46 protein-coding genes (2 of these 46 only partly in view) are annotated in these 57,671 nt (G+C 41.0%); 30 read left to right on the top strand and 16 right to left on the bottom strand.

Annotated features, from left to right (window positions below):
• The 4 genes in view from rnr to rfaE1 are tightly spaced (at most 9 nt apart) and all read right to left on the bottom strand, a layout consistent with a single transcriptional unit that may run on beyond the window.
• A protein-coding gene (rnr, locus tag HZB59_12220; protein MBI5022193.1) for a ribonuclease R crosses the window boundary here: on the bottom strand, positions 1–390 show its beginning. It extends 1,752 nt beyond the left edge of the window; the window shows 390 of its 2,142 coding nt (coding positions 1–390); its start codon is at positions 388–390; its stop codon lies off the left edge, out of view.
• A 9-nt stretch (positions 391–399) separates the two neighbouring features.
• A complete protein-coding gene (locus HZB59_12225; protein ID MBI5022194.1) occupies positions 400–4,920 on the bottom strand; it encodes an AsmA family protein in 4,521 nt (1,506 codons plus the stop codon).
• A 9-nt stretch (positions 4,921–4,929) separates the two neighbouring features.
• On the bottom strand, positions 4,930–5,412 hold the full coding sequence (rfaE2, locus tag HZB59_12230; GenBank protein MBI5022195.1) for a D-glycero-beta-D-manno-heptose 1-phosphate adenylyltransferase: 483 nt from the start codon (positions 5,410–5,412) through the stop codon (positions 4,930–4,932).
• Between the two features lie 4 nt (positions 5,413–5,416).
• Complete coding sequence (rfaE1, locus tag HZB59_12235) at positions 5,417–6,388, bottom strand: D-glycero-beta-D-manno-heptose-7-phosphate kinase (protein MBI5022196.1); 972 nt, start codon at positions 6,386–6,388, stop codon at positions 5,417–5,419.
• 228 nt (positions 6,389–6,616) lie between these two features.
• Between rfaE1 and HZB59_12240 the strand changes: the two genes are divergently transcribed.
• The 7 genes from HZB59_12240 to nuoF all read left to right on the top strand — a co-directional run bounded on the left by HZB59_12240 (position 6,617) and on the right by nuoF (position 11,942).
• A complete protein-coding gene (locus HZB59_12240) occupies positions 6,617–7,420 on the top strand; it encodes an RNA methyltransferase (protein ID MBI5022197.1) in 804 nt (267 codons plus the stop codon).
• A 117-nt stretch (positions 7,421–7,537) separates the two neighbouring features.
• Positions 7,538–7,894 carry an NADH-quinone oxidoreductase subunit A gene (gene ndhC / locus HZB59_12245; GenBank protein MBI5022198.1) on the top strand — a complete coding sequence of 119 codons (357 nt, stop codon included), beginning with the start codon at positions 7,538–7,540 and terminating at the stop codon, positions 7,892–7,894.
• Positions 7,885–8,415, top strand: a complete 531-nt coding sequence (locus HZB59_12250) for an NADH-quinone oxidoreductase subunit B (protein ID MBI5022199.1) — start codon at positions 7,885–7,887, stop codon at positions 8,413–8,415. Before ndhC ends, HZB59_12250 begins: the two co-directional genes overlap by 10 nt.
• Positions 8,393–8,875 carry an NADH-quinone oxidoreductase subunit C gene (locus HZB59_12255; protein ID MBI5022200.1) on the top strand — a complete coding sequence of 161 codons (483 nt, stop codon included), beginning with the start codon at positions 8,393–8,395 and terminating at the stop codon, positions 8,873–8,875. Before HZB59_12250 ends, HZB59_12255 begins: the two co-directional genes overlap by 23 nt.
• 12 nt (positions 8,876–8,887) lie before the next feature.
• A complete protein-coding gene (gene nuoD, locus HZB59_12260; GenBank protein ID MBI5022201.1) occupies positions 8,888–10,144 on the top strand; it encodes an NADH dehydrogenase (quinone) subunit D in 1,257 nt (418 codons plus the stop codon).
• Positions 10,145–10,175: 31 nt separating this feature from the next.
• Positions 10,176–10,640, top strand: coding sequence for an NADH-quinone oxidoreductase subunit NuoE (gene nuoE, locus HZB59_12265; protein ID MBI5022202.1), 465 nt, complete (start codon positions 10,176–10,178; stop codon positions 10,638–10,640).
• Between the two features lie 3 nt (positions 10,641–10,643).
• Entirely contained in the window at positions 10,644–11,942 is a 1,299-nt protein-coding gene (gene nuoF / locus HZB59_12270) for an NADH-quinone oxidoreductase subunit NuoF (protein MBI5022203.1), read from the top strand.
• 46 nt (positions 11,943–11,988) lie between these two features.
• Here nuoF and HZB59_12275 read toward each other — a convergent pair whose 3' ends face one another.
• Genes HZB59_12275 through HZB59_12290 form a run of 4 tightly spaced genes read right to left on the bottom strand, consistent with a single transcriptional unit; the run spans position 11,989 to position 16,041 of the window.
• Positions 11,989–12,936 carry a metallophosphoesterase gene (locus HZB59_12275; GenBank protein ID MBI5022204.1) on the bottom strand — a complete coding sequence of 316 codons (948 nt, stop codon included), beginning with the start codon at positions 12,934–12,936 and terminating at the stop codon, positions 11,989–11,991.
• A gap of 30 nt (positions 12,937–12,966) precedes the next feature.
• On the bottom strand, positions 12,967–13,890 hold the full coding sequence (locus HZB59_12280; protein ID MBI5022205.1) for a DUF1684 domain-containing protein: 924 nt from the start codon (positions 13,888–13,890) through the stop codon (positions 12,967–12,969).
• Between the two features lie 28 nt (positions 13,891–13,918).
• Positions 13,919–15,331, bottom strand: a complete 1,413-nt coding sequence (locus HZB59_12285) for an alpha-amylase (GenBank protein MBI5022206.1) — start codon at positions 15,329–15,331, stop codon at positions 13,919–13,921.
• A 14-nt stretch (positions 15,332–15,345) separates the two neighbouring features.
• Positions 15,346–16,041 (bottom strand): FKBP-type peptidyl-prolyl cis-trans isomerase, encoded by a 696-nt coding sequence (locus tag HZB59_12290; GenBank protein ID MBI5022207.1) that lies wholly within the window; start codon positions 16,039–16,041, stop codon positions 15,346–15,348.
• A gap of 156 nt (positions 16,042–16,197) precedes the next feature.
• Here HZB59_12290 and HZB59_12295 point away from each other — a divergent pair, with 156 nt between their 5' ends.
• Both HZB59_12295 and HZB59_12300 read left to right on the top strand, forming a co-directional pair.
• Complete coding sequence (locus tag HZB59_12295; GenBank protein ID MBI5022208.1) at positions 16,198–16,656, top strand: hypothetical protein; 459 nt, start codon at positions 16,198–16,200, stop codon at positions 16,654–16,656.
• Between the two features lie 20 nt (positions 16,657–16,676).
• Positions 16,677–19,295, top strand: coding sequence for a T9SS type A sorting domain-containing protein (locus tag HZB59_12300; protein MBI5022209.1), 2,619 nt, complete (start codon positions 16,677–16,679; stop codon positions 19,293–19,295).
• Between the two features lie 115 nt (positions 19,296–19,410).
• On the opposite strand, the gene HZB59_12305 is transcribed toward HZB59_12300, so the two are convergent.
• The 4 genes from HZB59_12305 to HZB59_12320 all read right to left on the bottom strand — a co-directional run bounded on the left by HZB59_12305 (position 19,411) and on the right by HZB59_12320 (position 24,244).
• Positions 19,411–19,971, bottom strand: a complete 561-nt coding sequence (locus HZB59_12305; protein MBI5022210.1) for a shikimate kinase — start codon at positions 19,969–19,971, stop codon at positions 19,411–19,413.
• On the bottom strand, positions 19,965–20,660 hold the full coding sequence (locus HZB59_12310; protein MBI5022211.1) for a hypothetical protein: 696 nt from the start codon (positions 20,658–20,660) through the stop codon (positions 19,965–19,967). Before HZB59_12310 ends, HZB59_12305 begins: the two co-directional genes overlap by 7 nt.
• A 27-nt stretch (positions 20,661–20,687) precedes the next feature.
• Entirely contained in the window at positions 20,688–22,793 is a 2,106-nt protein-coding gene (locus HZB59_12315) for a peptidylprolyl isomerase (protein MBI5022212.1), read from the bottom strand.
• Between the two features lie 260 nt (positions 22,794–23,053).
• Complete coding sequence (locus HZB59_12320) at positions 23,054–24,244, bottom strand: NAD(P)/FAD-dependent oxidoreductase (GenBank protein MBI5022213.1); 1,191 nt, start codon at positions 24,242–24,244, stop codon at positions 23,054–23,056.
• A 128-nt stretch (positions 24,245–24,372) separates the two neighbouring features.
• Here HZB59_12320 and HZB59_12325 point away from each other — a divergent pair, with 128 nt between their 5' ends.
• From HZB59_12325 to HZB59_12335, 3 genes are all read left to right on the top strand, one after another.
• On the top strand, positions 24,373–24,723 hold the full coding sequence (locus HZB59_12325) for an STAS domain-containing protein (protein MBI5022214.1): 351 nt from the start codon (positions 24,373–24,375) through the stop codon (positions 24,721–24,723).
• A gap of 15 nt (positions 24,724–24,738) precedes the next feature.
• Positions 24,739–25,209, top strand: coding sequence for a YbhB/YbcL family Raf kinase inhibitor-like protein (locus HZB59_12330; GenBank protein ID MBI5022215.1), 471 nt, complete (start codon positions 24,739–24,741; stop codon positions 25,207–25,209).
• A 355-nt stretch (positions 25,210–25,564) separates the two neighbouring features.
• Positions 25,565–27,208 (top strand): peptide chain release factor 3, encoded by a 1,644-nt coding sequence (locus tag HZB59_12335; GenBank protein ID MBI5022216.1) that lies wholly within the window; start codon positions 25,565–25,567, stop codon positions 27,206–27,208.
• Between the two features lie 69 nt (positions 27,209–27,277).
• On the opposite strand, the gene HZB59_12340 is transcribed toward HZB59_12335, so the two are convergent.
• Entirely contained in the window at positions 27,278–29,944 is a 2,667-nt protein-coding gene (locus tag HZB59_12340) for a carbohydrate binding family 9 domain-containing protein (protein ID MBI5022217.1), read from the bottom strand.
• A 214-nt stretch (positions 29,945–30,158) separates the two neighbouring features.
• Between HZB59_12340 and HZB59_12345 the strand changes: the two genes are divergently transcribed.
• The 4 genes from HZB59_12345 to HZB59_12360 all read left to right on the top strand — a co-directional run bounded on the left by HZB59_12345 (position 30,159) and on the right by HZB59_12360 (position 34,827).
• Complete coding sequence (locus HZB59_12345; GenBank protein ID MBI5022218.1) at positions 30,159–31,112, top strand: ATP-binding cassette domain-containing protein; 954 nt, start codon at positions 30,159–30,161, stop codon at positions 31,110–31,112.
• Between the two features lie 134 nt (positions 31,113–31,246).
• On the top strand, positions 31,247–31,825 hold the full coding sequence (locus HZB59_12350) for an ABC transporter permease subunit (GenBank protein MBI5022219.1): 579 nt from the start codon (positions 31,247–31,249) through the stop codon (positions 31,823–31,825).
• Between the two features lie 16 nt (positions 31,826–31,841).
• Positions 31,842–33,425 carry a Gldg family protein gene (locus tag HZB59_12355; protein ID MBI5022220.1) on the top strand — a complete coding sequence of 528 codons (1,584 nt, stop codon included), beginning with the start codon at positions 31,842–31,844 and terminating at the stop codon, positions 33,423–33,425.
• A gap of 22 nt (positions 33,426–33,447) precedes the next feature.
• Positions 33,448–34,827, top strand: coding sequence for a DUF4340 domain-containing protein (locus tag HZB59_12360; GenBank protein MBI5022221.1), 1,380 nt, complete (start codon positions 33,448–33,450; stop codon positions 34,825–34,827).
• Between the two features lie 52 nt (positions 34,828–34,879).
• On the opposite strand, the gene HZB59_12365 is transcribed toward HZB59_12360, so the two are convergent.
• The gene (locus HZB59_12365; protein ID MBI5022222.1) at positions 34,880–36,562 is read right to left on the bottom strand and encodes a hypothetical protein; all 1,683 of its coding nucleotides are present in this window, start codon (positions 36,560–36,562) and stop codon (positions 34,880–34,882) included.
• A gap of 214 nt (positions 36,563–36,776) precedes the next feature.
• On the opposite strand from HZB59_12365, the gene uvrA reads away from it, so the two are divergent.
• Entirely contained in the window at positions 36,777–39,578 is a 2,802-nt protein-coding gene (uvrA, locus tag HZB59_12370; protein MBI5022223.1) for an excinuclease ABC subunit UvrA, read from the top strand.
• A 132-nt stretch (positions 39,579–39,710) separates the two neighbouring features.
• Here uvrA and HZB59_12375 read toward each other — a convergent pair whose 3' ends face one another.
• Together HZB59_12375 and HZB59_12380 are read right to left on the bottom strand one after the other, a co-directional pair.
• Entirely contained in the window at positions 39,711–40,334 is a 624-nt protein-coding gene (locus HZB59_12375; GenBank protein ID MBI5022224.1) for a hypothetical protein, read from the bottom strand.
• 28 nt (positions 40,335–40,362) lie between these two features.
• Complete coding sequence (locus HZB59_12380; protein MBI5022225.1) at positions 40,363–41,532, bottom strand: class I SAM-dependent rRNA methyltransferase; 1,170 nt, start codon at positions 41,530–41,532, stop codon at positions 40,363–40,365.
• A gap of 173 nt (positions 41,533–41,705) precedes the next feature.
• Between HZB59_12380 and HZB59_12385 the strand changes: the two genes are divergently transcribed.
• The 13 genes from HZB59_12385 to HZB59_12445 form a co-directional block, all read left to right on the top strand.
• On the top strand, positions 41,706–44,222 hold the full coding sequence (locus HZB59_12385; protein MBI5022226.1) for a TonB-dependent receptor: 2,517 nt from the start codon (positions 41,706–41,708) through the stop codon (positions 44,220–44,222).
• Between the two features lie 24 nt (positions 44,223–44,246).
• The gene (locus HZB59_12390; protein MBI5022227.1) at positions 44,247–45,188 is read left to right on the top strand and encodes a 4Fe-4S binding protein; all 942 of its coding nucleotides are present in this window, start codon (positions 44,247–44,249) and stop codon (positions 45,186–45,188) included.
• Between the two features lie 56 nt (positions 45,189–45,244).
• Positions 45,245–46,639 carry a SpoIIE family protein phosphatase gene (locus HZB59_12395; protein ID MBI5022228.1) on the top strand — a complete coding sequence of 465 codons (1,395 nt, stop codon included), beginning with the start codon at positions 45,245–45,247 and terminating at the stop codon, positions 46,637–46,639.
• A 63-nt stretch (positions 46,640–46,702) separates the two neighbouring features.
• Complete coding sequence (locus HZB59_12400) at positions 46,703–47,650, top strand: 4Fe-4S binding protein (protein MBI5022229.1); 948 nt, start codon at positions 46,703–46,705, stop codon at positions 47,648–47,650.
• Positions 47,647–49,167 (top strand): glycosyltransferase family 39 protein, encoded by a 1,521-nt coding sequence (locus HZB59_12405; protein ID MBI5022230.1) that lies wholly within the window; start codon positions 47,647–47,649, stop codon positions 49,165–49,167. Before HZB59_12400 ends, HZB59_12405 begins: the two co-directional genes overlap by 4 nt.
• 390 nt (positions 49,168–49,557) lie before the next feature.
• Complete coding sequence (locus HZB59_12410) at positions 49,558–50,052, top strand: hypothetical protein (GenBank protein MBI5022231.1); 495 nt, start codon at positions 49,558–49,560, stop codon at positions 50,050–50,052.
• Positions 50,053–50,157: 105 nt separating this feature from the next.
• The gene (locus HZB59_12415; protein MBI5022232.1) at positions 50,158–50,328 is read left to right on the top strand and encodes a hypothetical protein; all 171 of its coding nucleotides are present in this window, start codon (positions 50,158–50,160) and stop codon (positions 50,326–50,328) included.
• Positions 50,329–50,586: 258 nt separating this feature from the next.
• Entirely contained in the window at positions 50,587–51,177 is a 591-nt protein-coding gene (locus HZB59_12420) for a hypothetical protein (protein ID MBI5022233.1), read from the top strand.
• 175 nt (positions 51,178–51,352) lie between these two features.
• Entirely contained in the window at positions 51,353–52,885 is a 1,533-nt protein-coding gene (gene lysS, locus HZB59_12425; protein MBI5022234.1) for a lysine--tRNA ligase, read from the top strand.
• 2 nt (positions 52,886–52,887) lie between these two features.
• A complete protein-coding gene (locus tag HZB59_12430; protein ID MBI5022235.1) occupies positions 52,888–55,410 on the top strand; it encodes a TonB-dependent receptor in 2,523 nt (840 codons plus the stop codon).
• Entirely contained in the window at positions 55,400–56,035 is a 636-nt protein-coding gene (locus tag HZB59_12435; GenBank protein MBI5022236.1) for a hypothetical protein, read from the top strand. The genes HZB59_12430 and HZB59_12435 overlap by 11 nt, the downstream gene beginning before the upstream one ends.
• Positions 56,036–56,077: 42 nt before the next feature.
• Positions 56,078–56,941 carry a DUF2279 domain-containing protein gene (locus HZB59_12440; protein MBI5022237.1) on the top strand — a complete coding sequence of 288 codons (864 nt, stop codon included), beginning with the start codon at positions 56,078–56,080 and terminating at the stop codon, positions 56,939–56,941.
• 12 nt (positions 56,942–56,953) lie between these two features.
• Positions 56,954–57,671, top strand: partial view of a glycosyltransferase gene (locus HZB59_12445; protein MBI5022238.1) — the 5' portion only. It continues 20 nt past the right edge of the window; the window shows 718 of its 738 coding nt (coding positions 1–718); it begins with the start codon at positions 56,954–56,956; its stop codon lies beyond the right edge, outside the window.

Here is a 57,671-nt window from a genome sequence, read left to right on the forward strand (position 1 = left end):
ATCCGTTTTTTTTGATTTTCCATGCTGGGCGAACAATGCAACGCTAACCGTGTCGCCATCGAGCGCGGTGTTCATGAAACGTTGCTCAACGGTAACTTTTCCTTCATTCGGCGGAAGCAGTTCAACAATTCCTGTCCTTTGCCGTGTTGTTTTAAGAATACCGGCTAATCTGTTTGAAATAGGTGCAGAGGCGTATCCGTAGCGCTTCTTATTTCCACGTAAAATCAATTTTGCCTGATACAATTCATTCAATGCCTGTTGAAATTTTCGGAGTTCGGATTGTTCTTTAATGGCGAGCCGATGCGCGATGACGCGCGGTTTAAATTGTTCCCTCGGATATCTTGTTAAGAAGCGGATTATTTTTTCTTTTATTTCTTCTAATTGATCCATATTATTTTTTCAAAATGAGAAGCGATAAAATATCCGCGCTTCGTTAGTGAGTTTTTTATCTTCAGGATTATCGCCTTCAACTTTGCGCTGTATTTCGATATAAAGATTTCTGATTGTTGGAATGTTGAAGAGATCGCCGACATTAAGCTGATAACTTACATTAGTGTTACCGATATCCTGCAAAATCATTCCGCCAACTCGAAGTGAACCTTTTCCAACGGTTGCAGTTACGTTTATGCTTGTTCCTTCTTGCACACTGCCACCCCGGTATGTAACGTCGGCGCGGCGGATGAATGGGAATTCACGTTTCAAGACCTCGGATAGAATACTTGATAAAAGATTTGATGCTACCGAACTCCCGGTCGCCGAGCCGAGACTGGTAAACTCCTGCTGGTCGCGCGATGTGAGCTCATCTCTAAATTTCCCTGTAATAATAAATGCGAGTGCATTGGATTGTACATCTCCGCCTTTGGCATGTGAGGTGAAATCGACCGGATCTTCTCCGGGTCTTTTTTGAATTTTCATTGACATAGCAGGCTTTGGTTCCAGGCGCGTACCCGAAATATCTAATGTGACTATAATCTTTTGATCAACCGGTTGTTCGGTCGTTTTCTGATCGGTTGTCGGTTGAATTGTTTGTTGTTTGTAAGCTTCATAGGTCGCTTGAATATCCAGTTCAGGATTATTCCATTGGCCCACAAATTTTATTTTCCCCTTTGCATCGAAATGCTTGAAGAAATTATAATACGATCGGGGTGAAACATCTATTTCTCCGTAGATATTAGTCGTCCCTTGTTCATTGATTACACTCGCCTTGCCGTCAAGCTCAGCATAAAGTTCTTCACCTGTCGCCGGTGTGAAGATCATCGTTAACGCAGTTGGTCCGCGTGTTTCAACGTTCAAATTGTACCGTAATCGATCCAATATGGGAGATTCAACCGTTCGATTTGTTATTTTATCAATACTGTCGGTTTCTGCAAAATAACGTGAGACCGGTACGGTAGTTGTTGGAACCTTGGTTGTATCATCGATTGATTGGTAACGGAGTGTAAGATTTTGATTGATTGATTCCTGATCTTTTGTTGGAGGAAATGTGAGATTGGCTTCGCGAACATATAATTTCCCCGTCAAATATGGTCTCTGGAGCGATCCTTTTAAATTGATTCCGCTGCTGTCTGTTTCAGTGAATAGGATTCCGTAAATGTTGGGTGAAATTTTTCTTGTCGCATCTGTCATCAACAGAAAATCACCTTTTAAAGTGAAGTCGAAATAATTGATATTGAAATTTTTTATCGTGAAATAACCGGTTGCCTCAGCAGCTCCGACAAATCCTTTCTCTTTAATATTTGTAACTTTGAAGTTCTTAAGTTTGATTTTATCTGAATCTGCTTCGAGATCGCTGTTTAGAATATAGCGAAGGTTATTCGGATTAAAAAGGAATCTTGTATCGGTGAATGAGATGTTACCTTTATATTCCGGTTTTTGAGGAGTGCCTTGCAGATCGATATCGCATCGGATTTTACCCGTGAGTTCATCAAAATCGTACAGTAGCGGATCTAGAAGAGCGAGATCGAACTGTTCCGCGGTCAATTTTAAGCTCTGAGGTTTTGCGGGAAATCTCTCTTCCACATTTTTGAATGCGAGATTGCAAGGTAATGTTCCGTTCAATCTTAAATCGGGTGTGTTTGCCGAAGGATTTCTTTTTATTGATAGATCGATGACTGCATTTTCGTTTTCGTAATCCATAGAAGCATCGATCTTACCGAAAGATGATTTTCGGTATGTTATATCGGTTGTTTTTAAATTCGCATGAATGACAGGCGATTCAATTGTTCCGGATAGTGTTATGCCCGCATTCAACATACCGTTAAATCCCTTCCCGGGACGTCTAAGTGATTGATCGGAAGAAAAAACAGCGATTGATGCAAGATCGAAATTGCTAAGGGTTGCCTGCAAGTTTAAACTGTCGTTCCTATTGACTGATCCATTGAATGACAGCCGTTGATTATCCCTGAAAAATTCCGCATGCATTATACGAATTTCGTTGAGATTGAGGCGCAGCTGAACATCCTGGAGATTATTCCACACATAATTACCGTATCCTAACTTTACCGAGTCGAAATCGATCGCATATGTATTCGGCAGTACTGATATTGCACCTTGCAGCCGGCAATTGTAACTTGAGTCTATTGTTGCCCTGGCAGAAATCTTAGATTTTACTTTTTGATAATCAAAATCAATCTCGGTGTTTGATATTTTTTTTGTATTGATCCTGCCGGAATCGACAGCTAAACTTAATAAACCAGAAACATTTTCTAAAATATTAGTTTTTCGCAGCGAATCTATTTGCGCGTTAAGCTTCGTATGATGCAGCAGAACACCGCCCTTCGTTGTTCCTACGAAAAATTCTTCGAATTCACCCTGAGATGTTATTGCAAGAGTTTGACCATCGCTTCTAATTAATCCTTTTATATTTCCGCGAGCGTCAAAAGGTGTTTCGCTTATCAGCGAAGAGATTGGTTCCAGATTTTTTAAATCGATATCATAAGAGAAATTTATCGGTGGATTTTTGCGGATAGATTTATTTTTTCCGGAGTGCTTTGTGGTAATCGGTTTTGTGGTATCGGTTGAAATATGTTCGCTTACCGATGCGATGAGTGAAATAATATTTTCTGTAACTTCAGTACCCGACTCTAACAGACGAAAATTACCCTCGATGTTCGCATCCGCGATTTGTGATTTTATCATCAACTTACGTGCAAGAGTGTCGTTTTGATTCAACGAAAATGAGATTTCATCTGAACTCAATTCGTGATTTCTAAATGTGGATGGAAGCAGAGATAATGCGACATTACATGAAAGATAATCAAAGTTGGTTCCTTTCCCCGTAACTGTCCCTTTAAAATTAAAATCGCTCTGATAATTATCGTCTTCGACGAACGGTGCGAGGTTAAACGATGATACCTCCATGGTTCCGTCGTACTCTGGGAAACTTCTTGGAGGAAAATCTATGGTTCCTTGTAAAAAAGTTTTTGAGTTTCCGGAACTTATTGTGATATTTCCGTCGATGTTCCTGATCGACCCGATAACTGATATATGAGCGTTACTTATAGGAATGTTTCGGATTTCGGATGAATCTATGGAAGCTTCGAGTGAGGCGGAGAGTTCTTCAACTTTGAAACCTCTACCGCTGATAGTTCCGTTGGAATTCAATGCAGTTCTGAAATTCTCTATCTTAAATAGTTTACCGAGATCAATATTGTTTATCTCATAATCAAAATCGTATTCAGGGGGATCGGCATCGAGATTCATATTACCCTTCACCATTGCACTGTTAACCGAACTTTTGAGAGAAGCCATAGATCTGAAATTAGTCGGTCTGCCGCTATAAGTCAAAGAAATAGCCAATGGTTCCATCTCTCCGAATTTAGGGATAGGTAAACCGGCCAATAATAATGAAACATCGGGAGGATTAATAACGCTGTTCTTACTTTCGACATCGAGAAATAATTCTTCCGGTTTGTGTAGATTGCGAATATTCCCTGATAACGTTATTTCGCTGAGCAAAGTTTTTAAATGAACTTCGGAAAGATTCAAATCACCGAATTCACCGTTGGCAACCAGATCGGCTGATGTTGAGCCATCCAAAAAATTTACTTGGGGAAGAAAACTCCTCAATTCTACGAGAGAAATATTGTCGGCGTGGAAATCAAGTTTTGTGGAGTCATGCTCGAGGTCTGCCAGTTCAAGATTTTCGAAGAGATTGATTTTTTTCATTTCGGCAGTGAATCCGAAATTTGATTTTCCGGTCTCTATCTTTACCTTTTCAGCTTTAACGCCTTTATCGGATGCGACGAATTTGCCGCTGAAATTTTTTAACTCGAAATCGGACTCAGGCGAATACCAATTTAATTGTAGAATCCGTACCTCGTAATAATTTTGTTTGATTGTTGCATTCATAACTAAACTGAGTTCGCGCAATGAAAAACTATGGTACTCGAAATATGCTAGCGGCATATCCCAGTGGTCAGGTGAGACAAGGGAGGCAGAATCTAAAAGCTGTACTACTGAATTGTTTATTCTGATTGTATCGATCTGAATAGTCCATGTGAGCGGAGTGGATGATGTATCTTCGCTCGGTTTAATCAATGAGCTGATATTCCAGTAGCCATTCACGGGTCGGAAAAAACGGATAACCGGATTATCGATGCGGATACTTTCAATTTTTATTTTCTTTTCAAAAATCGATAGAAGATGATATCGTAAAGAGATTTTATCCGTTCTCAGGACAGTGCCTGATTGATCATCAATGGCGAGCGAATCAATGGAGAATCCTGTTAAAAAATTTCCTTCGATAGTTCCTAAGTGTAAAGTACCGTTAATATTCGTCGATATTGTTGATGCGAGAGTTGTTCTTAATCTGTTCTTAAAAAATGGTGTTTGAGTAAAAATGGCAAGAAGTCCAATTATAATTAATATAATCAGCGATGAGATCCCGATCCATTTCAATATCCGTTTAAAAAGCTTCATCTGAATAATTTACTTCGATCCGAATCGTTTTAATATCATTTCTATGATGGATGTTGTCGATCTATCCGGGATAAATTCAATTGCCATTACTCTGCCGCCGGCTTTTTCAACTACATCCTTACCAACTATCGCATCAACACTCCAGTCTGCACCTTTAACGAGAACATCAGGGACGATTGCAGAGATTAAATTGAGCGGTGTATCTTCATCAAACAAACAAACGTAATCGACGGGTGATAGATTTGCAAGAACGAAAGAACGATCATTCTCGCCAACGATTGGTCGTTTATCTCCTTTAATTCTGCGAACAGATGAATCAGAATTTAAACCGACGATAAGAACATCTCCCAACGCTTTGGCTTTGATAAGATATTCAATATGTCCGCGGTGAATAATATCGAATACACCGTTTGTAAAAACGACTTTTTTATTTTCCTTTCGCAGTGAGTCGCGTTCCGACATTAATTCATGTAAGCTTAAAACTTTTCCCATATGCTTATTTGGAATTCATTGATTGATGATCGTTATCGCGCAAGATAGTTTTTTTTAATTCGTCGAGATTAATCGGAACGATTCCTGCGTACCCACAAACAATTCCGCCAGCAAAGTTCGCTAGAGTGGCGGCTTCTTTTATTGTTGAATCGCCGGCAAGTGCCATAGTCAACGTGGAGATAACGGTGTCTCCCGCGCCCGAAACATCAGATACGGTGAGTGCCTTAGTGGGCATATGAGAAATCTTTCCGTCAGATTCGAACAGCGACATGCCATGCTCGCCTCGTGTTAGTAAAACATTCTTAACATGGAGTTTCTCAATCAACGTTTTACCCGCAATCAGAATATCTTCATCTGTTTTTAACCGGATCCCCATTGCTTCTTCAGCTTCTTTACGGTTCGGTTTAATCACTGTAACATTTTTGTATTCAAAAAAATTATTGAACTTCGGATCAACAGCAATAATTTTCTGATTCGCGTTCGCGATGCCTATGACTTCGGAGATCAAATTCTTTACTACTACACCTTTGTTGTAATCTTCGATAATGATACCGTCTATCGATTTTATATTATTTCGGATATGATCAAGTAATATTTTCTGAATCTCAACAGATATATCCGATTTCTGTTCGCGGTCGATGCGGACCACATGCTGATTGTTCGCGATAACTCTTGTCTTCACAGTTGTCGGACGGGTACTGTCTGTCGCGATACCGTTGGTTTTGAAGCTACCCTCCCGCAGCAATTCCAATAATTGTTTGCCGCTATTATCGTCACCGATGACGCCTGTAAGAATCGGTTCGCCGCCAAGCGATTTAATATTCATGGCAACATTTGCTGCTCCGCCAAGCCGAATTTGCTCCTGCTCCATATCAACTATAGGCACCGGTGCTTCGGGAGAAATTCTCGAAACATTTCCCCAGATGTATCGGTCTAACATCAAATCTCCGACCACGGCAATCCGCTTCCCAAGCATCCCGCTGAATATTTCATTCAAACGTTTCTCAGATATTGTAACCAACCGCAAACTCCTTTAAATATATACTGTTATGTTTGATAGAAATATACTTACATACCGTGTGAGAAGCAAGAAAGTGAAGAAGAATTAATGGAATAATGGAGTGATATTGACGATTAATCTTACATTCGAATGATTATTTTAAAACTTTGTTTATTCTGACGCATTTTCTATATTTGCTACATTATGAAAACCTATAAAAATATATCACACTCTTTACTAAAATCATATTCCAAACTTACTCAAAGAAAATATCGCCAGAATGACAGGAAATTTTTGGTGGAAGGTGTTCATCTTGTTGAAGAGGTGTTGAACTCGGATTGGGAAGTGGAAGCGATAATAATTAACAGTAAAGGGTTTGTTAAGGAAGTTGGAAAGTTCGGGACTTGGGAAGTTGGAAATGCTGTACCGATGTACGAATGTTCCGAGAAAGATTTCAAAAAATTATCCGATACGGTTACATCGCAGGGGATAGTGGCGGTTGTGAAGATGGAGGAATTCCCCGCAAAGAATTTATGGAATCAATTGCCGCGACGTTCGGTAATTGTCGCAATGGATGAAATTACCGATCCGGGAAATGCGGGCACAATTTTGCGCACGTGCGATTGGTTCGGCGTGGACGCGGCACTGGTCGGTAACAACTCGGTTGATCTCTTCAATCCTAAAGTTCTCAGAGCAACGATGGGTGCGGTGTTTCATTTCCCTATACTGACAGATATAAATTTGGATTCGATGTTATCGCAGAGTAAAGAACATAAATTTAAAATCATAACCACAGTCCTCGATTCGGGAAACGTGCTAAACCGATTTTCATTCCCTGATCGATCAATAATAGTTTTAGGTAATGAAGCGCGAGGAGTATCTGAATCAATAAAAAATCTTTCTGATGAATTAATAACAATTCCAAAGTACGGTAAAGCTGAATCGCTTAACGTGGCGATATCGTGCGGGATTATTTTGAACGCAGTAAGGTTGGGTGCTGGTCAGTAGTGAGTAGATAGTGGTTAGTAGTCGGTGGTTAGTGGTTGTTTATTTTATGTTTGCATCTCATCGGCTTTTTTCCTACATTTTCAATAATAATCAATCAATATTCATCATAATTTTCAGATGTTAGCGGATTATATTCCAATCGGTATAATGATTATTTTCGGTGTCGGCTTCGCGATAGTTCTGACTAAAGCGAGCGAATGGTTTGGTCCGAAAAATCCGAACGAAGTTAAGCAATCGATCTACGAAAGCGGCATGGAGCCGGTTAAATCGGCGCGCGAGAGAATTTCAATAAAATATTATATGGTGGCGATGCTTTTCATTCTGTTCGATATCGAAGTCGTTTTCATGTATCCGTGGGCGGTAAATTTTCGATCACTCGGAATGTTCGGCTTCGTTGAGATGGTAATATTCATCGCGGTCTTGATGGCAGGATTTTTATATCTCTGGAAGAAAGGCGCTTTCGAATGGGACTAGTGAAGACCGACGAACCATTCATCACCACAAAGATCGATCAATTCATTGGATGGGCGCAAAAAAATTCTCTATGGCCCATGCCGATGGGAATTTCTTGCTGCGCGATCGAAATGATGTCTTTCGCCGGTCCGCGTTATGATTGCGCGCGTTTTGGTTCAGAGGCATTCCGGTTTTCTCCCCGCCAAAGCGATCTCATGCTGGTTGCGGGAACGGTAACATACAAGATGTCGCATGTTGTGCGAAAAATTTACGATCAAATGCCCGATCCGAAATGGGTAATCGCGATGGGCGCATGTACCTCGACGGGCGGAATGTATCGTTCTTACTCGGTTGTGCAGGGAATTGATCTTTTCATTCCGGTTGATGTCTATATTGCCGGATGCCCGCCGCGTCCGGATAACTTAATAAACGGTTTGATTGAAATACAGAAAAAAATTGCCGCGGGACAAAAGCCGGGGCAATCTGAAAAAATTTACATCCAAGAATCACCACGGAAATATGAAAGAAAAATTACTCAATAAACTGAACGCATTATTTAAAGAAGCGATCGAATCGGTTGAAGAGTTCCGGGGTGAACTGACTCTCATAATTAAAAGGGAGTATTTATTGCAAACCGCACAAGTTTTACACGATGACCCGGAATTAAAATTCGATTCGTTGCGCGATGTTTGCGGTGCCGAAAGGTTTTTACCCGGCGATAGATTCGAGGTCATTTACAATCTCTACTCGATTCAAAATAAATTCCGTTTGCGGTTAAAAGTACATCTTCCCGAAAATGATCTTCATATTCCAACCGTATCATCGATCTGGACTGCGGCGAATTTTGCCGAGCGCGAAACTTATGATATGTACGGAATCGTTTTCGATGGGCATCCTGATATGCGAAGAATTTATATGCCGGAAGAATTTGAATATCATCCGCTCCGAAAAGATTTTCCTCTGATGGGTATTCCCGGTTCACTTCCTCTGCCACGAAAATAAATTTTCCCGATCATGTCATTCGAACAAAATCAACACGAAGCGCGACAAAAAATTCTCAAAGCATTAGAGAACCAGCATACAACTGTGATGTTCAGCGATTCTCTTGAGAATGAGATGATATTGAATATGGGTCCACAGCATCCCGCTACACACGGAGTGCTTCGTTTACTACTGCGCTTAGACGGAGAAACGATTGTTGCTGCAGTTCCCGATCTCGGATACCTTCATCGTGGTTACGAAAAGCTTGCAGAGAATATGAATTATCACGAATTCATTCCTCACACAGATCGTCTCGACTATTTATCCCCGTTAGCGAACAATGTTGCGTACGTTCTTGCGGTAGAAAAACTCGCCGGTATTGAAGTGCCTCAGCGCGCTCAATATCTTCGCGTTATATGTGCAGAACTTGCCCGGCTCGCATCGCATCTTGTATGGATCGGAACGATGGCGATGGATGTTGGTGCCGTTACAGTTTTATTATGGGGATTTCGCGAGCGGGAGAAGATTCAGGACATTTGGGATTTGCTGACTGGTGTGAGGTTTACAACGAGTTTCACGAGAGTCGGCGGCATGGCGCAAGATATTTCTGGTGAAGCTATCGCTGCAATTAAGAAATTTTTAGACGAGCTACCCGCGTCGCTAGATGAGTGCGAGAATGTTTTAGCGCGCAACAGAATTTTCATCGATCGTTGTGAAGGAATCGGTTACGTTTCAAAAGAAGATTCTATTGCGATAGGTCTCACAGGTCCGTTGCTTCGCGCAGTCGGCGTTGATCATGATCTAAGAAGAGATGTGCCGTATTTAGTGTATGATAAATTAGATTTTCATGTTCCTGTTTATCAGGATGGTGACGTGCTTGCCCGATTCTATGTCCGCATAACGGAAATGAGAGAAAGTATAAAAATTCTTTGGCAGGCATTAGATAAAATGCCGGCAGGTCCAATCCATGCCAACAAGCCAAAGCAGGTACTTCCGCGTAAAGAAAAAGTTTACGGTAAAATGGAAGAACTGATACACGATTTCATGTTGATAAATTTTGGAATTAATCCTCCCATTGGCGAAGTGTATCATGCAATCGAGGCATCGAAAGGTGAATTAGGATTTTATATACAAAGCAAGGGAGATGGTTATCCCTGGCGGTTGAAAATTCGGTCTCCGTCATTCTGTAACATCCAATCGTTACCGATGATGCTTCAGGGTGGATTAATTTCGGATGTGGTTGCGGTTATCGGCAGTCTCGACCCGGTAATGGGCGAGGCGGATAAATAATAATTCAAAATGCAAAAGTAAAAAGTCAAAAATGTTGACGCAGGAAAATAAAAATAAGATAGACGCTCTAAGAAAACAATTCCCCGATACAAAATCGCTGACTATTCCCGCGCTTCATATCGCGCAAGAGCAGTACGGCTGGGTGTCGGAAGAGGCGATGAAAGATATTGCACTGTTGCTCAATCTACCCGAAAGCCATATCATCGGTGTTGCAACATTTTATACCATGTTCAACAAGAAACCGGTAGGGAAGTATCATATTCAGGTTTGCACGAACGTTTCGTGCCAACTCCTTGGATCTGAAAAAATATCCCGATACATTTGTAATAAATTAAATATCAAAGTTGGTGAAACTACATCCGATAAGAAATTCACCATTTCCGAAGTTGAATGTCTAGGTTCATGCGGCACAGCACCAATGATGCAGGTGAACGACGATTATCATGAAAATCTCACGCCTGAAAAAATTGATAAGATTCTTCAAGAATTGAAATAAAATATGTCGGAATTTTCAGAAAAAATATTACTGCCGGATATTCCAAATCTCCATCGGATCGAAGTTTACGAACAGAACGGCGGATACCGCGCGATCAGAAAAGCTTTAGAGATGACGACCGATGCCGTGATCGATGAAGTCAAAAAATCGAATCTGAAAGGTCGTGGCGGTGCGGGATTCCCAACAGGTTTAAAATGGACATTCATGCCGAAGCAATCCGCGAAACCGAAATATCTCTGCGCTAACGGAGATGAAGGTGAACCCGGTACATTCAAAGACAGGCAGATATTCGAGTTAAATCCGCATCTTTTTATCGAAGGATCTTTGATCGCCGCTTACGCGATGGGAATTACAGCCGTTTACGTTTACATTCGCGGTGAGTATGTAAAATGGATTAAGATACTCCAGCAATCAATAGACGAAGCATATTCAAAAAATTATATCGGGAAAAATATTCTCGGCACACAATTCTCAACAGATATTTACATCGTCCGCGGTGCAGGTGCTTATATTTGCGGCGAAGAATCTTCGCTGATGAACTCTATCGAAGGTGAGCGCGGTTATCCGCGTGTTAAACCACCATTCCCGGCACAGGTCGGGTTGTGGGGATGTCCGACTACCATCAATAATATTGAAACGATTGCGAACATACCTCACATTATAAACCGCGGGGCGGAATGGTATTCGCGAATCGGCGCACCAAAACATCCGGGTACACTTTTATTCGGTGTAAGCGGACATGTAAACAAACCGGGCGTTTACGAATTACCAACCGGAACATTGCTCACAGATATCATCTTCAAACATGCAGGCGGAGTTAAAGATGGTAAAAAGATTAAGGCGGTTATTCCCGGCGGTTCATCGACAAAATGGATCTTAGGCGAAGAACTTGAGGGAGTTAAGATGGATGCAGAGTCTTTGAAAGCTTACGATACGTCCATCGGTACAGGCGGAGTGATAGTGATGGATGAAGATACGGATGTAATAAAAGTTCTTGCGCGGTTGACACATTTTTACCATCACGAATCGTGCGGACAATGCACGCCTTGCCGCGAAGGATGCGGATGGATGGAAAAAATTCTAAAGCGCTTCATCGCTGGCGAAGCGCAGATAGAAGATATCGATCTTCTTTTGAATGTTGCGAACAACATCGAAGGAAATACCGTCTGCGCCTTAGGCGATGCCGCCGCCTGGCCCGTTCAAAGTGTTATTAAAAAGTTCAGGGGAGAGTTCGAGAATCGGGTAATAAAAACACCTGCTGAAAAAAAGTACATCAAACCACCACATCTGGTTTCGGCTTAGTAGCAAACCGATAGCAACTAACGATTCGCAACTCGCCAATCACCAATCAATTCTTCGGCTTCAGCGGATCCGAGTGTGTTGAATCTACCGGTGGCGCAGTTGGAATCATCTTATCATCGGGCGTAGTAATTTCTGATAATTTTGTATTGTACAAAGTGTAACTGTCCACAAGTGAATCATTCCGTGTGTAGAATTGAAATGTAATACTATCTTTTGATGCTTTAACCAATTGTGCGCCGTAATCATCGCAGTATCTAACCTGGCTTCCCTCAATCGGATTAGCGAATGTATAAAGACTTCGACCGCCCGATCCATTCACAAGATATAATAAACTATCTATCATTAATCGTTCGTACAAATGCTCATGACCTGCTAAAACCGCGTCGGCACCCCATTCTTTGTATTGCCACTGGGCAGGAGGGAAGTTGCCGTGGTCTTTTCCCGAACTATAAGGTGCATGATGGAAGTAAACAATTTTCCATACTGATGTTGAACCGTTCATACGTTCGTTCAACCATTGTGCTTGTTTAGATGTATCGGTGTTACCATCAGGTTCATGCTGATCACTATCGAGCGCGAAAAAATGTACCGGTCCTTTAACGAAATCATAATATCTTTCATTGCCGGGTAGAGTAAAATATTTTAAGTATGGAACCGCGCCCGCTACTCGCCAATCGTGATTACCTAAAGTTGGAAAAAATCTATTTATCGTATCTCCCTTACCAAACTTACCGAAGTAAGGAGAAATAAACTCGCTGTAATATTGTCCGATATTTATATCGATAGTAGAATCTTCACCGTAATCATAATTGTCATCACCTGTAGTGATAACGAAATCCGGCTTCCAGCTTTTCACAAGGTTTGCAACATCTTCGGCTTCCTTACTTTCCCATCCGAAATCTCCGATGACGGCAAATCTGATTAGGTCTTGACCGATAGTTTGAAATGAAAATGCCGATAGTAAAATCGATAATGCCAAAAATTTTGATCTCATAAAATTCTTTATAATGATAAATTAATAAAATTAATGATGACCTCCGCCTTGATAATTTTTCTCACCGGCTTCGATTCGAATAGGAAGATAATTTTGTTTCGGCGGCAGCGGACACGTTGCAAATTCCGTGAATGCGCATGGCGGGTTGTATGCTTTGTTGAAATCCAATACAACATTATTCGCGGAATCAGGTAAATCAGCGTAAAGGAATCGACCCATTCCGTATGTCTCTTTGCCCGCGGTTTCATCATGGAATATAATGAAAAATTCTTTCCCTTCTTTTAGAGCATCAAGCCGGAGTTGGTTGCCATCGATATCGAAAACAATCGCTCCCGGGCAAGTGTCGTTATTGACCTGATTAAGAACATTAACTATCGGGATAATTCTGGGCGGATCGTAAGGTTCGAATTTCGCTTCAAGTCTCCACTTAAGTTCTATCGGGAAGGACGATAATCCTTTAAAATATTTTCGTGAAGGATTTTCGTTGTCTTTCACTCGAACACCAAATCTATCGCCTCTTTTGATTACGTGGAAATTGAGGGAACCAAGTTTCATAATTGTTGGTGTTGCTTTACCCGATTCGTCCGATTGAATTTTCATTTCGCTGACGGCGGAATCGTCGCATATGATTGAAACACCTTTAGCGCATTTGAAACGAAGTTGCCCTTTCTCGAGGAAAATAGAGCCAGCATGAGCGGGTGATCTTTCCGGTGGAAAGATTATAACATTGGATGAATCCGTACCGAATTTATTTTCACCTTCATTCAGCCAGAATAATCCGCATAAGGTTAGCCATCCATTTTCTTTTTTCAATCCTTCTGTGCGCTTTATTTGCCAATCTGTAATTTCTTTTTGGTACGAAGCGTAATCGATCGATGGTTTTTGCTTGCATCCTGCGATGATAAGTGTTGAAATAAAAAATGCGGTAATAAAAATTCTATTAACAGGGGGCATAATAATTCTCAAGCAAATTCTAATTTATTCACTTCTCACTCACTAAATAAATCTGATAACCAAATGGTTGAATCGAGGGATTGAAAATCTTTCCTTTTTCAACCTGTATGGAATTGTGAGTAAAATAATCTTTCAACATTATTTTGGATGCTTCACCGATTGATTTGTCGAACGCGAGCTTTATCTTGGGTGTTCGTAAGGCATCTGAAAAATTTAATATGACTAAGATTTTATCTTTTCCTTCAATCCTAAGAAATGCGAAGATATTTGTATCATCACTTGTTGATGCTTTTATAAATTCACCGTGCGAAATTGCCTTATGCACTTTCCTCAATTTAAAAAGAGAGCGATATAAAGTATCCATCTCTCGCGATCTGTTCCAGTCGATATCAACTTTTTCAAAGAGTCCAAGTTTTTGATCATTAGCAACTTCTTCGCCATTATAGATTAGTGGTATTCCAGGGATCGTGTTGATTATTACTGCCGATAGCTTCAATCCTACCTTACCGAATTTTAGAATTGCGGGTTCATCCCAGGCGTTTTTATCGTGATTAGTGTTGAAACGCAGGCGAAGTGAGTTGATCGGGAATTCTGATTTTTCTTTTTGAAAAAGAGTATCTAAGAATTTTGCCGATCGTTCGTTCTTCAGCAATGGTTCCAGCGCATCGTAAATATTCCAGGAGTAAGTAATATCAAAAGCGTTCAAGTGATGTTCAGGCAGTGATCCTTCAGACAGCATCATGATCGGTTTTATCTTATTCAGTTTGTTCCGGGCTTCTTCCCAAAAATCGAGGGGTACCAACTCGGAAACGTCGCATCTGAATCCGTCTATGCCGATATCTTTCACCCACCATTCCATCATATCCAGCATATACTTTCGCAGTCCGGGTTTTGAATAATCGAGGTCTGCAACATCGGTCCAATCGTCATTCGGAGATATAATATTTCCGAGTGAATTTTTTGAAAACCATTCAGGATGTTGTTGAATTAATTTACTGTCCCATGATGTGTGATTGATTACGAGGTCGAGTATAAGTTTTATTTTGTTTTTATGAGCAGTGGTTAGGAGCTTCTGAAAGTCGAGCATTGAGCCGAATTCAGGATTCGTATCGTAATAATCCCGAATAGAATAAGGGCTTCCCAATTTTCCTTTCCGGTTTTTTATCCCGATCGGATGTATGGGCATCAACCAAATAACGTTGACGCCCATTTCCTTTAATTCCGGGATTCTCTTTTCCAGCCCTGCGAATGTACCCTCGGGAGAAAACGAACGAAGATAGACTGAATAAATTATTGTCTCTTTCACCCAGTCGGCACTCTTTACCGCATTTTTATGTGCGGTCGACTGTCCGTTCTTTTCTCCTGAAATTTCTCTGCTGACAAAATATGCAGAGGAAGAAAAAAATAAAAGGACAATGAAGAGAATACGGGTTCTCATCATTCACCTTTTTGGATTTATTTTCCTTTAGCTGAAATCAACTCAACTTCGAAGACCAAAGTTGAATTCGGGCCGATCAGATTTCCGGCGCCGCGTTCACCGTATGCTAATTCAGATGGAATATAAAATGTAAATTTCGATCCAACCGGCATTAGTCCAACACCTTCTGTCCAACCTTTTATTACCTGATTTAACGGGAATGTTGTTGGTTCTCCGCGTTTGATCGAGCTGTCGAATTCTGTTCCGTTAATAAGTGTGCCGCGATAATGCACTGTAACAGTATCGGTTGCGGCAGGTTTTTTACCAGTTCCCATTTTTTCAACTTTATACTGCAAACCGCTTGCGGTTACCTGAACTCCTGCTTTTTTCTTATTTTCTTCAAGGAATGCCGCTCCTTCAGTTTTATTTTTCTCTCCTTGTGCTTTCATAGTTTCCTCTTGTTTTGCCATCATTCTTTTTTGAAAATCCATCATACATGCTTGCGATTCTTCATCGGTCATCAGCTTTTTGCTGCTGTCGAGGACATCTTTTATTCCCTGGGCGACGATAGTGGGGGATACCACGATTGATTGTGATTTTAAATTTTGCCCTATGCTCATTCCTATACTGTAACTGACGCTGTCTTGCTGTGTCTTCAGTTCAACTTTATTCTGCGTGTTACTCTGGCAGGCAACAATACCTATTGAAAGCGCGATGAACAGAATATACTTCATTAAAAAATCCTTTCGAAAATATTGATAAATATGGCAGTAAGTGTGTATTCTTTAAATTTGCCTCAGTAATGATACGATTTTCAACACGATTATCCAAATAATGATTTTAAATAGATGTGGCTTGATTTTATCTCTGAATCTCACCATATTATATATATGAAAGTACTCATCATCTCTTCTTTAATCATAGTTACTATTTTTTCCGGATGTTGTTCTTCCGGGAAAACATCTTGCGACACCAAGGACACAGCAGATTCGCTGTCTAAACCGAGGATGAATACTCCGGTGAATGTCGCACACATCGCAGCTAATTCCTCGAATATTCAGATCAAGATTGATTCTGTCCAAAAAATTGACAACTATGATTTTAAGTTGTTTGGAAAAGTAATATCAGAACAGAACAACGTTTCTGAAAACCCAACACCGGATATCGGCATAAATATCGAGCTTATTCCTGATTTCTTTAAGAACGAAGAGAATATCATCGATTATTCTCATGAACGGAATAAGCGCATCATGAAATTGAGTGCGGCTCGGATAGGAGATGTCTATTCAATTGTTATTTCGAGAGATAATAACGGAACAATCCATCTCATCGATTTAATCGAACAATAACATTTATTTTAAGGATGAAAATGAAAACGATTCACTATTCAATCATAATGTTTATCACACTGTTTTTGGTAACTTTTTTTGTTACCCGATTCGATGATGTTCAAAAAACAACGGTGGCCGGCAAAACGGGTGTAGAATCAATACCATCAAATCTTAAGTCAACCGGCGCGATGGAGGCGATGAAATGGTATAATGATCAACGAGCGTACCCGACAGGGAAAATTCCTTACGGCTGGCGCGAAAAGGCAGAAGACCATATCAAGAAATTTAATTTATCAAAATCCGGTTCTGTCAACGCGGTAACCTGGACATCGGTTGGACCATCCAATGTGGGTGGAAGGGTCCGCTCAATAGCTGTCGATCCTGCGAATTCAAATATTATCTACGCCGGATCTGTTAGCGGGGGAATTTGGAAGAGCACCAATGGCGGTTCGGGTTGGGCTCCCATCTCAGATTTTGTCTCGAACATGGTAATAGGTTGCATTACTATCGATCCCTTAAATTCAAATATTATTTATGCAGGTACCGGCGAGGGATATTTTAATTATGATGCACTTCGGGGGATTGGTGTGTTGAAATCAACAGATGCAGGTGCAACATGGACTGTCTTGAATAATTTTGTCGGTGCAGGCGCTAATTATTATTACTATTTCATCAATAAAATTGTCATACGTCCAGATAATCCTAACATTCTGTTTGCTGCAGTAACGAATAATTCGGAAGGTATTTGGAAATCAACAGATGCAGGTGCAAGCTGGTCGAAAATTACAACCCCGAGCACGTCGAAATTCTGTACCGATCTTGTTCTCGATCCTAATAATTCAAACACCATGTACGCCGCGTTTGGATTATTCAGTTCTGATGGCGTCTATAAAACAACCAACGGCGGAACAAGCTGGACTAAATTAGCAACCGGTTTTCCCGCGACTACGTTGAAGTATACCCGGATCAGTTTGTCTATATCTAAAACAAATCCTGCAGTACTATTCGCAAGTGTCGCCGATTCGAATTATTACACTCATGGTATTTATAAACTTAATACCTCCGGTACATCGTGGGTTACTCTTACAACACCATATGATTATACTGTTAATGTAAGCGGAACACACCTCGGAGGTCAGGGTTGGTACAACAATGTTATCACGGCTCATCCCACGGATACGAATACGGTTTATGTGGGAGGAATTAACTTATTCCGGACGACTAACGGAGGTTCCTTATGGAATAGATTAAGCGATGGTTACAGTGCACCGTATGTACATGTAGATCAACATGCGATAACGATTGATCCAAATAATTATTCAACCGTTTATTTCGGTTGCGATGGCGGAGTTTTTAAATCTACGACAGGCGGTAATTCATTCAACGATATGAATTCCGGTTTTAGCACAATACAATTTTATAGCGGGGCTGTGCATCCTACAATCGCCGCGTACTTCGGCGGTACCCAGGATAACGGAACATTAAAAACTACAACACCAACGACTTGGCAATCGGCGTTCGGAGGTGATGGCGGTGATGTGTGGATTAATTATAATTCTCCGAATATCATCTTTACCGAATATGTAAATTTAACAATCTTTAAGTCTACTGATGGGGGAAGCAGTTGGAATAAGGCGATGAATGGAATTCCAACCGGACCTAATTATTATGATGGTACCACAGATCGTGTAGATTTTATCGCACCTTACACGATGGATCCGGGGAATCCTTCAAACTTAGTTGCAGGAACTTATAAAATTTACCGAACAACAAATAGCGGCACTCTTTGGACGAGTATCAGCGGTGACCTTACGGGGGATGGAGCCGGAAGTACAGGAGCAATCATCACTGCTATAGGAATTGCAAAAAGCTCGAGTGTCACCATTTATGTTGGTACCGGCGGGAGCGGAACAAGTACAGCAAAAGTTTGGGTAACCACCAATACGGGAACGAACTGGACAAATGTTACGGTAGCTCCGATCCCTAATCGCCGTGTAACAGCTATCGCAGTTGATCCGAATAATCGAGATAGCGCGTATGTATGTTTCTCTGGCTACGGTACAGGGCATTTATATTTTACTGCAAACCGCGGTACATCTTGGAGTAATAAAAGTGGAAATTTACCCGACATACCGGTAAATGCAATAATAATCGATCCGGTGAATGTGAGCCACCTTTTCCTCGGAACGGATCTTGGAGTATATGAATCGAACGATGGTGGTACAACATGGACGCAGCAAAACAGTGGTATGGCAAATGTCTCGGTTGCAGATCTGGATTTGAACAATAACGGATATTTATTTGCAGCGACTCATGGAAGAGGAATGTTCAAAACTGTAAATGCAGTGGGGATTAAAGATGAGAACATAACGACGCCAACAGCTTTTAATCTGGAGCAAAATTTTCCAAATCCGTTTAATCCTTCAACTTTGATATCGTTCAGCATTGCCGAACCAAGTTACGTTGCGCTGAAGATCTTTGATATGTCGGGCCGCGAAGTGGTCGTAATCGAAGATGGTGAATTACACCAAGGAAGATATGAGAGGAAATTTGACGGATCAACGATAGCGTCTGGTGTGTATTTCTATAATTTGAAAGTTTCGGGGAAGAACGGCAATCACTTCTCCCAAACAAAAAAAATGATATTAGTTAAATAGAATTAAAATTTACATCATTGGGAAATTGTGATTAGGTTGGGAGACGATCTGGAGGGTATTTATACCCTCCTTGAAATTAAAGATAAGCCCTATCACCTTTGGTAGGGCTTATTTATTAAGGGGAAATCAATGGTTTTAATGCCCTAACGATCCTGTCTACAGTTAATCCTATTTTTTCATTTTTTATCTCTACGATCAGATCAGCCTGATGATAATTACTCTCTCGATCGTGTAAGAGCGAATAAATGCGATTTCTCAGTTCATCACCGGATAATTTCTCACCGTTAATGCTCCTAAGCAACGGTCTGTCTAACTTGTTTTTTAAACGCTTGATCAATAACTCCGGATCGATTTTTAGATATAACAATATTCCATATTTACTGACTATCGTCATATTATCATCATCTTGTAATGTCCCGCCACCCAACGAGATCACCTGTCTGGAATTCAATGAAAGTTCGGAAAGAATAATATTCTCGATTTTTCGAAAATACTTTTCACCTCTTTCCGTGAAAATATAAGTGATCGATTTGCCTTCCTTTTCTTCTATCTCCCTGTCAAGATCTGTATATCTGTAACCGATCGTGTTTGCAATGATGGGTCCCAGCGTACTTTTGCCGCTACCCATAAATCCGGTCAGGAAAATATTATTTTTTGGAAATATTTCTGTTACCATTTAATAACGATTCCTAAAGAGAGTAACAGACCGTCTATGCTTACCCGCGAGTCACTGGACTCAATAGAAAATGGAAGCGTTGAGTTATTAGCTAATTCGATTTTGTCACTTTCTGAAGAGAATTGTACCTCTCTAAATTTAATTTCTGTACGTGCAGAGAATATCGATGTTAATTTATATTCACAACCTGTCAGGATGTGAATGCCCGCGCCCGGAGAAAAATGGTTTATATGATTTTCGATTCCGTCTATTGATAAATCACGTCCTCCAAAATATAATCCAATTCCCCCGCCGATATAAAATGTAAGCGATTGTATTCCGATCGGTAATTTGAAATACGAAGATGCTTCAATAGGAATGGCATAATATCCATCGACTATTTTTCCCTGGTTCGATGGGTCTAATAGATTTATTTTATTTGTATGAGCTGAAAGATATTCAATGGAGAAGCCTAGTTCTGTTTGACCATCAGAGAGGGGAAATCGGTAATCGATTCCAAATCCCCAAATTTCATCGATAGAAAAATATTGATTTCGGATTGCAGGATCGGAATCTTTGGAATGATGATAAATTTTTGATGTGGTTGTTAACGATCCGGAGAGTGTCACGCTTTGCTGCCGGTTTTGAGCCGGCAGCATTTCGGAAAAAAGGAGGAGGAGTGGCAATATCGTGCCGCTAATTAAGCGCACGAGCTATCCCTTTCTGTTCAATAAGATCTATCTGTAAAATTTATCTCGGTTGTCAACAATATCCGCATTCTTCTTGAGCTGTTCAATCCACTGACTGAAGAAGCGATTTCGCCTTTCGCTGAGCAATTGATTCCGTAACATAGGACGTTGAGAAGTGTAGACTGTTGAATCGAATGCCGACTTATTAATTAATTTTATCAAATAAACGCCTCGTTGACTTTCAATTGGCTGAGAAAGATCGCCTGTATTTAATTGACTGATCCCACCAAAGAATCCAAGATCACGGCCGATTCCGGGGATATAACCCGATAAAGAAAACGAGGTTAGATGCTGTACATTAATTTTCGGATTCATTTGAGATAATTTTTGAAGACTATCCGTTTGCGATATAGATTTACGGGTTTCTGCAGCTATCAATTTTACTTTTTCTAATTTCTTATCTCGTTTGAGCCGACTTTCAACAACCGTTTTAACTTCATCAAATGGGCGAATGCCGGCCTCTTTCACTTCTGTTATTTTGAAAACGCCGTATCCATTCGTAACTGAAAAGAGCGGACTCACCGTTCCAACCTTGTTTGAGAAAGCAAATTTGTTAACAGTGCTGTTCATTCCGATTCCCGAAATTCCACCGTCTTTCTGAAACGAAGAAGTTTCCAATACATTCAATTTGCTCTGTTGAGCCTCCTTCTCAAAATCACCTTCCTGAGCAAGGTAGGCAAAGTCTTGAGCCTGCTGAGAAATATTCGTGCGAGTTCTGGAACTGATCCGGATCTGCATATGGATATCCGAAAACTTTACCTCACGATTGTCCCGTGCGTGAACTTTAATGATATGATACCCGAAATCCGATTTAATGGGAGCGAGTAACTCACCAACTTTCGCTTTGAAGGCGGCTGTTTCGAATTGTTTAACCATTTTACCTTTGCTGAACCAACCTACGTCGCCACCCCGACTGCCAGAACCCGGATCTTGGGAATTATCTTTCGCAATCTGGGCGAAATTTTTTCCATTCTTTATGTCATTGAAAAGATTTTTTGCTTTTGCGAATGCGGCAGCGCTGTCATTATTTTCAATTTTTATCAAGATATGGCTTGCATGTATAAATTCATTCTTGCCGGGCTGGAAGGCAGTTACTTTCATCAGATGAAAACCGTCAAAATCTTTAACGGGACCAACAATATCTCCAACCTTGGCTTGAAATAAAGCATTTTCTTTTTCAGCACTCATCTGTCCATGTGCGACAAACGATTCGGTTACATTTGTTTCGTTGTACATATTTTTCAGAGTATCAAAATCAACTCCGGCTTGCGCACGTTTTATGATGTCTTGCAGTTCAGCTATAACATCGTTCGTGTCGGTCGTTGAAGGTACTTCATTGAATATTACATATTTCAATTTCCTGGTGGCTTCAACTTTATAATCTTCAGAATGCTCATTGAAATAATTGCGGAGATCGTCATCTGATACTGAAATTTCGTTATCAGGTATGAGTGTATTCGGATCGAAGAATGCGTAATCGGCATCGTACTTTATATTCTGATCAGAAAATTTTTGATAAACATCATTTTCAGATACATTAACACTTGCGGTAATTATACTTTGGAGTTTTTCACGCTGACGCTGTCTGCGTAGAAGCTCTTCTATCTGTATCATGATACCTTTATTTTTCGGATCCATTATAGTAGCATCATATGCCTGTCTGTTGAATTGACCCGTTGAATCTGTAAATTGTCTTGTTAAAAATTCAGGTGGTTGTTCACCTTTTACCCAGTCAACGATCTCCTGGTCGGTGATTTTGATCCCTAATTTAGCGATCTGTTCATCGTATAAGGTTTCTTCTACCAATTGCTGCCAAATTTGATCACGGATCGATTGTTGCTGGTTTTCATCGGGTTCTGTTCCGGTTTGGGCTTTTTGATTGTCAACGGCTTTCCGAAACATCTCGGCAAATTCTTTTGATGTGATAGCACGTTCGTTAATTTTGCCAATCTCTTGTGATTCTATTTGCATCCGGGATTGTTTTCGTCCGGTTATATCCATTCCCCAATCGAGAACGATGTAAATAACGAAAACTCCGGCGAATATTGAGAAAAATGTCGCTAATCTCTCACGTATTTGTGTCATTAAAGGCATGTGTAGGTTATCCTTTGAAAAAATGTTCAGGAAATTAAAAATACTTCAAAATATACGAGAAAAATGCAAGATAAGCAATGGAAAAATTGGATTAAATAAAAAAGCCGCTCTAGGGGGTACCTAAAGCGGCTAAACGTTCATCCTTCTACATATCCACCGTATCGTTACGTATTCCACATCCAATCGGAAGGATGCCGTTCATATTACGTAACATCGTCCGGATAAATGAAAGTTCCCTAATTTAGAAAAATATTTTTCCCCTAAAGCCAACGCCAAAGCCAATATTTTTCCAATACTACCTTACTCCAGTGCAATGTAACATTCGGGTCTGTCCAGGATAGTACAGATTTTTCAGTGTTTATTAAGTTTCCATGTAAGTATGATGCCTTGCCATTTCCGGTTTCAAGGAAAAAAAATCCATAACCGGAAAATTCTTTCCTATCAGAATTTTCCTGCAGCTCTTGAGCAATATTAAATGCTACAACTTCGGCTTGATTGTTGGCAAATATCCCTGCCTTCGGAAGAATGTGACCATTCTCCATCTTTATATTAATGCAATCGCCAATAGCATAGATGTTGTTGAAGTCGGTTTGCATAGTTCGCTTGTTCACTTTGATCCAGCCCGATGCATCCAACATATTTGATAATCGAAGAGCATCAGGCGGTTTCATAGGGGGAACTATGATCGATATATCTGGTTCGGATGATTTCGTTTGTAAGGTGATTCGAGATATTGGATCATCAGGATTTTTGTCAAGTTGGGTATTGGGTAAAAAATTTATATGCTGATCAACCAGAAGTTTTCGCATCTGAATGTTGATTTCTGATGGAGCGAATGGAAGCGGTTCTTGGTTAGGTGAATTCAATATGATCTCGATATTACCGATTCCTCTTTTCTGATAAAATGACGAGAGCAGAAAAGCGGCATCGAATGGAGCAAACGGATATTTAACCTCATTACTTAATTGAGATATTTCAATCTTACCGCCCGGAAATATCGGGATAATCTTGCTTAACTCAACAGCTCCTTCGAATGTGTAAAATGTATTTACGCGGTTGCCGACTGCAAACTCTGCCGGTAACTCGTTATCAGCTCCAAGTGCGATCACCAGATAATCAAAATGAAAATTTCCCCGGTCTGTCACAACGATTTTATCATTCTTATCAATCGATATTACCTCTGCTTGTTGAAATTCTATTCCGTGTTTTTCTAGGGAAGTAAATGGTTTTGTGATTGCTGCCGGAGTGCGCCATCCGATCACAATCCAGAGGAATGATGGTTGGAAAGCATGATAAGAATGTCTGTCGATAACGATAATTTTGTGTTGGCTGCCAATGTGTTTTCTCAGGTCTCGTGCTGTAACAATACCACCCATTCCACCGCCAATAATGATAATCGTTTTTTGTTCCATAATTGAATCTACAAAAATATCGGTAAAAAATCGAATCATAAAAACTGATCAGATTTTACATTTCTTCACGGAAAACTTATAAAATGTGTAAAGTTGCATTTTAAACAATACTTTCGTAAGATTCAGAATTCAAATAAAGAAATCAAAATTCAAACAGTGAGGAATATATGGTAATCAAAGAAAAAATGGAAAACGATATCGCGATACTCAATTTAAAAGGCGATCTTCTGGGTGAACCGGATACAACCACCCTGAGAGATAAAATTCATAGTCTCGTGGGTGATGAGGTAAAAAAAGTTGTTATCGATCTGGGAGGAGTGAATTACATGAACAGCAGCGGACTGGGTACGCTGATTTCAACTCTGACAACAATGCGTAATGCCGAAGGTGAATTGAAATTAGCGAGAGTTGGAAAAAAAGTTCAGAATCTTTTCATCATCACTCAATTGGTGAAAGTTTTTGATACTTACGAAACTGTTGACCGCGCAACCGCGAGTTTCAGCGGTAAGAAGAAATAATAGCTGGCTCAGAATATGAATCTTAAATCATCGGCATTTGAAGATGACGAGCCGATACCAACGAAGTATGCTCATTCGGGTGTTGCCGGGGGGAGGAACATCTCAATTCCGCTTGAATGGGAGAATCCACCGGAGGGAACAAAATCGTTCGCACTCTCGATTATCGATCCGCATCCGGTAGCCCGGAATTGGATCCATTGGCTTGCAGTCAATATCCCGGTCGGCATTAGCGTGCTTGCCGAAGATGTTTCGGGAAAGAAAATGCCCTCCGGTTCAAAAGAGCTTTACAATTCTTATGGTGAATTAGGTTATGGTGGACCGCAACCCCCCAAAGGTTCCGGACCTCATCCGTATGTCATCACGCTTTACGCGCTTGATGTGGAAAAAATAGATCTTACTGCTAACTCAAGTTTAACTGCTTTCGAAAAAACAATCGATGGTAAAGTAATTACATCATCGAGTATCACAGGAATATTTGAACGATAACATAGTTTAACGTGTTGGAGATTCTTGAAACCAATTCATTGACGAGAGATCACTCCAACCATTCAGATTGAAAATCCTTCCAAAAAGATCCCAGAGATTAAAGGTGAAGAAAGTATTACGGATTATATAATCTCCTGCTCGTAAAATATATTATTGAAACACCCGGTGATGTTTTCAAAAAGGGAAAGGAAATTTGGCTCTATCGCGAAGTTTTTGTATTTTAGGATTGAATGATTCTCCATTTTATCCATATAACTATTACGCAACTGTAGTCCATCCTTTGCAATTCGGGGCATGATGGATGTCCCGCTCTTGAATCCGATAATAATTCAATAAAAATTCCAAACAAACATTAATGAAACATACCGAACTTACCCGACGCCGCACTTTTGGCATTATCAGTCACCCGGATGCAGGGAAAACCACACTTACAGAGAAACTGCTCTTATTTGGAGGTGCAATCCATACTGCGGGTGCTGTAAAAAGCAATAAGATCAGAAAGACAGCAACATCCGACTTCATGGAAATTGAGAAACAACGTGGAATTTCGGTCGCAACCTCAGTAATGGGGTTCGAACACAGAGATTATAAGATTAATATTTTGGATACACCGGGTCATAAAGATTTTGCGGAAGATACGTATAGAACTCTCACGGCTGTCGACAGCGTAATCCTTGTTATAGATTGTGTGAAGGGTGTGGAAGAACAGACCAGGAAGCTTATGGACGTGTGCCGCATGCGAAGCACACCGGTTATCGTGTTCGTCAATAAATTAGACAGAGAAGGGCGAGATCCGTTCGCGCTTTTAGATGAACTTGAACGGGAGCTCGGCATTCATAGTCGGCCACTAACTTGGCCCATCGGTATCGGCACCCGCTTTCAAGGTGTATACAATTTATTCGAGAAGCAACTGGAATTATTCTCACCCAATAAAACCAACATTTCAGATGATATTATCGCTCTTGATGATCTTGCAAGTCCGTTGGTTGATAAATATATCGGTGCCGATTCAGCCGCAAAACTTCGTGACGATATTGGAATCATTGAAGGAGTTTACGAACCGTTCGATGAAGAACATTACCGCGATGCTTACCTTGCGCCGGTTTTTTTCGGTAGTGCCATAAATAATTTTGGCGTGAAAGAATTGTTAGATACTTTTGTCACAATCGCGCCATCTCCCCAATCTAGAGAGACGAATGTCAGAAAAGTCGATCCCGCGGAAGATGCATTCAGCGGATTCATTTTCAAAATTCACGCGAACCTCGATCCTAACCACCGTGATCGAATCGCATTCTGTCGCGTTTGTTCCGGAAGGTTTGAACGGAATAAATTTTATTATCACACACGGCTCGATAAAGAACTACGCTTCACCAGTCCTACGAGCTTTATGGCGAACGAAAAGAGCGTTATAGAAGAAGCGTGGCCCGGAGATGTTATCGGATTGTATGACACTGGAAATTTCAAAATTGGTGATACACTGACAGAAGGTGAACAGTTCAGCTACAAAGGTATTCCAAGATTTTCGCCGGAGGTATTCAGACAGATTTTCAATAAAAATCCATTCAAAGCAAAACAATTGAACAGGGGAATTCGGCAGCTTTCCGACGAAGGTGTCGCTCAATTATTTCTTCGCCAGCAAGGGAATATCAAGATTGTTGGCACGGTCGGTGAGATGCAATTTGAAGTTATAAAATTCAGATTGCTGCATGAGTACAGCGCGGAGTGCGATTTTCACCCGTTAAATATTTATAAAGCTTTCTGGTTCACTTCTGCTGACGACAATCAGCTCGAGCGTTTTCACTTATTGCAGAAGCAGCATATCGCGTTTGATAAAGATGAACATCCTGTGTTTCTTGCGGAAGGAACTTGGTCGCTTAAATCTGCGCAGGAGATGTTTCCTGAAATCGAGTTTCACCTAACGTCAGAGTTGAAGACCGATGCAGACGCGGTTCTGAGTATCGGACAATGGGAAAAAAGAAGTAATCTTCATCATCACTAAAACATTGATCAATGATGACGACAGGAGTCAATCTTTATGTCGTGATCAGAATCAGATATTTCTTATAGTCTATGGATGCCACCAGTAAGCAATTTTAAGTAAAAACACATCTTCATGATTTGGTGCTTTTACAAGATTTCCGAAATCACGTCCAAGTTTAAAATCTCCCGCATTGCCGGAATGATCTCCACTTCTTGTCCAAACCAGGAATGCTGTTGAGCCGGGTAAAAATTCCCATCGTAACACCACGTTAAAACGAATATATTTGTCATTGAAGTTTGGATTACTGAAATTGAAATTACGTTCACCCGTTCCATCGGGATCAACCGTGTAACTATCTGTGCTATCGACATATGATATTGTGGAACCGTTTCCACCATACCGGTTGAATGTGAACGTTCCTGCTTTGGCTAATTCTTTGAAATCATAATATTTACCGACTGAAATAAGCGGTTGCAAATAAATCTGCAAACTTAGCTTTGGTGTAAATGTCCAGTCAACTCTTATGCTTGCAGATATTTCGTGCTGATCGAGACGGCTGAACAGATATCGCTTACCGTATGTGTGAATCGCATTCGAGTCGATGACCGGATTCGAATCAGGTATCCATTGCGCTGTTGTCAATCCGCGACTAAATTCAGGGCTGAATCTAAAATTTATACCTGGTGTTGGTTTCCATTCAATTCCGGGTTCAATTTCTATATACGAACCACCTGATTCACTACGCGATGCACCAAGCTCTAATTCATAAATGATTGGATTTCGGGAATCGGTTGAACCGAATAAACCGGCATTATAGGAACGAGTATTTTTCATCATTGGTCCGCCACGAGTCGAGAAGAGATCGTATGTGGGGTTAGTTAATGAAAATTGACCGCCGAAATTCCAATAATTCATAAGATGCGCGTTCCAGAATAGAAAATATCCTTCACCAAATTTATTCCCATCGAAATCGAAATTTCTAAATGTCGCAATTTGGAAGTTTTTACTTCTGAAAATACCATCGGGTTCCAGCCACCGATATCCTAAAACTATATGTCCATTAAATGTGTTTGCGCGCGACTGAAATCCGAGATCATTAACTTCGAATCCGGGTGTTATAAATCCGAATGCAGTATTAAAAATTACGTTTCCTTTTTCTTTGTTTAGTGCTAACCTGCCTGCATAACCGCTTAAACTCGTTTTCGAAGAATCAACAGTTACATAATTTTGATCGGGACGTTGGAAATAATGTAGATATGAGCGTTGTAAATCAATCATTCGTTGGGTAGATCCCTCAACTAAACTAGACGCGAGCCATCCGGCTGCAACATATTCTCGGTCTGAATCGAGATTTGTCCATCCATCTAAACCAACCACATACGAACGCTGATTGTATTGATCGACTAAATATGGTTTATTCAGATCGCGAAAGACAGCAGTACCCATCATTCCTAAAGCTTGACGCCCTTGGTTAAACTCACGCTGACTTCTGATAATATTGTATGATGTTAACGGTTCAACTACATCTTCAAAATTATTACCGGTTCCATCATCTATCTTGGCGTATTCACGTTGGGTCAATGCGCTAACGGTTGCCAACGACCATCCTTCGACAATTTTTCCTGTAAGTTTTGCAGCTCCAAGAATTGTTGTCGCATCCGGAAAATCTTGAAAACCATCATGTTGAACATCACCCCGTGGTTGTCTGCCTATTCTGCGACTGTAAAAAAAGTCCGGGCTTCCCCAGTTGAATCCGTAGTTATTATTCGCCCCGCCGTAACCAAAGTTGAAATAGTTAGAACCCTCCACAAAGAAAGGTCGCTTCTCATCAAAGAATGTTTCAAACTGACTCAGATTGACTACAGCCGGATCGACTTCCACCTGTCCAAAGTCGGGATTTATAGTTGCGTTTAATGTTAGATTGCTTCCAAGACCTATTTTAATATCAGCTCCGGCATTTCCCAAGAAATTTTTTCCGTCATTGAACGGGTCACCTTTTTCAAATTGATTTGTTAATTTTAAACTCGAGACAACATACGGAAGAATTTCAATCCTCGCAGGAGGGTGTATATTTTTTATTCCTGTCAGATCGGCAAAATGAGAAACGAAACCGCTTTCTTTTTTAGGAATCATTACATACCATAACTCTTCTTTCGTGCGCTCTATAGCGCGTGCAATGTTGACTCCCCAAATATATTCGTTCTGTTCGGTGAATCGCAGTTGAGAATATGGTATTCGGAATTCAGCAGTCCAACCTTTATCGTCTATCGTGGTTGCTGCATCCCATACGCCATCCCACGATTTATCGTCCCATGAATCGTTGTACAAAATTCCATCCAGGATTGATCCGCTCGGATAAACGCCGAAAAAAAATCCGGTTCTCCTATCGTGATACGAATCGAATGCGATCGCGAACCAATCCGAATTCAGTTCAGCATCTCGCCTTCCGATTCTGCTTACAATCGAATCGGGATGATCATCAGACAATCTGGCGCCGACATAAATTGCTTCATCGTCGTACGCAATCCAGACTTCAGAACTCTGACTTGGTTTTGCTCCCTCGATAGGTTCTCGCTGAGTGAATTCGGTTATACCGGTTCGCTGCCAATCATTCTCCGAGAGTATTCCATCAATTTTGATTTGATCGATTATTCGATGGGTTTCATGGATTGGTCTTGAATCCAGAGAGTCGAGGTTGAAAGCCAAAAGGGTGATAGGGAAAATAAGGAGAAAAAATATTGTCAGAAATTTCATGTGAACGGCACTTATAATATATTTTGATCAGGTTCAAGTAAATTAACGATATATTCTTCGAAATGTTTCGATTTCATTGATGTCTAGATCATTATGACGAGCAGTAATGATTAAAGTTTACAAACTTGCATTTTTCAATTTTTTTTTTGATATTTTTCATCCATATAATGGAAAATCAAAACACTTTTCTTCACAATCATCGTTTAGAAGCGCGATGTCAATTCAAGTAAATAATTTAATTAAATTGTATGGAGATGCAAAAGCGGTTTCAGACATCTCCTTTGAAGTCCATTCAGGTGAAATTTTAGGATTCCTTGGACCTAATGGCGCGGGTAAAACAACTACCATGCGCATAATTACCTGTTATCTTTCACCGAACGCCGGTTCAATCAAAGTGGAGGGGCACGATATCCAAACCGATTCACTTGCCGTAAGGAAATTAGTCGGATATCTACCTGAACAAAATCCTCTCTACCACGATATGAATGTGCTTGAATATTTAGAATACACGGCACAGTTGCAAGGTGTTGGGAAGTCTTATGTTTCTCAACGAATGAGAGACATGGTGGAAGCGTGCGGTTTGGGTGAAATGAAACATAAAGATATCGGTCAGTTATCGAAAGGATACAGGCAGCGTGTGGGTTTGGCGGCGGCAATGATTCACGACCCGAAGGTATTGATCCTAGATGAACCAACCAGCGGTCTCGATCCGAATCAAATAGTTGAGATTAGAAGTTTGATAAGGGAACTTGGCAAACAAAAGACCGTTATTCTTTCAACGCATATTTTACCCGAAGTTCAAGCCACATGTAATCGTGTTGTAATTATCAACCGTGGTAAAATAGTTGCTGACGGACCGATTGCTGATTTGCAGCGAAGTCTGCACGGAGGGGAAAAAGTTGTGCTCGAAATTGAATTCCCCGATGGACAATCGTTCGAGATGGTCTCTTTGCAATTTAAAACCATCCCGGCAATTGAAACCGTCTCTCTTATCGAAGAGAGAGACAATGTGAAACGGTTCAGCGTTGAAACTTCGACTGCGATCGATATCCGCAAAGAACTTTTTCAAATGTGCGTGCAAAAAAATTGGGGACTGCTTGAACTGCACCGTGCCCAAACAAGTCTTGAAGATATTTTCCGGCAACTAACATCGGACGTGACAAAATGAACTTTCAAAATATAAAAAATATATATTTAAAGGAACTGCGCTCCTTCTTCAATTCACCCGTCGCATATATAATCATCGTTGTTTACCTCACGATCCTGGGATGGTTTTTCGTGAGTAATCTTTTTTTGAATAATATGTCGACACTCAGAACTGTCTTCGAAATGACACCGTTCCTATTATTGTTTTTTGCTCCAGCCATGACCATGCGCTCGATATCCGAGGAGAAAAAATCGGGCACGCTCGAGCTTTTATTCACTAAACCGATAAAAGAGTACGAAATTGTTGCCGGTAAATTTCTTGCGGCATGGGCGCTATACTTCTTTACACTGATGCCCACGCTTTTATATTATATCACAATAACATCGATCGGAGATTTAGATACCGGAGCGGTTATCGGAGGATATTTAGGATTGATGCTGGTTGGTGCGGTATTTCTTGCCATCAGTATTTTCGGTTCCTCGCTCACGGAAAATCAAGTCGTTGCGTTCATTGTAAGTCTGTTCATAGTGTTCGGACTTTTTATGCTGGATAAAGTTTTATTTTATTTGCCAACAACGATCGCGATGGTATTAGAATATATAAGTATCGATTATCATTTCTCTAATATAGCCCGGGGTGTTATTGATACTCGTGATCTGTTATACTATCTCTCAATGATCGGATTCTCGTTGTATCTGGCAACAGTTGTGTTGCAGAAACGCAGATGGGCATAAGGGATTGGAGAATAATATGAGCAAAAGAAACGTAATCTTCCGTCTGATACTCCTTCTAGGAATCATTGTTTTAATTAATATAGTCGGCTTGCGGTTTTTTAGACGACTCGACATGACCAACTTGAATATCTACACACTTTCACCGGCAAGCAAGGAATTGGTTAAAACTCTTGACGATAAATTTTTGGTGAAAGCTTACTTCACATCCGACTTACCTCCTGATTACCAGAACAACCGCCGTGACCTGCGAGATCTTTTGGATGAATACCGCGCTTATGCCGGCGGAAATTTTCAATATGAATTCATCGATCCGGGTAAAAAAGAAGAATTAGAACAAGAAGCACAACGATATGGAATTCCACCCGTTCAAGTACAAGTGCTGAAAGAAGATAAACTTCAAATTGAAAAAGCGTATATGGGAATGGTTTTCTTATACGGTGATAAACAGGAACGAGTGCCGGTCATCCAATCTACGCTTAACATGGAATATGAGATAAGTTCGGCGGTTAAAAAGATGACATCGAAAGAATTGAAGAAGATAGGTTTCTTGTCCGGACAGGGGGAACCCGATTTACCCAAGATGAGCCGACTCCAAGAAATTCTGGCAAAACAATATGAGGTTACAACCGTCGATTTAAGTAACGGTAAACCAATACCGAGTGACATTGCGGCGTTGGTGATGATTGCTCCTACGCAACCGTTTAAAGGTTGGGAAAAATTTCTTATCGATCAATATTTAATGAAGGGTGGTAAGATAGCATTCTTCCTGAATAAAGTGAATGCTTCTCTTCAAACTCAATATGGACAACCGCTCAATCTCAATCTCGATGACATGCTCGAATCGTACGGAGTGCGCATCAACACCGATCTTGTACGTGATATAAGTTGCGCGTATGTAACAGTTCAGCAGCAGGCAGGTTATATGGTGATTCAAAACCAGGTACCGTTCTATTATTTACCGCGTGCCGCTGAATTCGAAAAATCAAGTCCGATAGTAAAAGATTTAAGTTCGGTCGTGTTTTATTTTGCAAGCTCAATCGATACAAGCATGATACGTTCAAAAGGGCTCGTGCCACAAGTTCTGGTCAGAACATCCAATAAAAGCGGCAGACAGGAAAATGTTTTCGTTATAAGCCCAACTATGCAAGCGACAAAAGAAATGTTCTCGGAAAAAGGGATACCGCTCGCAGTTACAGTGGAAGGATCGTTCGCGAGCGCTTATGGCAACAAACCGATCGGGGTCGATTCAAGTTTCCACGGTTCGCTTGATTCAACAAACCGGCTGGTAACGAGTAAGTTATCGAAGATTATTGTTGTGGGCGATGGTGAGTTTGTTCAAGATCAATTCTCCGGTGGAAATAAAGATAATTTTCTGCTTGTAGGTAATATGATCGATTGGCTGGCTGACGACATCGGCCTTGCTGCCATCCGCTCGCGTGAAAGCGGTATGAAACCGTTGGATGAGGTCAGCGAAGGAACGAAATCGTGGATCAAAGGCATCAATCTCGCTGTTCCTCCATTTTTAATTATCGTCATCGGAGTTGTCCGGTGGCGGATGCGCATTGCAACACGGAAAAAATTAGAAGCACGCGGTTTGTGATTATTTTAAATGGGAAATCTCGATGAATAAAACAACTCAAATTCTGATCGCAGTACTTGTAATTCTTGTTGTCATAGTGATTTTGATTTTGCCATCGTCAGGCGAACGTGAAGTAAGTTATGACCTTCCACTCGCTGCGGTAAAGATCGATTCGGGAGCTGTGGTTAAAATCGAAATTGTTCAACCTAAAAGCAGTATCATGTTGGAGAATATCGGTGGAAAATGGGAAGTTACCTCGCCGATTCATGCCACAGCCGATCCGGTTGCCATTGCGCAATTATTGAACGGTTTCTCACAATTTAAGATTGGCAGTCTGATTTCATCCAATCCTGAAAAGCAAAAATTATTTCAAGTCGATTCTTCCGGAACGCGATTGACATTCACCAATCGTAATGCAAAAACAACTAGTTTGATTATCGGGAAAATGGGTCCTTCATTTTCAGAATTATATTTCCGTCTTCCCGATTCAAAAGAAGTTTATCTCGGTGAAGGTGTGGACACATGGAACGTCAACAAGAGCGTGAAAGACTGGCGCGATAAATCAATATATCGAACCATGACTGAATCGATAAAAGAAATAACAATTACAACTGCCGCAAAAGAATTTCTTTTCAACCGTGAATCTGACGGTTGGCATATCGGTGATAGGGTTATCGATAATAATGAGTTGAATCCGCTTCTGAACACGCTTTCAAATTTGCGTGCCGACGATTTCGTCGACACAGTTACCGATATAAACTCGAAACCGATCATTGTTTCTGTTAACGGCGCGGATAAAATATCGCTTTCATTTTATCCTGTATTACCTGACTCCGGAAAATATTTCGTGCGCTCTGCGAGATCTCCTCAATTGTTCATTGTAAACAAATGGATAGTTCAGCAGATATTACAACCGACTGTCAAGCCGATTGCGGGCGTAAAACCATCACTTGAAACAGAAATCGCGGTTGACAAGACACCGATTAAGAAAGAAGAAGTGAAGTCTGCGGAAGTATCAAATCCTGTGATTGAAAAACCAAAACCTGTTCTAGCACCGGCAAAACAAAATATTGAAGCGTCGAAAGAAACACCCAAACAAGTTGAAAAGCAAATAGCTCCGGTTACAAAAGAGAAGGAATCAAAACCAATAGTTGAACCGAAGAAAGAAACTCCAAAGGCGCAAGTTGCTGCACCTAAGCAAGAACTGGAATTAAAAAAACAATTCGAGCAACCAAAAACTCAGCAACCGCCAGAATCGGATGAAGAAGGGGAGTTGATTGTTCATACAGTGGCTAAAGGCGAGTCGATGACGACGATCGCGAAGAAATACAGCGTTACACCTGAAAAAATTATCAAATGGAATCTTCTGAAATCAATAGCGGTAAAACCCGGTCAAGAATTATATATTTATGTGAAGAAGTAAAAGAAAGATCGAAATAGTTTAATAAATTATGGGCAAATATGTTTGCCCATTTTTATTTCTGGGAGATTAAATGCACTTTCCATTGATTCTGTTCGATAATACTGTCGACTTCAGCATGAGGAGTCAGATATAACGCGAGAAATTTATAAATTGAATCTATTGGAATTTCAACCACCTTTGTTTGCGTAATCCTGTCATTCGGATTTGAAGGAAGCGACGGGAGATAACATCCTGCATCTTCGCATTGCTTCAAGATTTTTGGATGCGCGATCACGAGATTCACACCACGATTGACAAGGTAATTAAACGTCGACATCCGTTGATGCCCCGGAGTGATTCCCGTTACTGCCCCTTCTCTTGCGATATATCGGTCGTTCAGTCCGTACATATCAATCGATCGGAGTTCTGAAAAATATGGTATGGCACCTGCTGCTGTGACTCCGATAGTCATGTTTTTTACATGGTTGAAATATTGATGTAATGATTTCCCGATCCCCGACCAATTTTCATCTTCAGCGAAAAGATGATTGTGAAGATTGTGTATCGGCTCGATACGTTCATCTTTATCAAGCGCGAATGTTAAAGCATGGTGAACCGATCCGGAAAGAATGAGAAAGGTCAACACCCACTGGTAAATCCGATTTTTGATAAAGTAAAAGATCACCCAACCAAAAAGAATAAAAATGAAAGGCATAATAGGAACAAAAAATCTGAATTCCATAAAATCCCCGCCGATTTTAATCACGTACGCGAGCCATAAACCGATCAGCGAGCAGAGAAGGATTATGTGTGAAATTTTATTTTTGAATATCGATTTCACTGCAAAAATCGAAATGATTGAAATAGGAAACAACAAATAACTGAAGATAAATGTCGATACATATTTCAATCCTTTGAGCGGGGAAGTGATTGCAGAAGCTTTGACGTAAAAGGTGTTCGGTAAAATATTGCCGTAGTATGATAGCTTCCATAACAACCACGATCCCACTATGATCATAATCGGTGCCGTAAGAAATAGTGAATACCTGATTTTTATTCGGGCAGGAAAATTAAGCGAGAATATTTTATTCCCGATAAATATCGTCAATAACAAAATAACTATTCCCGAATCGAGACGGGTTAGAATGGCGAGTGCAAATAATATTGAAGTAACGAACAGATATTTATGTTCAAAATTGGAGCCGATTGTTATTTTCAGTGTAAAATAAAAACCAAGAATTAACAGAGCAGTTTGCATTTGTGTTTCAAGCCCGCCTGTTGCATATGATAAAAATGTGTAATTCAAACCGAGTAAGAGCATAACTATGAATGACATCTCTTTTGTTTCGAAAAGCAGACGAGAAGTTTTGTAAGTTGTTATTATTGAAATTGTGAAAAATATTAATCCCAACAGATACGCACAAGTGATCGGGTTAATGCCGGAAATTATTCCTCCACTAATCAAGATTGTCCATAGAAAGTTTGTATATCCCTCAACCCGCTCGTTTGAATTCCAGACAAGACCTTCACCATTGATGAAATTTTGAGCGTACCTGAAAGATATGAATGCGTCATCTTGAATGAACCGTTGCGACCATGCGAACGCAACCAGCAGGACGATCGTAAAAATGAAGATAACTGAATAATATTTTTGATAAAAAGCAAACAAACTTCCGAGCATTTTAAGCTTACCTCTGGATAATGAGAAGTGCTTCCGCCAACATCGTCCGACAATAACAAATATTACTCCCGGCATCCTAAACTCAACTTATAATTAATGATGTTACGGAAAATTTAAATCAAGGTCAAGCGATGAATAAAAATAATATAATTATTCATCTAATTACGTAATTTTTCAAAGCGTGAAGTTTGATAAATACTTGCTTTTAACAGCGAAAAGGTTAAATTTTGATATCCGGTAAAACTGATTTCATCAAATTAAAGTAATATAAATCCGATAGGGTAATTTATTGGAGAGATCCAAATCGAAAAGAAAAAATGGCATCCTAATACGCGGTGCCAGGGTCCATAATCTCAAAAATATTTCGCTCGAGATTCCGAGGAATAAATTTGTGGTAATCACAGGTGTAAGCGGTTCAGGGAAATCGAGCCTCGCCTTCGATACTATTTATGCGGAGGGACAGCGCAGGTTTGTTGAATCGCTATCATCTTATGCCCGACAATTTTTGGAAAGGATGGACAAACCTGATGTCGATTTCATCCAGGGTATCAGTCCTGCAATCGCAATCGAACAAAAAACATCTACCCGTAATCCACGTTCGACCGTTGGCACTACCACCGAAATTTATGATTACCTTCGTTTACTATTCGCCCGAATCGGGAAAACGGTATGTCCGAAATGCGGAAAATTTGTGCAGAAAGATTCAGTAAGTAGCATTTTGGAAAAACTTAAATCGATTAGCGTCGGGCAGGAAGATATTAAATTATATATTTTATTTCCAATTCATCACCATAAAGATGCTACCCCTAAACGAGAGTTCGATAATCTTAAACGACAAGGATTTTTCAGGTTCCTTTATAAAAATGAAATTATTGATTTGAATGAAAAACCGATTCCTCCAAGAGCAAAACTTAACGAAGTGTTGACCCTGGTGGATCGGTTGATTTATCGTCGGGATAAAATTGATAATCGAATTGCCGATTCGATAGAAACGGCATTCACGCACGGCTCCGGATACGCTGTGATAAAATTAGTCTCAAGCGGTGAAGAGTTTCGCTTCAACCAGCATTTCGAGTGTTCATCGTGCGGTATTCGGTTCGAAGAGCCGGATCCGCGACTTTTCTCTTTCAATAATCCATTCGGTGCCTGTACTAAGTGCGAGGGTTTCGGCCGCGCTGTTGGTGTTGATATGGACCTCGTTGTTCCGAATAAAGATTTATCCATTCGCGATGGCGCAATTCAAATTTGGAATACACCTAAATGGCATTCGTGGCTGGGTGCGCTTCTCAGGATTGCTTACGACGAAAAAATTCGCGTGAATATTCCGTATCGCGATTTGACCGACAGGGAAATAAGCATAATTGAAAATGGCACCGGCTATTATAAGGGAATCCGAGATTTTTTCAAGATGGTTGAACGGAAAAGTTATAAAATTTATTATCGGGTTTTACTGAGCCGTTACCGTGGATACACCGATTGCGATCTGTGCGGCGGGTCGAGGTTGAGGCCCGAAGCGCTCAACATCAAAATCGACGGTAACACCATTCATGATGTGGTGCGGATGACGATTAATGAATCCCGGGAATTATTCCGGAATCTAAAATTATCCGATTATGATTTTGAAATAGGGAGAAGAATTTTAGATGAACTCAAGAAACGGTTGGGATATCTTGTTAACGTAGGAATCGGTTATCTTACTCTTGATCGGCTTTCTTCCACTTTATCGGGAGGGGAATCGCAGCGGATAAATCTATCGACCGCTCTCGGTTCATCTCTGATCGGCTCGCTCTATGTTTTGGATGAACCAAGTATCGGATTGCATCCTCGCGATAATGAGAAACTCATAAGTATTTTGAAATCGTTACGCGATGTTGGTAATACGGTGATCGTTGTTGAACATGATGCCGACATGATGAAATCTGCCGATGAAATTGTTGACATGGGTCCGCGGGCGGGTGAATTCGGCGGTGAAATTGTTTTTCAGGGCGATTATAAAAAATTGTTGAAGAATAAAAATTCACTTACAGGCAAATATTTATCCGGGGAGTTAGAAATTCCTGTTCCGTCAAAACGACGCAAACCGAAGCAAAAGAAAATCATAATTAAAGACGCATCCGAACATAATCTCAATGGTATCGATGTTGAAATTCCATTAAATCTATTCGTTGCTGTAACAGGTGTGAGCGGTTCCGGCAAAAGTACACTCATTCACGAGATACTTTATGCCGGACTGAAAAGAATCAAGGGAGATTTTTCGGAAAAAGTTGGACATCACAAAACAATCATTGGTGCGGAAGCGGTTGAGGGCGTGGAATTGGTCGATCAATCTCCAATAGGCAAAACGCCTCGCTCCAATCCTACTACCTACATAAAAGTATTCGATTTAATTCGTGATTTATTCGCATCAACACAATCGGCGAAGGTGCACGGATTCGCTCCCGGACATTTCTCTTTCAACGTTCCCGGGGGCAGATGCGAAACGTGCAAAGGAAGCGGCACACAAACAATCGAGATGCAGTTCCTTGCCGATCTCGAGTTGACTTGCGAGGTATGCAAAGGAAAAAGATTTAAGAAAGAGATCTTGGAGATACGTTTCCACGATAAGAATATCGATGATGTTTTGAATATGACAGTGACAGAAGCAATCCACTTTTTCGGATCGCACGCGGTTGGAAAACGTGTGGCAAAACGACTTCAGGTGTTAGATGATGTTGGACTTGGCTACATTCGGCTTGGGCAATCGGCAACAACTCTTTCGGGTGGTGAAGCGCAGCGAATCAAGCTCGCATCGCATCTCGGCAATCAAGATGAACAAAAACATACACTTTTTATTTTCGACGAACCTACAACCGGACTTCATTTAGATGACATAGCAAAGCTGCTTAAATGTTTCGACGCTCTGATTGAAAATGGTAACTCGGTTCTTATCATCGAGCATAACATGGATGTAATCAAATGTGCCGATTGGATTATCGATCTCGGTCCCGATGCGGGTGATGAAGGAGGAAGAATTGTCGCGGTTGGAACACCTGAAGAAATTGCGGAATGTAAGAGATCGTATACGGGAGAGTTTTTGAAGAAATATATTTAATAGTTATGAGTTATGAGTTATGAGTTGTGAGTTGTGAGTTGTGAGTTATTAGTTAGATAGTTTTAATAACGAACATCGAATATCCATTATCCAACATCTAACATCCAACATCTCATATCCCACATCTGCTTCTCACCACGCGCTTCCAAAACTGAGCGATATATAAACTCCGCCGAATTCTTTCATCTGCTTATTCCACATACTCTGTAAACCGGAACGGTAGGGGATAATGTAATAACGAATGTTCAATCCCAACAATGTAGAGCGCTCAGAGCCGAAGTACGCGCCGAATCCGATATATCCGCCGGCGGTATATTTAGGACTGCCGCTGCTGAGGTCTGTGAAAAAATCGTGTTGGTAGGGAAACATATAAATCATAGTTGGTCCAACCGCTCCGTTGATGTACGGACGGAAATTATCCACGATATCATCTTCGAACAAACGGTACTGGGCACCGATGAATAAAGGCAGTACGAGAAACCGGTTTGTTTTGCCCTGTGTAAATGTTTGACCCGTGTAGTAATCTACATAATCCACTTCGTTCTCGTCGCTCGCTTCGGAGATTGAAAAATCTATGAAAGCCGAGAGGTTGTTCGAGTATTCATGCCGATAAAATGTTCCGAAGCCGAGTCCGCCTGTGGAGACAAGTATATCGATCCCCATCGCGTGTTTTCGCAATGTTGTGTCTTGGGCGTTAAGCGGTATTGTTATCAGTATTGCGGCGCTTAGGAAAAATATTTTCAAATTCTTAATCATATCGATAGCTATTCAATAATAATAACAATTATTCCACAAAAAATATTCCGAACTTGAGGTACTTTGTTTCGGGCATAGCGATAAGAACCGGATGATCAGGCGCGGCGCCATGCCACTCCAATAATGAAATACGTCGTCCAAGTTCACGCGCGCTATCATTTATTATCTCTAAAAAAGTTTCTTCGGTGATGTTGTACGAACACGAAGCAGTTGCCAGTATACCACCGGGTTTTAATATTTTCATCGCGTTGGTGTGGATTTCTTTGTAACCGCGTCTTGCTTTCCTTACGGTCTTTTTACTCTTGGCGAAAGATGGAGGATCGAGATTAATAACATCGAATTGCTTTTTATCTTTTACAGCTTGATCTAAATATACAAAGGCATCGCCGGTTTGAAAGCGGACAATCTTATCGAGGTTGTTCAATGCCGCATTATTTTTTGCCCGCTGAATAACCGATTCCGAAATATCGATACCAAGCACACTCTTAGCTCCAGCGTATCCTGCATGCAGCGTGAATCCGCCCTCGTTGCAGAAACAATCGAGCACGTCTGCTTCTTTAACATAACGGCGGAAGGCAGTGCGGTTTTCACGCTGGTCAAGAAAGAATCCGGTCTTTTGCCCTTCCAATAAATCTAGTGTGTATTTAACCTTGTACTCAGAAATTGTAACAGGTTCAACAGCACCGCGGAGAATTCCTTTCCTTTGTTCCAAACCTTCAATAAGGCGGATAGGAGCTTCGTTCCGCTCAACGATCCCTTTCGGTTTGAATAAAGAATCGAGAACGTCGCAGATGAGAGTCATCCGTTTATCCATCCCGACAGAAAAAGTTTGGATTGAAAAATAATTGTTGAACCGGTCTATTATTAAACCGGGGAGTGAATCTCCTTCACCATGAATCAGACGGTAGGCGTCTGCCTCTTTGTAAATTTTTTGTCGAAGAGAAAACGCCGCTTCTATCCGCTTTTTAAAAAACTGGAAGTCGATATCTTCTTTTTGATGAGAAAGAAGTCTGACGGCTATAAGTGAGTTCGGATTGAATATCCCGATTCCTAAAAATTTATTTTGATGGTTAAGTAATTCAACTATATCGCCTGACTGCGGTTCGCCTTTAATCTCGGCAATTTCGTTGCTGAACGCCCAGAGGTGACCGTTTGTAATGCGGTGGTCTTCGTTTTTCTTGAGTATAATTGTTTTCATGATAAGGTAAGATAAGAAGGGAGAGGGTTATTTCCAATTGGATGGCAAAATAAACGGTAGCGAAAATTGATATTTATCATTGCAACAATTATATTCTCAAATCGTAATGAGAGTGGTTATCAAAAATGATTAGTTCTAAACGTTCTTGTAGCATAATACATAAGGATTTTCGTATGAAAAGTTACAACATTTTTCTTACCATTCTATTTACGATCGCGTCTTTTGCTCAACAACATAAAGGGAACATCACGGGAAAAGTTGTCGATTCAAAAACAATGGAACCCGTTCCATCCGTTCATATAGTAGTTATTGAAAAATCAAATATTGGAACAGCATCCGATCTTGAGGGCATATTTAAAATCAACGATATCGATGTCGGGACTTATAGTCTTCGAATTTCAGCGGTCGGATACTCAACTCAAGTTATAACGAATATTGTTACAACCACGGGACGGGCGACACCGATATTGATAAAGCTCGACGAAACAGTTGTTGAGTTGGGAGAAGTTACAACCAACGCATCTTACTTCAGCCGCGCACAGCAAATGAGTCCGGTAAGTTCAAACCTCATCGATCGTTCCGACGTGCTTCGTTCGCCCGGCGGTATTCAAGATGTTCAACGTGTTGCACAAAATCTGCCCGGAGTAGCAAGTTCAACCGATAACATCAACGAACTAATTGTCCGCGGTGGCGCGCCTTACGAAAATCTCACAATCATGGACAACATGGAAATCCCTTCCATCAATCATTACTCAAATCAATTCAACTCTGCCGGACCGATTAACATGGTGAACGCTGACATGATAGAAGATGTAAAATTTTCTTCGGGCGGATTCCCCGCGCAGTACGGTGATAAATCATCGTCGGTAATGGATCTCACAGTTCGTGAGGGAAACCGAAGTAAAGCTTTCGCCTCAAAGACGTCGATGAATATGGCGGGTGTCGGAACACTCGTCGAAGGTGGCTTTGCCGATGGAAAGGGTTCATATATTTTATCCGCACGCAACAGTCTTCTGGAAATTATCGACAAGGTCGTTGGTATATCTAAAATCTCACTAACTTCAATTCCAAAATATTGGGATTTGCAATCCAAATTCACTTACGATCTTTCTCAGTCACATAAACTTATGCTCAATGTTCTTTACGGTGACAGTCGTATCAACATAGAAGGTGATCCTGAAGCGAAGGATGAACTCCGCAAGAACACTATTGATTCCTCAAGTGTTGAGGTCGTTTACCCTGCAATAAAACAACATGGCGTTGGCTTGAGTCTTCGAAGTTTGTTGGGTAAAGATGGATATTCTATCGCAACGATTTACTCTTCTGGAACATCAGTTGATGAAGATGTGCGAGAAGACTTCGCAGTGCGCACACGGGACTCACAAGGAGAAACTCAATCTCATCAGATTCTGAATACGATACCAACCTTTTCAAACCACGCGGTGGAATCGTTTCTTGGAACGAAGTACGAATTATTTTATCAGATTCATCCACTTCATGCGCTTTCTCTCGGCGCGCAATTTCAAACCATAAGCAAGTGGAAGAACGATGTTTGGTTTGCAGCAGATACATCTCAATTCGATCTTAATAGAGACGGTACGTTTGAACCCAATCTAATTATTGTGCCGGAAGGATTGTACCGCACAAACTATAAATTTGGAGCAGCAAGCAGATATTATACATATATAAGCGATAGGTTTTCAATCTCGTCTCAACTCGCGTTAACATTCGGTCTTCGATACGATCACTTCACTTACTCAGGAAGAGGAAACCTTTCCCCGAGGGGAAGTATTTCATATCAAATTGTTCCATCGGCAAGCACTATCACGTTTGCAGCGGGTGAATATTACCAAACCCAGCCGTTCCCATATTACGGCGATAGGCGACAGTTAAATTACAACAAAAATCTTGAGAACATGAAATCAACTCACTACGTTTTAGGGTACGAACATATTTTCGATCACGGTTTGAAGGCGAGTATCGAGACATATTTCAAATCGTACAAGAAAGCAGGAGTATCGGAGGATTTTATCTACTCGGCAATAGATACCTTCTGGTCAGATAAAATGCTTGCCATTGGTGAGCGGTATGCATATGGTCTTGAGTTCTTTCTGGAACAAAAACAAGTTGAGGAATATTTCGGAACACTGAGCATCTCACTCTCCAAAACAAAAATGAAAGACCCAAGAATACCTAAAATTGTTGATTGGTATTCTTCGGAATATGATTACCCGGTAGTCATCACCGCGCTTGCCGGAAAAGTTGTGAAGGGAGTACGCGATTGGTGTAACAATGCACCATTCTTCATTAAATATCCATCATACATTCTTCCATTGTCAAACGAAATGGAAATAAGTTTCAAGTACCGATTTCAGTCCGGCAGACCTTACACACCGCTGGAATACATTACATGGAAACAGGATAGAGAAGGTGGAGTTAAGTGGTCAAGGGGTTCATGGATATCAACGCCTAATGAAAATTCTGCACGCTACCCAAACTACAGCCGGCTCGATCTTCAATGGCTGAGTAGATTTTATATGACAGGATGGAACATCAATGTTTACGTTGCACTCATGAATGTTACCAATACAAAAAATGTTTTCTACGAAAATCATAGAAGCGATGGGACCGTAGAAACAGTGTATCAATTCTCATTCTTTCCAGTATTGGGTGTAGAAGCGGAATTTTAAATTTAGATGAAGGAGTTACTCAAAATGGAATCCGAAAGTAAACTTAACTTCCGCCGTCTCGCAACTCCGATCACTATTTTTGTTGCGTTCTGGACTCTTGGCACCGTCCTGCAAATAATAGGAGGCGGCTGGTTTTACTTTATCAACTTTGGATATATCGGAACTTCGGTCGGTGTGGGCATGGGACTTTACATGATACTTCCTCCGAAGAAAAAAGAGCGAGGACGAAAGTTGGCACAGCTCCTTGTAGGTATCTATATGCTTGGCTTCCTTGGATTAATTTTAAAAGAGAATATGCAAATTGAAGGTTTCTTTTTCTACCTTCTCACGGGGTTTATAGCAGGTGCCGTTCTTCATTACCTTGTAGCTAAAATTATTGGACCTCTATTATTTCATCGAGTATGGTGTTCATGGGCTTGCTGGACTGCAATGGTATTGGATTTCCTGCCATATACAAGAAATAAGGAAGGAAGACTACCGGAGAAATGGGGCTATTTAAGATATGTGCATTTGCTTCTAAGTTTTGGTGTTGTTACTCTACTCTGGTATGGACTACACTACGGAGTGATCTTACAAAGTGTGTCAGAAGTCTATTGGCTGGTCATTGGGAACGTGCTCTATTATGGAATTGCGATAACAATGGCATATCATTTAAAAGATAATCGGGCTTTCTGCAAGTATGTTTGTCCGATTCCTGTTCTTCAGAAACTTCCGAGCCGTTTTTCTCTGATGAAGATTGCCGGCAACTACGATCTTTGTAACGACTGCGATGCTTGTGTCAAGATGTGCCCTATGGACATTCGCATCCCCGAATATCTTAAAAGCGGGAAACGAGTACTCTCGACCGAATGCACATATTGTCTCATTTGCATAAATGTCTGCGCTAAAAAAGCGTTACGCACCTCTTTTGGTTTTGATGTCGGCGGACTTGAGATTCTTAACACCCGAAAAAGTTTAACACAATAACTATTTCCTGTTTCAGCAAACAAACGGCATCGAGTGAATTTTTAAAGTAATCTAAAATGCAAAACATTTTCACACAGCCATATTTATGGAGCACAGTACTGGGAGTGATAGTCTCTGGCGTGGGATTAGCCATTCTTGTGCTTTCACTCCTCAGATGGAAACGGAAAGACCTTGCCATGATAACGTTCGGGGCAACGTCTTTGCTCTATGGTCTACGGCTGCTTGTTGAAACAAAATTAGATCAATACATCAATACTGCGCCACCGCAGGTGCTTCTGTATTTTATTGCGTTCGGTGCTTACGTTCTTCCTGTTCCGCTTTCGGTTTTTTTGTTGCAACTCTTTGGTAAAGGTTGGAAAAATTCGATGTTGTGGGTTTTTCGGGCTGCAACCGCTTTCGCTTTAATAGGTATCCTCTCGGATATAATTCAAGCAATGCCCTTCTCACTAGAGCGGATTAATAATGTTCTTATCATCGTGTGGGCATTTGTGGTATTCAAAAATTCCCTCTGGAAAGGGATGAAAAAGACAAGGGAATTACAGGTAGTGTTGATTGGATTCGTCATGTTCGGTCTATTCGCAGTGAATGCGAATCTCGTTGAGTTGAATCTTCTTCCCTGGAATTGGAGTGAAGAAGCAATTGGCTATTTATTCTTCCTTATCTCTCTTGGGTATGCTGTTGTTCACCGGTTCTTCAACAACGAGAAACAACTTATCGCCGTTCAGCAAGAGATGGAAACTGCACGGCAGATACAATTCTCCATTCTCCCCAACCGGATACCGGCCATCGAGGGTTTAAACATTACAGCTCGGTACATTCCGATGACAGCAGTTGCAGGTGATTTTTATGATATTGTTCTCCTTAGCAAAAGACAGGTTTGTATTCTGGTGGCGGATGTCTCAGGACATGGTGTGGGAGCCGCGCTCATTGCTTCCATGATTAAGGTTGCCTTTGCATCACAAACTCAAAACATGGCCGATCCTGCACGGGTTCTAAGTACCATGAATCGTATCCTTTGTGATAAATTAGAAAGTAATTTTGTCACATCAGGATGTCTATTCATTAATCTTGATAAGGGAACGATGAACTACGCCGGCGCCGGACACCCTCCAATGATACTCCATCGAAGAACAAATCACAAAATTTATGAATTTGCCAGTAATGGAATACTCTTGGGTCCATTTTCGGATGCTAAATATGAAGTCACAACAATGCCGATAGAATCAGGAGATCGGTTAATTTTGTACACCGACGGCATCATTGAAACAACAAATGCATCCGGCAGTTATTTTGGAGATGGACCTTTCAAAGATTTCATCGAAACACATGCTCACCTTTCGGCAGAGAATTTTGCCGACACGCTTCTTCAACATATTAATCAGTGGTCTGGTAAATCCACAGGAGAATCACTCGACGACGACTTGACACTCATTGTTATTGATAAATCATGATCAAGCAAATCCATCATAAGGAAACAGCATTATATATCAATCAAATTACCGCTAAGGGAAAATATGCAAGCGGATAAATTCAAAAACTACATCGTCGCGCCAATTACGGTAATCGCCTTCTTCTCGGTTGTGAGTATTATCAGTTGGCTGGCTGGTGATAATTTCATGAGCATCATAAATTATATCTATATCGGATTATTTGCATCACTCGGAATGCTGCTTTACGCCAAACTTCCCCTGAAGAAAAAACTCAGAGGTCGGAAAATTTCGATGTTTGCGATTGGCGGTCTGCTGTTTCTTGCGATGGGAGTTATGGGACGAATCGATGGACAGATAGAGGGGCTTTTCTTTTACAGCCTGGCTGGAATTAGTGCCGGAACGGTAATGCACTACCTGATTGCAAAAATTATCGGTCCGATTTTTATAAACAGAGGATGGTGCGGCTGGGGATGCTGGTCGATGATGATTTTTGATTTGTTCCCCTATAAAAGAAGCGACGGTCGTCTGCCCGCTAAGGTTGGATGGATAAGATATTTACACTTCGCGATGAGTTTAAGTATGGTGCTTTTGTTGTGGTATGGATTTCAATACAGCATCAGCCGTGAAAATTGGGATATCGCAGGAATGTATTGGTTCTTAGGTGGAAATGCTTTTTATTATGCGCTCGGGATCAGCTTGATTTTATGGCTGAAGGATAATCGTGCTTTCTGCAAATATATTTGTCCGGTTACAGTGATATTAAAAGCATCGAGTTCTTTTTCAATCCTTCGCATCACAGGGAACAAAGAGTTGTGCAAAGAGTGCGATGCTTGCGTTAAAACATGTCCGATGAATATCCGCATTTCAGATTATGTACAATCCGGAACCAGAGTACTTTCGAGCGAGTGCACAATGTGCTTATCGTGCATATCCACATGCTCATCGGGATCGCTGAGAGCATCTCTTGGTTTTGATGTTGCAGTAATAAGTAAACTGCAATCAAGAACATTATTACAAAAGGAGAATATATGAATCAGGGCAAAAATAATTCTACATTATGGTTTCTTTCTATCTTAACCGTTTTAATTCACTTGATTGCAAGCGGGATAGGATACGGCGTTTTCCGCGACGAGCTATATTACTTAGCTTGTGCGAATCATTTGGACATCGGTTACGTCGACCATCCGCCTTTATCGATCTGGATACTCGCGGCGTGGAAATTCTTTTTCGGCGATTCACTATTTTCAATCAGATTTCTTCCAGCCGTTTGCAGTGGAATAACAACATTCATCGTTGGAATACTTGCTAAAAATTTTGGGGGTCAGAAGTATGCGATTGTGTTGGCAGGTCTTGCATCGATGTTCGCACCGATACTTCTTGCATTCTTCAGTATATTCAGTATGAATGCTTTCGATATTTTGTTGTGGGCACTTGTATTTCTTATTCTCGAAAAATTTTCTCAAAATTATAAATCGGGTTATTGGTACCTGTTAGGATTAATTATCGGATTAGGTGCGTTGAACAAAATAAGCATGCTCTGGCTTGGCGCGGGAATTTTCGTTGGTGTATTATTAACTTCTAATCGGACAGCATTGCGTACTTTAACTCCTTGGATGGCGGGTGGAATTGCTGCGTTACTATTTCTGCCGTTTGTAATCTGGAACCTCACTCACGACTTTGCTCATCTTGAGTTTATGCGGAATGCATCCACTGAGAAGTATGCATCCCAAAATCCGCTCACATTTTTATCAGGATTATGGTTGCTCGTGAATCCTTTGGCAGTGCCTGCCTGTCTGGCCGGGTTCTGGTTACTTCTCGCGCGGAAAGAGTTCAGAATTATCGGGTTCGCGGTTCTGACTGTCCTCGCCATCTTGCTCATCAACGTACATTCCAAACCTGAATATTTTGCTGTAGCCCTTACGGTTCTCTTTCCGGCAGGAGCCGTGCAGCTTGAACAGTGGCTGAAAGGAAAATATCTTAACTGGGTACGACTACCTTATGTCGTTTGCTTAACGGCATCGGGTATATTTGTTATGCCGCTTACATTAGATATTCTTCCGGTTGAAACGTTTGTGAAATATCAATCTGCACTCGGAATGACACCCTCCTCAAATGAAGGACTACAACTAACCAGCTTGCCGCAGTTCTATGCCGACCGATTTGGCTGGGAAAATATGGCGAAGGTTACCGCGCAGGTGTATAAGTCACTTCCTGATTCTGATAAACAAAGATGCCTAATCTACGGTCGCAACTACGGTGAAGCCGGAGCAATCGATTATTTCGGAAGGGAGTTCGGACTTCCTCCTGCAATCAGTCAACACAACAGCTATTGGTATTGGAGTTTGGAACATTTGAAACAAGATGTTACAATAATTGTTATCGGCAGAGCCAAAGATAGGATGTTACAGGATTTCGAGGATGTTAAGGAAGTCGCAATCATTCAGTCGGAATATTCGATGCCGTATGAAAATAATCTTCCGGTTTTGATTTGCAGAAAACTTAGGAGACCGATTTTGGAAGTTTGGTATGGAAGAAGAATTTTTATTTGAAGATCTGATCATAACCGAACTGCGACGAAATATAAATCGATGGACAATCTCGCGATTGCCAATAATCGCGCTTACATTATGTTGAGCTATGGTTATACTTGACATTTTCATTAATCTTTTATAATTTACTCCTCACGATTAGGATGGGTAGAAAGACGGGAACTTACGCATAAGGATTTGATACTGATATGATGATGGCGTGCGTGAGTATGCTGATGAGCTTTTCGATAAAAGATTTAAAAAATATTTAAGACAAAAAGATTTATAAAAAAATGGTTTTAGAAGGTAGGGAAAAACTCCAATGTTCGTCCGAGTCTTCGACTCGTCCGCCCACTTCGTTTTTCCCGCGCAACGTTATACGCCAGTACGCAATCATTATGAGGTCAGGAGATGATAAGCAAGCCAATTTTTGATTATTACTTTTTTGGAACAGCACTTCGCTACCTTCAGGATGCGCAAGTCGGCTGGCCAATACACAATAGCGAAGCAGGGATGTATGTCCTAGGGAATATTAAGCGCTTCCTTGACAACCTTGCTCATCTCGATCTCCAAGTTACCCAACGAGCGGCAATTGCACTCGATTCCTTAGCCAAACAATTAGAGCAGTCGCCGAAGGATTCACTCCTAACTGCAGAGCAAGCATTGAAGCTGACCACAGAGATGGACCAACTTCGAAGGACATTGGAAGCTGAGTTGAAGGGTTTCGTTGCCTATGTGGTAACACCCAAGAGGTACGAAGTTTCCAAACTGTTAAAAGATGTCAGCTCTCTCTTCACGCCTGGGACACTAAACAAACTCCCACCATTGGCTCAGCAAGACCTTGGGGAAGCGGGAAAATGTATAGCCTTTGAACGTGCGACTGCCTCTGCGTTTAATCTCTTGTGAGCAACCGAATGCGTCCTTCGTGAATATTATTGCTTTAAAGTGAGAAGAAACCGAACCCAGCTTTTGTGGGGGCCGATGGTAGACGGACTAAGAAGGCGGAGAGACATGAAGTCCCAATCATCTTTGCTCAGTAATCTTGACGATATCCGCATAACCTTTCGCAATCCAACACAGCACCCTGAGAAGGTTTATGACATCGATGAGGTGCAAGATTTGTTGGGACGATGTATAGATGTAGTAAGTCGGATCGCAAGGGAATTACCTGAAAGATCATGAATCAAGATCTTTTACCAAATACCAGTTGCGTACCGGCGCATAACAGCCGTAAAAATGGCGCACGAAAATTAATTCGATGAAGCTCAATAGTTTTGTTCACTGAAATGAGATTCGTATGTTTAAAAAACTATTGCGTTGTTTGCTGAGACGTTCCGCAGCCAATCACTCGTCCAGCTCTTCGAGCGGGATTGCTCAGGTTTAGTCAATGAAAGTTATATGGAAATCATAAATTAAATCACAGCATAAGGAACTCAAATCATGTGGGAAACACTTGCTATCGAAGTTGGAAAGAAAGCAGTCGAAAAATTTTTTGAGGGATTCAAAAAGAAAGATGATCCCAATATCGTCTCCATCGGTTTGGCAGTTGGGTATTATTACAATTTTCTGGATCCTATTTCTAATGAGATCAAAAGAGATGAGCTTAAGATTTATTCCTCTCCTGAGGAAGGCACATTTCAAAAGTTTGTTTCGGAGGAAGTACGGGTTCAAATCATTATTCCAACACGGTTAGAAGTTGAAGCTTATCAGCGCTGTGAAGATGAGTTCAAGTCGGCGGTGAAAGGTTTCATCTACTTGAGCGAGAATAAGCGCTATTATGGTATAAATTATTCAATAGCACAACTTGCCTCGAAGAAGGAATTGACGATTATTGATCTTGCCCGTCCCATCATGTCGTCAAAAAGGTATTATGAAGATATTGTCAAATTGGATACATACAAGAAAACCGATGAGAAGTGGCTCAAGATTCAAGTTACCGAGATTACTGCATTTAAAGAGACCCTCCGAAGACTTCAACAACGTGGTTATGGCGGCTTGGTAAACAAACTTGATTTTAGAGAACGTGAATAAACTATCCAGCCGATTAGATTACTTTATTGTATAATATTATTTGAAAGATAAGTCAAAGCTATCTACATCTTAGAGATAGTGTTTAAGTGATAATCCACTTTGCTAAATTCTTGTTTTTTCCCCTCTTTTTTAGTATCATTTATACACTTATATCCATCCACCCGAAAGAAAATTAATGGACGATCAGAAGCAGAATCAACCGATACAGGAACATCTTGATGAACTGAACGAGTTAATGCGCAGGCGGCGCGAAGAACTTGAGGAGCTTCATAAACTTGGGATTAATCCTTACCCTTACAATTTCAATGTAACCGATTTCTCAACAAACATCATAAAAAGTTTTTCAGAGACCGAACCGCAGCGTGATGTTGCTATTGCCGGAAGAATCATGTCGATCCGCCGGATGGGCAAAGCATCTTTTTGTCATCTTCAGGACGCGCAAGGAAGAATTCAATGCTACCTAAGGAAAGATGATGTTGGCGAAGCGTACGAAACCTTTAAACTGCTCGACATCGGTGACATAATCGGCGTGGAAGGGTATGTTTTTAAAACCAAGATGGGAGAGATCTCGTTACACGCGCGTAAGTTCGAAATTTTATCGAAGTCGTTGCGCCCTCTTCCGATAGTTAAAGAGAAAACGGATGAAGCAGGGAACAAAACCATTTTCGATCCGTTCTCTGATAAAGAGTTGAGATACCGCCAGCGCTACGTTGATCTTGCTGTTAATTCGCAGGTGAGAGATGTATTTGTTAAGCGTGCGCTTATTCTACGTTCGATCAGAAAATTTTTAGATGATCGCGGATATCTTGAAGTTGAAACTCCGATACTCCAGCCGATGTACGGCGGGGCTTTTGCCCGTCCCTTCACAACCCACCATAACGCGCTCGACATCGATCTCTATCTCCGCATTGCCGATGAATTATATTTGAAGCGATTGATTGTCGGGGGATACGATGGAGTTTATGAATTCGCTAAAGATTTCCGGAACGAGGGGATGGATCGTTCGCATAATCCTGAATTCACGATGATGGAGTTGTATGTTGCTTACAAAGATTATATCTGGATGATGAATCTTGTTGAAGAAATGGTAAGCTCGGTTGCTTTAACGGTGAACGGTACGATGAAATGGAAAGTTGGAGAGAATGAAATCGATTTTACTCCTCCATGGAAACGGATATCGATGTATGATGTAATTAAAGAATTCACCGGAAAAGATTTACGCCACAAAACCGAAGAAGAGGTTCGCGCGACAGCAAAAGAGTTGCACGTTGAGATTGAGCCGGGGATGGGAAGAGGTTCGGTAATCGATGAGATATTCAGTGATAAAGTAGAAGCGAAATTGATTCAGCCGACATTTATTACAGATTATCCAGTTGAAATGTCGCCGCTTGCCAAGAAACACCGGAGTGAAGCGGGTTTGGTGGAACGATTTGAAGTGATGGTAAACGGACACGAACTTTGCAACGCGTTCAGCGAACTGAACGATCCTATAGATCAGCGCCAGCGGTTTGAAGAGCAGATGAAATTACGCGCGCGCGGTGACGAGGAAGCACAAGTTCTCGATGAAGATTATTTGCGTGCGCTTGAATATGGTATGCCGCCGACTGCAGGGCTCGGAATCGGGATTGACAGGTTGACGATGCTCTTTACGAATCAGGATTCGATCCGAGATGTTTTGTTTTTCCCGCAGATGAAGCCGGAACGCTGATAATGAAACGTCTAATCTCGATTTATTTTTTTCTGTTACTCTCAGTTCTATTGGCTAATGCGGGAACCGATGGAATTTTAGAAGGAAGAATATTCAACAAAGAAACAAAAGAGCCGCTGATCGGTGTTTCAATCGCTATTGTTGGAACAAATCAGGGAACGGCATCCGACCTCGATGGAAATTTCCATATAAATAATTTAGAAGCCGGGTCTTATGATATCAGATTTTCGAATGTCGGTTATCAACCTGCGTTATACAAAGCGGTGGTTGTGCGGCTCGGATTAAAAACTCGCTTAACAGTGGAGTTGATACCATCCGCGGTTGAATTAATGGAAGTTGAAGTTACAGCCGATCGCCCTCTGATTGAAAAGGATGTTACCAGCACAAATTATTCTGTCGGATCATCCCAAGTAGATAAACTCCCGGTTAGAAATATTCAGGACATTATAACATTATTCCCGAGCGTAACAGCAGAGGGTAATGTTCGCGGCGGGAAAACGACCGAGGTTGTTTACCTTGTGGATGGATTGCCGCTTCAAGATGTTATAGGCGGCGGAGTAGGTGGTACTCTTCCCAAGAGTTCAATAACCGAACTATCTATCCAATCCGGTGGTTTCGAGGCGGAGTATGGCAACGCTCTTTCAGGTGTTGTAAATATAATCACGCGCCGCGGAAGCAACAAACATTCACTCGTTCTCAGAGTGGAGAAGGATAATTGGTTATCGGGAAATTGGAACACAGAAAATAACCGCTCCACCGAAAGCGAACTTACGCTTGCAGGTCCGTTGGTTCGTGATAAGCTTCATTATTTCAGCGCGAATACGTTTCAATTCAACGATACACGATGGTGGCAGGATTTTGATAATTTTTTTAAATCCCCTGTATTCTCCGACGTAGGTGGAATAGGGAAGATTGATTACAGTCTTTCATCCCGCATCCGTATAACCGCTCAATCTGTTTATTCAATACGAAAGTGGAGAGATTACGAGTACAGTTGGAGATTTAATCTCGCTGGTTTGCCAGAAAGGCACAGAACTTCAGTCCGTTCTACTGCAACAATTTCACACACTCTTTCTCAAAAACTTCATTACAATCTGTCTGTAAGCAATTATGATTTGAGGTCGAAGATAGGTGGAGATAAAAATTCTCTTAATCTGACTCCGTACGAATATGATTTCTTTCTTCAGTATGTCACAAGCGGCAGCCGCTCATGGTGGTCCGAAACCAGACAGGTAATAAACACCCTTAAAACAGATTTTGTTTATCAGCCGAATCAAAATAACATAATGAAAGCCGGATTCGAACTGAACCTGTATGATATTTTTTCAGATGTGGTAAAGTACGAACCGCAGAAAACTTATTTCGGAAAAGTAATGCCCGATCAGCCGCTGTTAAATTTCAGTTCAGCATATCATTATTATCCCCGCACAGGTTCGGTGTACATTCAGGAGAAATTAGAAGTAGAGAAAGACGGCGCTGTTGTGAATTTAGGATTTAGGTGGGATTTTCTCGATCCGCGCAGTGAGCGTCCGGTAATCGAGTACACACCGCTGGATACATTGAACGGAACATACCAATCGCAAGTCAGCAAATTCGCTAAAGCATCACTCAAGCAGCAATTAAGTCCGAGAATGGGATTATCATTTCCTTTGATGTGGGATATGCTTCTAGTAATGAACTACGGTCATTATTTCCAGTTTCCGTTGTTCGATTATCTTTACTCGGGGATTAATCCGCAACAACTACGAAGCGGTGTAAACGTGTTAGTGGGGAATCCGGATTTGAAACCTGAGCGTACTCATGCGTGGGAAATTGGTGTTAAGTATGGATTGGATGAAAAGACATTATTGAGCGTAACATATTTCAAAAAAGAATTTATCGATCAGATAGATTCGAAAACATTTTTACCGTCAAAAGCGCGGGCTGCAGGTGATTACGGTTTCGCTGAATATATAAACAATGCTTTCGCGAATGCGGAAGGGTTGGAGTTCGTGATTTCGCGTCATCGCGATGATGTATTATCTGGATCGATTTCATATTCGTTGATGAGGACAGAGGGCGTGAGCGATTATGTCAATCAAGGTATGAACCTTGCCCAGTGGGGATTTCCGGTTTTGAATGAACCATATCCGCTCAGTTGGGATCAACTGCATACACTGAAATTAGCCGTTGACGCAAAACTTCCGTTCGATATTGTTTTCAACGCCATTTGGTCTTACAACACGGGTAGACCATATACATATTTCCCAACGCGCGATGGTTATACCGCCGAAGATAGTACGCGGGTGTTTATTCCCAACAATGCCAGATTATCCAGCGCGAGTACTTTGAATATAAAATTTTCGAAAACTTTAGTGCTTAGTAAAAATATCTCTATTCAAATTTATGGTGACGCGCGTAATTTATTTAATGCCAAGAATCCTAAATGGGCAGACGCCAACGGACGTGTCGGCGGTCAGCTCAACGATCCTTCGGCTTATTACGACCCGCGACGATTTTCGATAGGATTAAGATATGAAATGTAAAATATGCTTCGTAGAATATTTTGGATTTGTTTTAATGGCATTGCTATCTATTTCAACTTTCAGTTGTAAAGAATCATTGCCAACTCATGTATCTCCCGATAAAGTGATCGCGATTAAAGTGGCAACAATTGAACAATTGAACGATCATATTGCACCGCCAAACAGACCATTGGTTAGGATTGTTATTCAAGGGGAGAATATTTACGATGAGATATTCTGGGACAGTGTCGAAGTGAAAGGATCGGTCCGAATTTGGTGGAAAAGAAAACCTGTTCGTTTTCGCACTCTGTACCTGACGGAAAAAAATATGACCGATCGCACTCAGATACATAATCATAAGATGATGTTACTGCCGGGGCAGAGGTTTGCGCTTGAAACTTATTGGGATGCACGCAGTGATGCAGGGGTGTTTCTACCGAGCGAAATGGATTTTACTTTTTTAAATAAGCGCCGTTGTGATCATAATGTTGCGTGCGGTTCACCCGAAGATTTTGTTGTGGAAGTATCACTCCAAATTTACAATCGTCTCGGTTATTTAGTGACACCTGTGAAAGAGTTCATATTCCGTCCGCGTGTGTGTGTATGTTATGCTTTCCCGCCGTGCAATATGGGGGGAGAGTGTTGATCCGGGAATATTAAAATTATATTTGACATCAATAGCCATTTCGTGGAATATAAATATTTTTGGATATCGTCTCCTCTCGCATTATTCTTCTGCTTATTATTTTGTCCATACAGAATTATCTCACAGGAAACGGCTCTGCCATCCGATACAACCGGCATAAATTACAATCGATTTACTCTCGTTACATGCGGTACTGCCGGAATTATTACCGGCGCTCATTTACAAAGTTATAATTCTTGGTGGAAAAATGAACGATCCAGTTTCCATATTCACGACGAAGGTGCTTACGCTTTAGGAGCAGATAAATTCGGACATTTTTATTTCACCAATTTCACAAGCGACATCCTTGGTCGTTCTTATGCTTGGGCGGGAGTGGATAATTCATTTTTGCTTGGCGCTTGTATCGCTTTCGCGTTCGAGTTGTATGTGGAAATCGAAGATGGGTATACAAAAAAACTTGGTTTCAGTCCCGGAGATTTTGGAGCCGATGCAGTTGGTGCCGCTTATCCATATCTAAGAAATAAATATTCCTGGATGAATAACTTCGATTTTAAAGTAAGCGTTTATCCATCTGCCAATTACAGGAATGACATGTACCGAACCATCATCGATGATTATGAGAGTATTTATTACTGGCTCAGCTTGGATAGGAACTTATTTCCAGATATACTCAAAAAGGTAATTCCGGAATTTATAACATTAGCAATCGGGTATGGTGTGAAAAATATTGTTAATTCCGGCACCGGTAAATCTGAAATATTTATAAGCTTCGATTATGATTTCGATAAAATGCCAGGAGACGGTTCTTTTATTCGCTCGGTCAAGCATATATTGAACTATATTCATTTCCCCGCTCCGGCTATCAGATTAACACCGAGCGTAATATTTTATGGATTAAAATTCTAGAAGGAACATTTTATCTCATCATCACCGTCAATCAGCATCATAATCCCGACACTTGAGGAAGAAAAAATCCTTCCCCGCATGTTAGCCCAATTTACGGATGAAGTCCGGCTTAGTTATAATCTCGAATTAATAATCAGTGACGGCGGTAGCGCAGATCGAACCGTTGAAATCGCGAGGAAGCACAATACGACGGTAGTATCCAGTCCGATTGGAGAGAAGGAAAATATTTCGATCGGAAGAAATCGCGGTGCGCAAAATGCCGGTGGAGATATCCTTATTTTTTTAAATGCGGATGTCGTATTCGAAGAGATAGAAAAGTTTTTTTCGTTGGTCGAAAAAACATTTAAAGATTCCGATCTCGTTGCCGCAACTTGTAATGTGAATATCTATCCCGAAGAACAATTGTTGCGCGATTGGATGTTCCATAATTTTTTTAATGCATATTTTTGGTTTTTAAACTCTATAGGAATGGGAATGGGTAGAGGCGAATGTCATATCATCAGGCGTAAAGTTTTCCTCGAAACCGGCGGTTATGATAAGAAACTGGCGGCTGGAGAAGATTACGATCTTTTCATGCGGTTGAGAAAGTTTGGTAAGGTGAAGTACCTTTTATCGTTAACGGTATTCGAATCTCCCCGACGTTTCCGGAAATATGGATACCTCTGGATATCGATCCTTTGGTTTCTGAATGCATCGTCGGTTTTTTTGTTTAAACGCTCGGTTGTAGATA

The organism is Ignavibacteriales bacterium, from assembly GCA_016214905.1.
Classification (GTDB): Bacteria; Bacteroidota; Ignavibacteria; order UBA10030; family SZUA-254; genus PNNN01.

Bases quoted from the DNA above. Each gene is read 5' to 3' on its own strand.
- HZB59_12315 (MBI5022212.1), bottom strand. From the start codon at position 22,793: ATGCCTTTAATGACACAAATACGTGAGAGATTAGCGACATTTTTCTCA.
- HZB59_12280 (MBI5022205.1), bottom strand. From the start codon at position 13,890: ATGCCCCCTGTTAATAGAATTTTTATTACCGCATTTTTTATTTCAACA.
- HZB59_12330 (MBI5022215.1), top strand. From the start codon at position 24,739: ATGAATCTTAAATCATCGGCATTTGAAGATGACGAGCCGATACCAACG.
- nuoD (MBI5022201.1), top strand. From the start codon at position 8,888: ATGTCATTCGAACAAAATCAACACGAAGCGCGACAAAAAATTCTCAAA.
- HZB59_12340 (MBI5022217.1), bottom strand. From the start codon at position 29,944: ATGAAATTTCTGACAATATTTTTTCTCCTTATTTTCCCTATCACCCTT.
- HZB59_12255 (MBI5022200.1), top strand. From the start codon at position 8,393: ATGAAAGAAAAATTACTCAATAAACTGAACGCATTATTTAAAGAAGCG.
- HZB59_12275 (MBI5022204.1), bottom strand. From the start codon at position 12,936: ATGAGATCAAAATTTTTGGCATTATCGATTTTACTATCGGCATTTTCA.
- HZB59_12430 (MBI5022235.1), top strand. From the start codon at position 52,888: ATGAAACGTCTAATCTCGATTTATTTTTTTCTGTTACTCTCAGTTCTA.
- HZB59_12395 (MBI5022228.1), top strand. From the start codon at position 45,245: ATGCAAAACATTTTCACACAGCCATATTTATGGAGCACAGTACTGGGA.
- HZB59_12390 (MBI5022227.1), top strand. From the start codon at position 44,247: ATGGAATCCGAAAGTAAACTTAACTTCCGCCGTCTCGCAACTCCGATC.
- HZB59_12250 (MBI5022199.1), top strand. From the start codon at position 7,885: ATGGGACTAGTGAAGACCGACGAACCATTCATCACCACAAAGATCGAT.
- HZB59_12290 (MBI5022207.1), bottom strand. From the start codon at position 16,041: ATGAAGTATATTCTGTTCATCGCGCTTTCAATAGGTATTGTTGCCTGC.
- HZB59_12385 (MBI5022226.1), top strand. From the start codon at position 41,706: ATGAAAAGTTACAACATTTTTCTTACCATTCTATTTACGATCGCGTCT.
- HZB59_12335 (MBI5022216.1), top strand. From the start codon at position 25,565: ATGAAACATACCGAACTTACCCGACGCCGCACTTTTGGCATTATCAGT.
- HZB59_12435 (MBI5022236.1), top strand. From the start codon at position 55,400: ATGAAATGTAAAATATGCTTCGTAGAATATTTTGGATTTGTTTTAATG.
- HZB59_12345 (MBI5022218.1), top strand. From the start codon at position 30,159: ATGTCAATTCAAGTAAATAATTTAATTAAATTGTATGGAGATGCAAAA.
- HZB59_12320 (MBI5022213.1), bottom strand. From the start codon at position 24,244: ATGATTCGATTTTTTACCGATATTTTTGTAGATTCAATTATGGAACAA.
- lysS (MBI5022234.1), top strand. From the start codon at position 51,353: ATGGACGATCAGAAGCAGAATCAACCGATACAGGAACATCTTGATGAA.
- HZB59_12415 (MBI5022232.1), top strand. From the start codon at position 50,158: ATGAAGTCCCAATCATCTTTGCTCAGTAATCTTGACGATATCCGCATA.
- HZB59_12420 (MBI5022233.1), top strand. From the start codon at position 50,587: ATGTGGGAAACACTTGCTATCGAAGTTGGAAAGAAAGCAGTCGAAAAA.
- nuoE (MBI5022202.1), top strand. From the start codon at position 10,176: ATGTTGACGCAGGAAAATAAAAATAAGATAGACGCTCTAAGAAAACAA.
- HZB59_12240 (MBI5022197.1), top strand. From the start codon at position 6,617: ATGAAAACCTATAAAAATATATCACACTCTTTACTAAAATCATATTCC.
- HZB59_12325 (MBI5022214.1), top strand. From the start codon at position 24,373: ATGGTAATCAAAGAAAAAATGGAAAACGATATCGCGATACTCAATTTA.
- HZB59_12360 (MBI5022221.1), top strand. From the start codon at position 33,448: ATGAATAAAACAACTCAAATTCTGATCGCAGTACTTGTAATTCTTGTT.
- ndhC (MBI5022198.1), top strand. From the start codon at position 7,538: ATGTTAGCGGATTATATTCCAATCGGTATAATGATTATTTTCGGTGTC.
- HZB59_12375 (MBI5022224.1), bottom strand. From the start codon at position 40,334: ATGATTAAGAATTTGAAAATATTTTTCCTAAGCGCCGCAATACTGATA.
- HZB59_12350 (MBI5022219.1), top strand. From the start codon at position 31,247: ATGTCGACACTCAGAACTGTCTTCGAAATGACACCGTTCCTATTATTG.
- rfaE2 (MBI5022195.1), bottom strand. From the start codon at position 5,412: ATGGGAAAAGTTTTAAGCTTACATGAATTAATGTCGGAACGCGACTCA.
- HZB59_12355 (MBI5022220.1), top strand. From the start codon at position 31,842: ATGAGCAAAAGAAACGTAATCTTCCGTCTGATACTCCTTCTAGGAATC.
- HZB59_12365 (MBI5022222.1), bottom strand. From the start codon at position 36,562: ATGCCGGGAGTAATATTTGTTATTGTCGGACGATGTTGGCGGAAGCAC.
- HZB59_12295 (MBI5022208.1), top strand. From the start codon at position 16,198: ATGAAAGTACTCATCATCTCTTCTTTAATCATAGTTACTATTTTTTCC.
- HZB59_12305 (MBI5022210.1), bottom strand. From the start codon at position 19,971: ATGGTAACAGAAATATTTCCAAAAAATAATATTTTCCTGACCGGATTT.
- HZB59_12285 (MBI5022206.1), bottom strand. From the start codon at position 15,331: ATGATGAGAACCCGTATTCTCTTCATTGTCCTTTTATTTTTTTCTTCC.
- HZB59_12410 (MBI5022231.1), top strand. From the start codon at position 49,558: ATGATAAGCAAGCCAATTTTTGATTATTACTTTTTTGGAACAGCACTT.
- HZB59_12400 (MBI5022229.1), top strand. From the start codon at position 46,703: ATGCAAGCGGATAAATTCAAAAACTACATCGTCGCGCCAATTACGGTA.
- rfaE1 (MBI5022196.1), bottom strand. From the start codon at position 6,388: ATGCTTGGGAAGCGGATTGCCGTGGTCGGAGATTTGATGTTAGACCGA.
- HZB59_12225 (MBI5022194.1), bottom strand. From the start codon at position 4,920: ATGAAGCTTTTTAAACGGATATTGAAATGGATCGGGATCTCATCGCTG.
- nuoF (MBI5022203.1), top strand. From the start codon at position 10,644: ATGTCGGAATTTTCAGAAAAAATATTACTGCCGGATATTCCAAATCTC.
- HZB59_12405 (MBI5022230.1), top strand. From the start codon at position 47,647: ATGAATCAGGGCAAAAATAATTCTACATTATGGTTTCTTTCTATCTTA.
- HZB59_12380 (MBI5022225.1), bottom strand. From the start codon at position 41,532: ATGAAAACAATTATACTCAAGAAAAACGAAGACCACCGCATTACAAAC.
- HZB59_12300 (MBI5022209.1), top strand. From the start codon at position 16,677: ATGAAAACGATTCACTATTCAATCATAATGTTTATCACACTGTTTTTG.